At 73.3% G+C, this 56,627-nt stretch carries 50 protein-coding genes (2 of these 50 running past the window's edge); 20 read left to right on the top strand and 30 right to left on the bottom strand.

Going from position 1 to position 56,627, the window contains the following annotated elements:
* Positions 1 to 1,836, bottom strand: partial view of a LuxR C-terminal-related transcriptional regulator gene (locus tag AB0J72_RS07445; protein WP_363395614.1) — the 5' portion only. 717 nt of this gene lie to the left of the window's left edge; only the first 1,836 of its 2,553 coding nucleotides appear in the window; the start codon lies at positions 1,834 to 1,836; its stop codon lies beyond the left edge, outside the window.
* A 267-nt stretch (positions 1,837 to 2,103) separates the two neighbouring features.
* Here AB0J72_RS07445 and AB0J72_RS07440 point away from each other — a divergent pair, with 267 nt between their 5' ends.
* The 4 genes from AB0J72_RS07440 to AB0J72_RS07425 are packed head-to-tail and all read left to right on the top strand — an operon-like array spanning position 2,104 to position 7,074.
* Entirely contained in the window at positions 2,104 to 3,615 is a 1,512-nt protein-coding gene (locus tag AB0J72_RS07440; protein WP_363395611.1) for a dynamin family protein, read from the top strand.
* A gap of 25 nt (positions 3,616 to 3,640) precedes the next feature.
* Positions 3,641 to 4,444, top strand: a complete 804-nt coding sequence (gene grpE / locus AB0J72_RS07435; RefSeq protein WP_363395608.1) for a nucleotide exchange factor GrpE — start codon at positions 3,641 to 3,643, stop codon at positions 4,442 to 4,444.
* Positions 4,441 to 6,360, top strand: a complete 1,920-nt coding sequence (locus AB0J72_RS07430; protein ID WP_363395605.1) for a dynamin family protein — start codon at positions 4,441 to 4,443, stop codon at positions 6,358 to 6,360. The genes grpE and AB0J72_RS07430 overlap by 4 nt, the downstream gene beginning before the upstream one ends.
* A gap of 12 nt (positions 6,361 to 6,372) precedes the next feature.
* Positions 6,373 to 7,074, top strand: coding sequence for a hypothetical protein (locus AB0J72_RS07425; protein WP_363395602.1), 702 nt, complete (start codon positions 6,373 to 6,375; stop codon positions 7,072 to 7,074).
* A 63-nt stretch (positions 7,075 to 7,137) separates the two neighbouring features.
* Here AB0J72_RS07425 and AB0J72_RS07420 read toward each other — a convergent pair whose 3' ends face one another.
* Positions 7,138 to 9,081 (bottom strand): bifunctional diguanylate cyclase/phosphodiesterase, encoded by a 1,944-nt coding sequence (locus AB0J72_RS07420; protein WP_363395599.1) that lies wholly within the window; start codon positions 9,079 to 9,081, stop codon positions 7,138 to 7,140.
* A 116-nt stretch (positions 9,082 to 9,197) separates the two neighbouring features.
* On the opposite strand from AB0J72_RS07420, the gene AB0J72_RS07415 reads away from it, so the two are divergent.
* Complete coding sequence (locus AB0J72_RS07415; protein ID WP_363395596.1) at positions 9,198 to 9,728, top strand: GNAT family N-acetyltransferase; 531 nt, start codon at positions 9,198 to 9,200, stop codon at positions 9,726 to 9,728.
* Here the strand turns inward: AB0J72_RS07415 and AB0J72_RS07410 are convergent.
* The 7 genes from AB0J72_RS07410 to AB0J72_RS07380 form a co-directional block, all read right to left on the bottom strand.
* Positions 9,685 to 10,626 (bottom strand): lysophospholipid acyltransferase family protein, encoded by a 942-nt coding sequence (locus AB0J72_RS07410; RefSeq protein WP_363395593.1) that lies wholly within the window; start codon positions 10,624 to 10,626, stop codon positions 9,685 to 9,687. The two genes, AB0J72_RS07415 and AB0J72_RS07410, sit on opposite strands and share 44 nt — an antisense overlap.
* Before the next feature lie 195 nt (positions 10,627 to 10,821).
* Complete coding sequence (gene murJ / locus AB0J72_RS07405) at positions 10,822 to 12,384, bottom strand: murein biosynthesis integral membrane protein MurJ (protein ID WP_363396290.1); 1,563 nt, start codon at positions 12,382 to 12,384, stop codon at positions 10,822 to 10,824.
* A 72-nt stretch (positions 12,385 to 12,456) separates the two neighbouring features.
* A complete protein-coding gene (locus AB0J72_RS07400) occupies positions 12,457 to 13,674 on the bottom strand; it encodes an MFS transporter (RefSeq protein WP_363395590.1) in 1,218 nt (405 codons plus the stop codon).
* A complete protein-coding gene (locus tag AB0J72_RS07395) occupies positions 13,667 to 14,329 on the bottom strand; it encodes a helix-turn-helix domain-containing protein (protein ID WP_363395587.1) in 663 nt (220 codons plus the stop codon). The genes AB0J72_RS07400 and AB0J72_RS07395 overlap by 8 nt, the downstream gene beginning before the upstream one ends.
* Positions 14,330 to 14,643: 314 nt before the next feature.
* Entirely contained in the window at positions 14,644 to 15,492 is an 849-nt protein-coding gene (locus AB0J72_RS07390) for a hypothetical protein (protein ID WP_363395584.1), read from the bottom strand.
* Between the two features lie 95 nt (positions 15,493 to 15,587).
* Entirely contained in the window at positions 15,588 to 15,980 is a 393-nt protein-coding gene (locus AB0J72_RS07385) for a hypothetical protein (protein WP_360572504.1), read from the bottom strand.
* Positions 15,981 to 15,985: 5 nt separating this feature from the next.
* Complete coding sequence (locus AB0J72_RS07380; RefSeq protein WP_344504863.1) at positions 15,986 to 16,246, bottom strand: hypothetical protein; 261 nt, start codon at positions 16,244 to 16,246, stop codon at positions 15,986 to 15,988.
* A gap of 236 nt (positions 16,247 to 16,482) precedes the next feature.
* Between AB0J72_RS07380 and coaD the strand changes: the two genes are divergently transcribed.
* A complete protein-coding gene (gene coaD / locus AB0J72_RS07375) occupies positions 16,483 to 16,965 on the top strand; it encodes a pantetheine-phosphate adenylyltransferase (protein ID WP_363395579.1) in 483 nt (160 codons plus the stop codon).
* A 64-nt stretch (positions 16,966 to 17,029) separates the two neighbouring features.
* Entirely contained in the window at positions 17,030 to 17,845 is an 816-nt protein-coding gene (locus tag AB0J72_RS07370; protein WP_363395576.1) for a transglutaminase domain-containing protein, read from the top strand.
* Positions 17,846 to 18,148: 303 nt separating this feature from the next.
* Here AB0J72_RS07370 and AB0J72_RS07365 read toward each other — a convergent pair whose 3' ends face one another.
* Complete coding sequence (locus AB0J72_RS07365; RefSeq protein ID WP_363395573.1) at positions 18,149 to 19,342, bottom strand: erythromycin esterase family protein; 1,194 nt, start codon at positions 19,340 to 19,342, stop codon at positions 18,149 to 18,151.
* A 53-nt stretch (positions 19,343 to 19,395) separates the two neighbouring features.
* Between AB0J72_RS07365 and AB0J72_RS07360 the strand changes: the two genes are divergently transcribed.
* The gene (locus tag AB0J72_RS07360; protein WP_363395570.1) at positions 19,396 to 20,100 is read left to right on the top strand and encodes a TioE family transcriptional regulator; all 705 of its coding nucleotides are present in this window, start codon (positions 19,396 to 19,398) and stop codon (positions 20,098 to 20,100) included.
* Here AB0J72_RS07360 and AB0J72_RS07355 read toward each other — a convergent pair.
* Together AB0J72_RS07355 and AB0J72_RS07350 are read right to left on the bottom strand one after the other, a co-directional pair.
* Positions 20,087 to 21,184 (bottom strand): sensor histidine kinase, encoded by a 1,098-nt coding sequence (locus AB0J72_RS07355; protein WP_363395567.1) that lies wholly within the window; start codon positions 21,182 to 21,184, stop codon positions 20,087 to 20,089. The genes AB0J72_RS07360 and AB0J72_RS07355 overlap by 14 nt on opposite strands.
* The gene (locus AB0J72_RS07350) at positions 21,181 to 21,768 is read right to left on the bottom strand and encodes a hypothetical protein (protein ID WP_363395564.1); all 588 of its coding nucleotides are present in this window, start codon (positions 21,766 to 21,768) and stop codon (positions 21,181 to 21,183) included. The genes AB0J72_RS07355 and AB0J72_RS07350 overlap by 4 nt, the downstream gene beginning before the upstream one ends.
* Positions 21,769 to 21,809: 41 nt before the next feature.
* Between AB0J72_RS07350 and AB0J72_RS07345 the strand changes: the two genes are divergently transcribed.
* Both AB0J72_RS07345 and AB0J72_RS07340 read left to right on the top strand, forming a co-directional pair.
* Positions 21,810 to 22,460, top strand: a complete 651-nt coding sequence (locus tag AB0J72_RS07345; protein ID WP_363395561.1) for a response regulator transcription factor — start codon at positions 21,810 to 21,812, stop codon at positions 22,458 to 22,460.
* On the top strand, positions 22,460 to 23,128 hold the full coding sequence (locus AB0J72_RS07340) for a class I SAM-dependent methyltransferase (RefSeq protein ID WP_363395558.1): 669 nt from the start codon (positions 22,460 to 22,462) through the stop codon (positions 23,126 to 23,128). The genes AB0J72_RS07345 and AB0J72_RS07340 overlap by 1 nt, the downstream gene beginning before the upstream one ends.
* A 117-nt stretch (positions 23,129 to 23,245) precedes the next feature.
* Here the strand turns inward: AB0J72_RS07340 and AB0J72_RS07335 are convergent, their stop codons facing one another.
* From AB0J72_RS07335 to AB0J72_RS07325, 3 genes are all read right to left on the bottom strand, one after another.
* Positions 23,246 to 25,651, bottom strand: coding sequence for an ATP-binding domain-containing protein (locus tag AB0J72_RS07335; RefSeq protein ID WP_363395555.1), 2,406 nt, complete (start codon positions 25,649 to 25,651; stop codon positions 23,246 to 23,248).
* A gap of 489 nt (positions 25,652 to 26,140) precedes the next feature.
* Positions 26,141 to 26,899, bottom strand: coding sequence for an ABC transporter permease (locus AB0J72_RS07330; protein WP_363395552.1), 759 nt, complete (start codon positions 26,897 to 26,899; stop codon positions 26,141 to 26,143).
* Positions 26,896 to 27,786, bottom strand: a complete 891-nt coding sequence (locus AB0J72_RS07325) for an ATP-binding cassette domain-containing protein (RefSeq protein ID WP_363396287.1) — start codon at positions 27,784 to 27,786, stop codon at positions 26,896 to 26,898. Before AB0J72_RS07325 ends, AB0J72_RS07330 begins: the two co-directional genes overlap by 4 nt.
* A gap of 21 nt (positions 27,787 to 27,807) precedes the next feature.
* Here AB0J72_RS07325 and AB0J72_RS07320 point away from each other — a divergent pair, with 21 nt between their 5' ends.
* On the top strand, positions 27,808 to 28,734 hold the full coding sequence (locus tag AB0J72_RS07320) for a hypothetical protein (protein WP_363396308.1): 927 nt from the start codon (positions 27,808 to 27,810) through the stop codon (positions 28,732 to 28,734).
* A gap of 267 nt (positions 28,735 to 29,001) precedes the next feature.
* Here the strand turns inward: AB0J72_RS07320 and AB0J72_RS07315 are convergent, their stop codons facing one another.
* Both AB0J72_RS07315 and AB0J72_RS07310 read right to left on the bottom strand, forming a co-directional pair.
* Entirely contained in the window at positions 29,002 to 30,480 is a 1,479-nt protein-coding gene (locus tag AB0J72_RS07315; protein WP_363395549.1) for an MFS transporter, read from the bottom strand.
* 47 nt (positions 30,481 to 30,527) lie between these two features.
* A complete protein-coding gene (locus tag AB0J72_RS07310; RefSeq protein WP_363395546.1) occupies positions 30,528 to 30,998 on the bottom strand; it encodes a MarR family transcriptional regulator in 471 nt (156 codons plus the stop codon).
* Between the two features lie 96 nt (positions 30,999 to 31,094).
* Here AB0J72_RS07310 and AB0J72_RS07305 point away from each other — a divergent pair, with 96 nt between their 5' ends.
* A complete protein-coding gene (locus AB0J72_RS07305) occupies positions 31,095 to 33,704 on the top strand; it encodes an Hsp70 family protein (RefSeq protein WP_363395543.1) in 2,610 nt (869 codons plus the stop codon).
* A gap of 318 nt (positions 33,705 to 34,022) precedes the next feature.
* On the opposite strand, the gene AB0J72_RS07300 is transcribed toward AB0J72_RS07305, so the two are convergent.
* The 3 genes from AB0J72_RS07300 to AB0J72_RS07290 all read right to left on the bottom strand — a co-directional run bounded on the left by AB0J72_RS07300 (position 34,023) and on the right by AB0J72_RS07290 (position 40,688).
* Positions 34,023 to 37,244, bottom strand: coding sequence for a hypothetical protein (locus tag AB0J72_RS07300; protein WP_363395540.1), 3,222 nt, complete (start codon positions 37,242 to 37,244; stop codon positions 34,023 to 34,025).
* Positions 37,245 to 37,359: 115 nt separating this feature from the next.
* Positions 37,360 to 39,462: a 3-hydroxyacyl-CoA dehydrogenase NAD-binding domain-containing protein gene (locus AB0J72_RS07295; protein WP_363395537.1), complete on the bottom strand. Its 2,103-nt coding sequence runs from the start codon at positions 39,460 to 39,462 to the stop codon at positions 37,360 to 37,362.
* A gap of 14 nt (positions 39,463 to 39,476) precedes the next feature.
* Positions 39,477 to 40,688, bottom strand: a complete 1,212-nt coding sequence (locus AB0J72_RS07290) for an acetyl-CoA C-acetyltransferase (protein WP_363395534.1) — start codon at positions 40,686 to 40,688, stop codon at positions 39,477 to 39,479.
* Positions 40,689 to 40,760: 72 nt separating this feature from the next.
* Between AB0J72_RS07290 and AB0J72_RS07285 the strand changes: the two genes are divergently transcribed.
* Positions 40,761 to 41,378 (top strand): hypothetical protein, encoded by a 618-nt coding sequence (locus AB0J72_RS07285; RefSeq protein ID WP_363395531.1) that lies wholly within the window; start codon positions 40,761 to 40,763, stop codon positions 41,376 to 41,378.
* Here the strand turns inward: AB0J72_RS07285 and AB0J72_RS07280 are convergent.
* Entirely contained in the window at positions 41,366 to 42,466 is a 1,101-nt protein-coding gene (locus tag AB0J72_RS07280; protein ID WP_363395528.1) for a CaiB/BaiF CoA-transferase family protein, read from the bottom strand. The genes AB0J72_RS07285 and AB0J72_RS07280 overlap by 13 nt on opposite strands.
* A 73-nt stretch (positions 42,467 to 42,539) precedes the next feature.
* On the opposite strand from AB0J72_RS07280, the gene AB0J72_RS07275 reads away from it, so the two are divergent.
* Complete coding sequence (locus AB0J72_RS07275) at positions 42,540 to 43,700, top strand: serine hydrolase domain-containing protein (RefSeq protein WP_363395525.1); 1,161 nt, start codon at positions 42,540 to 42,542, stop codon at positions 43,698 to 43,700.
* Positions 43,701 to 43,711: 11 nt separating this feature from the next.
* Here the strand turns inward: AB0J72_RS07275 and AB0J72_RS07270 are convergent, their stop codons facing one another.
* On the bottom strand, positions 43,712 to 44,251 hold the full coding sequence (locus AB0J72_RS07270) for a helix-turn-helix domain-containing protein (protein ID WP_363395522.1): 540 nt from the start codon (positions 44,249 to 44,251) through the stop codon (positions 43,712 to 43,714).
* A 69-nt stretch (positions 44,252 to 44,320) separates the two neighbouring features.
* Here AB0J72_RS07270 and AB0J72_RS07265 point away from each other — a divergent pair, with 69 nt between their 5' ends.
* Entirely contained in the window at positions 44,321 to 44,758 is a 438-nt protein-coding gene (locus AB0J72_RS07265) for a nuclear transport factor 2 family protein (RefSeq protein WP_363395519.1), read from the top strand.
* A gap of 87 nt (positions 44,759 to 44,845) precedes the next feature.
* On the opposite strand, the gene AB0J72_RS07260 is transcribed toward AB0J72_RS07265, so the two are convergent.
* Positions 44,846 to 45,337, bottom strand: coding sequence for a nuclear transport factor 2 family protein (locus AB0J72_RS07260; protein WP_363395516.1), 492 nt, complete (start codon positions 45,335 to 45,337; stop codon positions 44,846 to 44,848).
* Between the two features lie 106 nt (positions 45,338 to 45,443).
* Here AB0J72_RS07260 and AB0J72_RS07255 point away from each other — a divergent pair, with 106 nt between their 5' ends.
* Positions 45,444 to 46,001 carry a hypothetical protein gene (locus AB0J72_RS07255; protein WP_363395513.1) on the top strand — a complete coding sequence of 186 codons (558 nt, stop codon included), beginning with the start codon at positions 45,444 to 45,446 and terminating at the stop codon, positions 45,999 to 46,001.
* A 35-nt stretch (positions 46,002 to 46,036) separates the two neighbouring features.
* On the opposite strand, the gene AB0J72_RS07250 is transcribed toward AB0J72_RS07255, so the two are convergent.
* From AB0J72_RS07250 to AB0J72_RS07240, 3 genes are read right to left on the bottom strand one after another with little or no spacing between them, the layout of a single operon-like run.
* Complete coding sequence (locus AB0J72_RS07250; RefSeq protein ID WP_363395510.1) at positions 46,037 to 46,555, bottom strand: DUF6882 domain-containing protein; 519 nt, start codon at positions 46,553 to 46,555, stop codon at positions 46,037 to 46,039.
* Between the two features lie 47 nt (positions 46,556 to 46,602).
* The gene (locus tag AB0J72_RS07245; protein ID WP_363395507.1) at positions 46,603 to 47,538 is read right to left on the bottom strand and encodes a 2-dehydropantoate 2-reductase; all 936 of its coding nucleotides are present in this window, start codon (positions 47,536 to 47,538) and stop codon (positions 46,603 to 46,605) included.
* A 53-nt stretch (positions 47,539 to 47,591) separates the two neighbouring features.
* The gene (locus AB0J72_RS07240; protein ID WP_363395504.1) at positions 47,592 to 49,115 is read right to left on the bottom strand and encodes a sodium:proton antiporter; all 1,524 of its coding nucleotides are present in this window, start codon (positions 49,113 to 49,115) and stop codon (positions 47,592 to 47,594) included.
* A 58-nt stretch (positions 49,116 to 49,173) separates the two neighbouring features.
* Here AB0J72_RS07240 and AB0J72_RS07235 point away from each other — a divergent pair, with 58 nt between their 5' ends.
* On the top strand, positions 49,174 to 49,767 hold the full coding sequence (locus AB0J72_RS07235; RefSeq protein ID WP_344504890.1) for a TetR/AcrR family transcriptional regulator: 594 nt from the start codon (positions 49,174 to 49,176) through the stop codon (positions 49,765 to 49,767).
* On the opposite strand, the gene AB0J72_RS07230 is transcribed toward AB0J72_RS07235, so the two are convergent.
* A complete protein-coding gene (locus AB0J72_RS07230) occupies positions 49,759 to 50,718 on the bottom strand; it encodes a hypothetical protein (RefSeq protein ID WP_363395501.1) in 960 nt (319 codons plus the stop codon). The two genes, AB0J72_RS07235 and AB0J72_RS07230, sit on opposite strands and share 9 nt — an antisense overlap.
* Before the next feature lie 78 nt (positions 50,719 to 50,796).
* On the opposite strand from AB0J72_RS07230, the gene AB0J72_RS07225 reads away from it, so the two are divergent.
* On the top strand, positions 50,797 to 51,687 hold the full coding sequence (locus tag AB0J72_RS07225) for an aminoglycoside phosphotransferase family protein (protein ID WP_363395498.1): 891 nt from the start codon (positions 50,797 to 50,799) through the stop codon (positions 51,685 to 51,687).
* Entirely contained in the window at positions 51,684 to 52,571 is an 888-nt protein-coding gene (locus AB0J72_RS07220) for a hypothetical protein (RefSeq protein ID WP_363395495.1), read from the top strand. The genes AB0J72_RS07225 and AB0J72_RS07220 overlap by 4 nt, the downstream gene beginning before the upstream one ends.
* 78 nt (positions 52,572 to 52,649) lie before the next feature.
* On the opposite strand, the gene AB0J72_RS07215 is transcribed toward AB0J72_RS07220, so the two are convergent.
* The 3 genes from AB0J72_RS07215 to AB0J72_RS07205 are packed head-to-tail and all read right to left on the bottom strand — an operon-like array spanning position 52,650 to position 55,794.
* Positions 52,650 to 53,000, bottom strand: coding sequence for a Rieske (2Fe-2S) protein (locus tag AB0J72_RS07215; RefSeq protein WP_363395492.1), 351 nt, complete (start codon positions 52,998 to 53,000; stop codon positions 52,650 to 52,652).
* On the bottom strand, positions 52,997 to 55,447 hold the full coding sequence (gene nirB, locus AB0J72_RS07210) for a nitrite reductase large subunit NirB (protein ID WP_363395489.1): 2,451 nt from the start codon (positions 55,445 to 55,447) through the stop codon (positions 52,997 to 52,999). The genes AB0J72_RS07215 and nirB overlap by 4 nt, the downstream gene beginning before the upstream one ends.
* On the bottom strand, positions 55,447 to 55,794 hold the full coding sequence (locus tag AB0J72_RS07205; RefSeq protein WP_363395486.1) for a molybdopterin oxidoreductase: 348 nt from the start codon (positions 55,792 to 55,794) through the stop codon (positions 55,447 to 55,449). Before AB0J72_RS07205 ends, nirB begins: the two co-directional genes overlap by 1 nt.
* 176 nt (positions 55,795 to 55,970) lie before the next feature.
* Here AB0J72_RS07205 and AB0J72_RS07200 point away from each other — a divergent pair, with 176 nt between their 5' ends.
* Positions 55,971 to 56,627: the start of a GNAT family N-acetyltransferase gene (locus AB0J72_RS07200; protein WP_363395483.1), read on the top strand. 678 nt of this gene lie beyond the right edge of the window; the window shows 657 of its 1,335 coding nt (coding positions 1-657); its start codon is at positions 55,971 to 55,973; its stop codon lies off the right edge, out of view.

The raw sequence follows: 56,627 nt of genomic DNA, 5'->3' as shown, positions 1-56,627 counted from the left end.
GAGCAGCCCACCGTCGGCCTCGGCGAGGCTCGCGGCGGCGACCGCGTAGCCGCGGGCGACCGCCGGGAGGGTCCGGTCGGTGAGGTCACCGGCGCGGCGGACGACCTCGTCGATCTCGTCGCCGCGCAGCGCGTCGCACCACAGTTGCGCGGCGATGAACCGGGTCTGCCACGAGTAGGCGAGGTCACCGGCGCACGCGGCCGCCGCCGCCGCGGCCGCGTTCGACGCCTCGGTGAGCCGCGCGTCGGCGGTGAGGGTCTCCACCAGCAGCCACGCCGACCAGCGGGCGGCGAGGACGTCACCGGCCTGCCCGGCAGCGGACGCCGCGGACGCCAGACCGTACTCCCAGCCGGGGCGGCGGGTGCCGGCACGGACGGCGGCGATCGCCGCCCGCAGCCCCGGATGGGCGGGCGCGTCGCCGTGGACCCGCAGCAGCTCCTCGGCGCGGGCCAGCGCCGTGTCCGGGTCCCGGGACAGGGTCGCGAGCAGCCGCACCCGGTCGCGGGCGCCGACGACCTCACCGGGCTCACCGTCACCGACGGTGGTGACGGCGTCGTCGGCGGCGGCCGCGTTGCCCTGCTGCAGCAGCGCCTCACCACGCAGGACCGCGCCGACCGCGCCGACGGCCGGGTCGGTGACCGCGTCGGCGGGCAGGACCCGCAGGCACGAACCGGGCCGGCCCGCGGCGAGGGCGGCGCGGGCCGCGTCCAGGCGCACGTCCGCGTCCGGCGACACGCCCGGCAGGTCACAGGCGAGCAGCAGCAGCTCGGCGCGTTCCCCGGTGGACGCGGCGGACCGGGCGGCGCGGACCGCGACCTGGTACGCGTCGGTGTGGGCGCCGGCGGCGGCGAGGTGCCGGGCCGCCTCCCGCGGCGGGACCAGACCGGCGAGCCGCCGGTGCAACGCGACCCGCTCCGCAGGCTCCAGGAGACCGGCGGCGACCTCCGCCGTGTACGGCGACACCGGCGCGGCGATCCCGGCCGGGTCGACCTCGACGAGACCGGTCGCGGTCAGCTCCGTGATGCCCTCACCGAGGACGGTCGCGGTGACCGGCCGGCCGAGCAGGCCGAGCGCCGCCATCGCGGTGCGGGCGGGACGGTTCAGGTCGGCGAGCGCACCGGCGACCGTGTACGCGAGACCCTTGTCGGAGTCCAGGGGGGTGCCGCCCTGCGCGACGTGCTTCGCGATCGCGGTCACGGCGAGGGGGACCCCGCCGGCGCGGCGGACGACGTCGGCGACGACGGCGGTGGTCGCGCCGGGCGCGATCTGCCGGACGAGCGCGGCGGCGGCGTCGGCGGGCATCGCCGGCACGTTCAGCCACGCCGCGGCGGCCGCGCGCAGGACCTGTTCGGCGTCGCCGGGGAGGCGGTGCGGCGTACGTAACGTGACGGCTATCCGACAGTGTTCGGCGATCGCGGGAAGCGCGGCGACCGTCAACGGATCCGCCCACTGCAGGTCGTCGAGCAGCAGCAGACCGTGACGGACCCGGGACCGGACGGCCTCGGCGAGCAGCGGCGCCTCATGTGACGGCAGCCGCACCCGCACCGCCCGGGACAGCGGCAACGCGGGCACGCCACGCAGCATGGCGAGGGCACCACCGGCGAACACGGTGCCGCGGAACGTCTCACCGAGCCGTTTCAGCACCGTGGAGCGGCCCGTGCCGGGCGCGCCCGCGATGACCACCAGACCGGGGTTACGCAGGGCGTCGACCGCCGCCGCGACCAGGTCGGCGGGCGGCCACACGGCGGCACCCACCGTCGCCCTACCGGCCGTCACCCCGACCGGGACAGCGGCGGGTACACCGGCGACTGGCTCGTCAGTCGGTGCCTCAGGCACTTCTCGCCTCCATTCGTGGCACGAACATGGGATCCTGCGCGCGCAGGATATTCGTAATGTGTGTGCCGTACGTGCGTGACATGACGGTTCTGATTCCACCCGGGAGCGAGTAATGAGCGAGGACCACCCCTTGGAACCCCGAGGGTACGTCGGCATTCTGGCTGAACACACCGGCCTCGCGCAGTCGGTGATCAGTCTCCACGGCGACGTATCCGCGCCCGGTTCAGGGCTTGTGTCCGGCCACACCGCGGTTCAGGGCTGACGGGCGTGGCTCCAGGACCACTCAGCTCCCGGGTCGCGGACCTGTGCGCCGAGGTCGGCAACCGGCTCGGCGGCGGCGCCCAGACGCAGGTCGTCGACGTGCGGCGGCGGCTCGGCGAGCCGCTGCGGGTCGCGATCGCGGGCCGGCTCAAGTCGGGCAAGTCGACGCTCGTCAACGCGCTCATCGGCCGGCGGGTCGCCCCGACCGAGGTCGGTGAGTGCACCCGCATCGTGACCCAGTTCCGGTACGGCACCTCCGACCGGGTCGACGTCGTGAAACGCAACGGCGCCCGGGTCAGCCTGCCGCTGGACGAGGCCGGCATGATCCCGCAGCGGCTCGGCGTCGCCCGGCACGACGTCGCGTACGTCGACGTGACCCTCACCAGCGACCACCTGCGGGACCTCACCGTCGTCGACACGCCCGGCCTGTCCAGCGCGAACACGTCCGTGTCGGACCAGGCCCGCCGGTTCCTGTTCTCCGAGGCGCCGATCGACGACGACCTCGACTCCGACTCCGCCGGCGCGCTGTCCGGCGCGGAGGCGATCATCTACGTGTTCACGCAGTCGGTGCGTGAGGACGACGTGCAGGCGCTGGAGGCGTTCCGGTCGATCTCCGCCCGGCTGTCCAGCAACCCGATCAACTCCCTCGGCCTGTTCAACAAGGTCGACAAGCTCGCCGGCGGCGGGCAGGACCCGTGGCCGATCGTCGCGCCGCTCGCCTCCGACCAGTCGAAGGTGCTGCGCCGGGTGGTGTCCGACGTCGTCCCGGTCGTCGGGCTGCTCGCCGAGACGACCGAAGCGGGCCGGCTGACCGCGGCGGACTGCGAGGCGCTGCGGCAGCTCGCCGCGCTCCCGCAGGGGGAACGGACCGTGCTGCTCGCCTCCGTCGACCTGTTCACGACCCGTGAATGCGGGATCACCCGCGAGTCACGGGAGCGGCTGCTGCGGCTGCTGGACCTGTACGGGATCTCGTTCGCGATCGCGCAGCTGGTGAACAAGCCGACCCTCGCCACCGGTGAGCTCGTCCGGATGCTGTTCCAGGCGTCCGGGTTCCCGCGGCTGCGGCAGACCCTCGACCACGCGTTCCGGTGGCGCACCGACGCGATCAAGGCCGGGTGGGCGCTGTCCAGCCTGGAGAAGATCGCCAGCCACGCCGAACGGCCCCACGACCGGGAGCTGCTCCGCGACGCGATCGAACGGGTCCTGCAGCAGCCGGAGTCGCACCGGCTGCGGCTGCTGGAGGTCGCGCAGCTCGTCACGACCGGCGCCGTGGACCTGCCCGACCAGATGGAAGGCGAACTGACCCGCCTCGCCCTGTCCAACGACCCCGCCTGGATCCTGAACCTGCAGGGATCCGACCGTGACCAGATGGTCCGGGCCGCGTTGGACGCCGCGACCCGCTGGCGCGCCTACGCCGTCGCCGGTGCCAGCCCGTCCCAGTCGCGGGTCGCGCTCGTCGCGCACCGCGGCTTCTACCTGCTGTCCCAACGTATCCGTGGCCAAGCCCGTGTCAACTGAAGGCACCTACCCCCAGGAGCCGGGAATGCTCTCGTCCAACAACAGCCTGCGTCTTGTCGCCGTGGCTGTTGCCCTGATCGTCGCCGTGCTCACCGGCGTCGCGACCGGTCTGCTCAGCGGCGGCCCCGACTGCCCGGCGGTGCCGGCGCAGACGGCCGCCACGACCGCGCCGGCGCCGGCGCCGACGACCGCGAACGGCGGCGCCGGCATCGGTGACTCCATCGGCGGCGGTGGCGCCCCCGAGGCGCCGCCGAAGCAGCAGCCGGCCACCCACGCCGCGCAGGTCGTGCAGGCGGCGACCCCGGCGTGCACGACCCGGGAGACGTTCGGGGTGACCGCGGCGGCGACCGCGTTCGTCGGGGCGTTGCTCGTCGGTGCGGCGCTGCTGCTGCTCCTGCTGCTGTCCGCCCGCGGCCCCCGGCAGGTGCAGGTCCCCGTCGCCGGCGGCCGCAACGGCGGCGGGCCCGCCGACCAGGACCGGCGGGCGCTGGTGCAGGCGTGCATCTACGTCCGGGACCGGGTCACGTCCAAAGCCCTCGGCGACCGGCTCGGCGCCGCCCTGCAGGAGGCCGGCGTCACCACCCTCGAACCGACCGGGGTCCGGTTCGACCCGGCGCACCACGAGGCCGGCGGCGCCGCCCCCAGCACCGACCCGGCGCTGATCGGGTCGATCGCCGCCGTCGAGGTCCCCGGCTACCTGGACCGTGACGGGCGGGTGCTGCGCGCCCCGATCGTCACCGTGTACCAGGCGCCCCGCAACCCGGGCGGGCCGACCGGCGCCCACCCGACCGTCCCGCAGAACAACCAGCACAGGGAGCAGCCACGATGACGTCGACCGAGAACGCGGCGCCTCCCGCGAACGGCAAACCGAAACCGCCGAGCCCGGAGGCGGCGCTCGGCAAGCTGCTGAAGGCCGGCGTCGACGGGTCCCTCGCGTACCTGCGCAAGATCGACCCGGACGCGGCCGCGGACGTCGACACCGAACGCCGCCGGGACGTGCAACGCCCCCGTATCGTCGTGGTCGGCGAGACGAAACGCGGCAAGAGCAGCCTCACGAACATGCTGATGGGGGTGCCGAACCTGTCGCCGGTCGACGCGGCCGTCGCCACCGCCTCCTACCTGGAGTTCACCCACAACCCGCAGCACGGCGCCCGCGCGTACGTGCCGGGCCGGGAGGACCCGATCCCGATCAACCTCAGCGACCTGCGTGACTGGGGCACCGTCCTCGGCCGGCTCCCCGACGGGATGCGCCCGCCGCGGCGGATCGAGGTACACCACTCCGCGCCGCTGCTGCAGTACCTGACGCTGACCGACACGCCCGGCACCGGCGGCCTCGACTCGATGCACGCCGAGGTCGCGATGGACGCCGTCGAACGCGCCACCGCGCTGCTGTTCGTCGTCGACTCGTCCTCACCGTTCTCCAAGCCGGAGATGAACTTCCTCATCGAGGCCAGCAAGAAGGTCAACTTCGTGCTGTTCGCGTTGACGAAGGTCGACGCGTACCCGGGGTGGCGCACGATCCTCGCCGACAACAAGGGGCAGCTGCAGACGCACGCGCCCCGGTTCGGGTCCGCGCCCTGGTTCCCGGTGTCCGCGAGGCTCGCGGAGCTGGCGATGACGCTGCCGAAGGAGTCCGCGGGGGAGCTGATCCGCGAGTCGCGGATCGCGGAGCTGCAGCACGCGCTGATCGACCTGGCGAAGAAGGGGCACCTGCTGCAGCAGGCGAACGTGCTGCGGTCCGTGCGGTCGGAGTACATCCGCGTCGACCAGGAGCTCGGCGACCGGATGAAGGCGACCGACCCGGACCCGAAGGACGCCGAACGGGCCAAGGAGGAACGCGCGCAGGTCGCGACCCGCAAGCGCACCGAGTCCCGGCAGTGGTCCCTCGCTCTGTCCACCGAGACGCAGCGGGCCCGCGTCGAGGCGACCACCAGGCTGCGTTCGTACATGACGCAGCTGCAGGAACAGTTCATGGAGAAGATCGACAAGGGTGGCCGCGGCGACATCAGCGAACTGCCCGCGGAGGTCGACAAGGCCCTGTACGCGCTGTCGGTGCGGCTGTCCCACGACCTGGAGTTCCGGTTCCGGAAGGTCGGCGAGCGGGTCCTCGCGCAGGTGTTCCACCCCAACGAGCTGCAGCACGTGCTGCGGCAGCTCAACGCGAAGCTGCGGCACGCCCTGGGCACCAAGCCCCGCCGCGACGGCGGCGGCGGTGACGGCGCGATGGTCGTCATGTCGTCGGCCGGTATGGCGATGATGGCGGGCCGGGGCGCGATGGCGGGTGCCGGCGCGATCGGTCTCGCCGGCGTCGCCGGCGCCGGGCTCGTCATCCCCGTCATCGGTATCGGTCTCGGTCTCGCCGCCGGCGCGTACATGATCTTCAAGCGGAAGAGCATGACCGACAAGCAGCAGACCCGCACCTGGCTGCGGGAGGTGCTCGGCGAGGCCCGGGCCGCGCTGTCCGACGAGATCATGCACCGGTTCACCGACCTGCAGTACGCGCTGACCCTCGCCCTCGACGAGGCGATCGAACGGCGGCTCAAGCAGCTCGACGCGCACATCGCCAACATCGACAAGTCCCTCGCGGAGGACAAGGCGGAGCGGGCGAAGCGCAAGGCGGCACTGAACACGGAACGGGAAGGTCTGCGGGCCCGCATCAAACAGGTTGACGAGGTCCTCGTGCGGGTACGGGCACTGGCGCCGAACGCACCCGCGGACGCGGCCGACGCACCGGCCGAAGCGTAAGGGGGTTGGATCATGGACGGGCACTGGGAATGGTCGGAGTCCGGGGACGAACCGGACACCGGTGACACCGCCGACCTCGGCGGCGGCCACACCGACGGCACCTTCGAACAGGGGTTCGGTGACGGGCACGCGTTCGGCGACACCGGGTTCGACGGGCACGACGACTACACCGCGCTCGGCGACGGGCACGACAGCCACGGCGCCGACGACCTGGAGGAGCCGCTCGGCACCGAGCACGCCGCCGACGACTACGACCAGTCCGTCCACCACGAGACCTCGGACGCTTCGGACGCGCATTTCGAGGGCGCGGACGGTGACCCGAGCCAGCACGCCGAGTTCGAACCCGTCGCCGACCACCACGCCGACGTCCACGTGGACGTGGACGGCGGGGCGGAGCCGTTCGGCAGCGACCCCGACCTGCACGGCGGCACCGACGGGTGGCCCGAGCACACGTTCCCGGAGGAGCTGCACCTGGACAGCACACCCGAACCCGTCGACGGGTTCCCGTGGACCGACGCCGACGTCCTCGGCGGCCCCGACCACACGGCGGCCGCGTTCGACCCGGCGGTGACCACGGACCCGGCGAACCCGGCCGACCTGGCCGCGTACGACGGCGCGGACGTCCCGGCGGGCGCGGACCCGTGGGCGCCGCTGCTGGCGTCCGACGACCCGGCCACCAGCTCCCTCGCCGGGTTCTGGGCCCCGCACACATAGCCCCAGGGGTGTACGGGAGGCCCGCCACGGTCGTCGTGGCGGGCCTCCCGCGTCTTCGCTTTGTCAGCGGGCCGGTGCCGGCTGCAGCCAGGGGCGCAGGTGGTCGGCCGGCTCCGGCCGCGCGTAGTGGTAGCCCTGCGCGATGTCACACCCGAGCCGGCGCAGCGCCTCCACCTGGACCGCGTGCTCCACACCCTCCGCGACCACCGTCATCCCCAGGTTGTGTCCCAGGTCCACCGCCGACCGGACCAGGACCGCGTCGTCGTCGGCACCCGACAGGTTCACCACGAACGACCGGTCGATCTTCAACTCGTCGACCGGCAGCTCCTTCAGGTACGCCATCGACGAGTACCCGGTGCCGTAGTCGTCGATCGACAACCGCACCCCGAGCCGGTGCAGCCCCCGCAGCGTCGCCGTGGCCAGGGCCGGGTTCGCCATCACCGCGCTCTCCGTCACCTCCAGCCGCAGCAGCTGCGCCGGCAACCGGTGCTCGGCCAGCAGCCCCTCGACCCGGTCCCGCAACGTCGGGTCCGCCAGGCACCGCGGCGACAGGTTCACCGCCACCGGCACCGTCCACCCGGCCGCCCGCCACGCCGACGCCTGCGCCACCGCCCGGCCCAGCACATGCGTCGTCAACAGGTTGATCAGGCCCGTGTTCTCCGCCATCGGCACGAACTCAGCCGGCGCGACCAGCCCCCGGGTCGGGTGATGCCACCGGACGAGCGCCTCCACCCCGCACAGCTCCCCGGACGCGAGCGCCACCTTCGGCTGGTAGAACAGCACCAGCTCCTCCGCCTCGGCGAGCGCCCGGCGCAGGTCCCCGAGCAGCAGCAACCGGCTCGGCGGCGCCGCCGTCGTCGCCGGCTCGTACACCACGGCACCGTTCTTCGTGTCCTTCGCCGCGTACATGGCGACGTCCGCGGCCCGCAGCAGCTCATCCGCGGTCTCCGCCGCACCGGTGTCCGGCTGCCGTACCGCGATCCCGATCGACGCCTCCACGTCCACCGTCACGTCCCGCAGTACGAAACTCTGATGCAGCCGCTCCTGCAACCTGCCCGCGAGGGCCCGCGCCCGGTCGACGTCGGCGCCCGGCAGCAGCACCGCGAACTCGTCCCCGGACAACCGCGCCACCGTGTCCCCGGCCCGCACCTCACCCGTCAACCGGGCCGCGACCTGCACCAGCAGCTCATCGCCGTACTGGTGGCCGAGCGTGTCGTTGACCTCCTTGAACCGGTCCAGGTCCAGCAGCAGCACCGACAGCACCGCGTCCCGGGCCCGCATCGCCGCCTCGAGCCGCTCCGTGTACAGGGTGCGGTTCGGCAACCCCGTCAACGCGTCATGCCTGGCCGCGTGCTCGTGCCGGTCCGCCTGCGCCATCATCGCGTTCTGGTACCGCACCACCAGCAGCCCCAGACCGATCAGCAGCACCGCACCCACACCGACCGCGGTCAGCAGCCCACCGAACACCAGCGCCTCCACCCGGCGCAGCTCCGCGATCGCCGCGTCCGCGCGCCTCGCGTGCAGGTCCGCCGCCGCCTGGATCTCCGCGCTCAACTGGTAGAAGATCCGGTCCACGTCGTCGTTGTTGATCCGCGCGGCCTCGGCCAGCTCCCCGTTGTCGACCGCGGCGAACACCCGCAACACCGCGTACCCGTACTCGTCGTGGACGTGCCGCAGCCGCAACGCCAGGTCCCGGTCCGGCGCCCCGCCCCGCGCCTCCACATCCTTCAACGCCGCGTGCAACGCCGCCCCCGCCATCGCGTGCCGCGTCCGCACCGCGTCGCCACGGTCCAGCCGGTACTTGCGCTCCAGCGACTCCTCTTCGGCGATCGCCTTGTTCGCCCGCGCGTACGCGTCGGACAACGCCGTCGACCGGGCGACCGTCTCCGCCGCGTGCCGGGTCCTGCCGACCCCCACCACACACAACACGGCCACCGACAGCAGCACCACGATCACCCCACCGATCGCGAGCCGCCCCCGCCTGCGGGTACGCGCCGACGCCTGCATCCGCTGCCCTCTGCTGCCGTGCGTCCCCGCCGAACCGGGCTGTCGTGTCCACGTCGGCGGGGGCCGGGAGCGGGGGAGCGGTTCGTGGGAGCGGTCCGGTTGCGATACTGCCCGCCGTGACCCGTTGGACGCCGACCCCTTGGACGCTCCGTCCCGCCCGCGCCGGCGACGCCACCACGATCGCCGAGCTCCGCGCCGTCGTCCTGCGCCCCGACCTGACCCGGCTCGGCCGGTACGACCCGGTGCGGGTCCGGGAACGGCTGCTCGGCTCGTTCACGCCGCGGCACACGACGGTGATCGAGGTCGCCGGTGCCGTCGCGGGCTGCGTCGCGCTGCGCCCGGCGGCGGGGGAGCTGTGGCTGGAACACTTCTACCTGCGGTCCGACCTGCACGGCCACGGGATCGGCTCCGCGGTGCTGCGGACGCAACTGGACCGCGCCGACGCCGCCGGGCTGCCGGTGCGGCTCAACGTCCTGCAGGGCAGCGCCGCCCGCCGCCTGTACGAACGGCACGGCTTCACCGTCACCGCCAGCGACCCGATCGACGTCTACATGCTGCGGCCTGCCGGTATCGGCTCGCCGGCCGCTACGGTCCCGCCGGCCGTCACCGGGCCGGACGGTGCCGGCGCTGCGTCGACAACGGCCTGACCGGGTCCACGTACCGCGGCAGCCGCGGCTCGTCCACCCGCAGCTTGACGAGCTCCGCGGTGATCGCGTCGATGATCCGGTCCGTGGCCCGCTGCGCCGACCCCGGCACCTCCGGATCCAGGTCCGACAGGTCGACCGGGGCACCGAAGTGCACCCGCACCACCGGCCGGCGCAGCAGCGACCGCCCCAGCGTCCGCACCGTCGGCCCGAACCCACCCCACGCCGCCACCTCGTGCGCCCCCCACTGCGCGACCGGCACCACCGGCACCCCGGTCCGCAACGCGACCCGCGCCATCCCCGTCTTCCCCCGCTCCGGCCACATCCCCGGGTCGAGCGTGATCCGGCCCTCCGGGTACCCGAGCACGTGCGACCCCACCGCGAGCGCGTCGGCGACCACGTCGACGGCGTTGCCGACGTCCGCCTGCCGCCGGTTGATCCGGATGTGCCCGGCCGCCCGCATCATCGACCCCACCACCGGCGCCCGGAACAACCCACCCGTCGCCATCAACCGCGGCGCCAACCTCGCCACCCGGCACGCCGCGCTCATCGCCACCGGGTCGAACGGCCCGATGTGGTTCACCGCGAACACCACCGGCCCGGCGCGCAGCTGCGCCGGCACGTCCCCGGTCACCCGCAGCCGCGCGACCGGCCGCACCACCTCCCTGGCCAGGACCAGCAGGAACCGCCACAACCGCGGCACCCGCCACGCGACGCCGTGCGCCGCTCCGGCCACCTGCGCCGCCCGGTCCTGCGCCGCTGCAGGCACGGCGGGTCCGGCGGCCGCCAAGGAGGCCCCGGCGCCGTCGACCGTGGTGCCGTCGACCACGGCGGGGGAGACGCTCACCTCACCCCCGGCCGCACCACGTCCGACCGCCGCACCCTGCTCCACGTCTGTCATCCCGCCACCGTCACTCCGAACTGAACCAAGGAACGGTAGCGCCACCCCCGCCACCACGCACATCCCACCGCCGGCCCCCATGCCAGCGGCCCTTCCCGGAGGCCAACGCCACCAGCAACCGGCAAGCGATTACCGGCAATCCGGTAATCGGCAATCCCTCCGCCCCCCGGTCAGCGCGACCCGACCAGCAGGGCCTCAGCTGGTCCGGATGCCGGCCAGGGCGACGAACAGGAGCTGCCGCAGCTCGGTCAGCCGCATCATACGGCCGGCCACGACGTACACGACAACGCCGACGACACCCGCCGCGGCGGACGTGACGAGTGCCGCACCGAACCCGGGCGCGACCAGCGGCGTACACACGAGGACCGCCACCGCGGCGCAACCACCGGCCAGCCCCGCCGCGACCGCGACCCGCACGTGCGTGCTGACGAGCCGCCGGCCGTCGATCCGCCCCAACCGGCGCCGCAGCACCGCGGCCGCCGCGACGAGACCCGCCGTATAGGCAACCGCGTACGCCAGCGGCACCCCGACGACGACGTCCGCACGCGGCAGCACCCACACCGCGGCGAAGCAGCCGCCGACCCCGACGACCGTCACCCCGGCGGTGATCAGCGCCGGGGTCCTGGTGTCCTGCAGCGCGTAGAAGCCCCGCTGCAGGATCATGTAGCCGGTGAACGGCACCAGCGCCACCCCGAACGCCGCCACCACCGCACCCAGCAGCGCGACCGCCGGCGGTGCGCTGCGCCCGTGCGCGAACAGCAGCGTGGCGAGCTGCGGGCCGAGCACGAGCATCGCCACCGCGACCGGAGCGAGCGCCACCACGGCGAGCCGCACCGCCCGGGACAGGTCCTCGGTCATCCGCGCGTGGTCCCGCCGCACCGCGTGACGGCTGAGCCTGGGCAGGATCGCGGTCATCACCGACACCGCCACCACCGCGAACGGCATCTGGAACACCGCGAACGCGTTCTGGTACGCGCTGATCCCACCCGGCCCGCCGACCGACGCGACCCGCGTCGCCGCCGCGATCAGGACCTGCGCCGCGACGACCGACACGAGCACCCAACCACCGAGCCGCCCGATCCGCCGGATGCCGATGCCCCGCGGATCCAGGCGCGGCCGCAGCACGAACCCGCTCCGCGTCAGCGCCCACACCACCAGCGCCGTCTGACCGACCACCCCGCCGGTCGTGCCGGCCGCCAGCACCAGCAGCTGCGGACCCGTCAACGCGTCGATGCTCGTGCCGCCCCCGATCACCAGGTACACGACGCTGACCGCGATCACGATGACGCTGTTCACCAGCGGCGCCCACATCGCAGCGGCGAACCGCCCCCGGATGTTGAGCACCGCGCCGGCGGTGGCGCTGACGCCGTAGAACAGGATCTGCGGCAGGAAGAACCGGCTGAACACGACCGCCAGCGCACGCTCCTGCTCGGCGAACCCCGGCGTGTACACCCGCACCAGCCACGGCGCCGACACCATCGCCGCGACCGTCACCGCCACCAGCACGTAGAACAGCAACGTCAGCAGCCGCTGCGCGTACACGACCCCGTCGTCGGGCTCCGTGACCGCCGCCCGCGCGAGCAACGGCACCACCACGCTGGCCATCGCACCGCCGACCACCAGCTCGTAGACGGCGTTCGGCAGCGTGTTCGCCACGTTGTACCCGTCCAGCAGCCGGCTGCCGAGCCCCAGCGCGGACGCCAGCACCACCAGCCGCACGAACCCGGCGACCCGCGACACGAACGTCGCCACCGCCATCCCGCGCCCCGCCCGCCCGACCGAACCCCCGTGCGCCATACCGCCCTTCATAGCGCACCGCCGCCGCTGCGCTCAGCCCCCGGCCGGCGCGGCGGCGGCGGTGAGCGCCCGGTGCCGGAACAGCAGCGCGGTGACGGCGACGCCGGTGGCGAGATAGCCGAGGCCGGCGACGACGAAGACGGTCGGCACGTCGGTGGCGTCGGCGAGCACGCCACCGGCGAACCCGCCGACCGGGATGCCGCCCCACACGGCGGTACGCCAGACCCCCTGGACGCGTCCGAAGAGCTCCTCGGGGATGAGGGTCTGCCGCAGCGACATCGTCAGCACGTTACCGATCATGACCAGGCACGCGGTGACGAGGAACAGCGCGAACGCGGACACGGCGTCGCTGGTCAGGCCCATCCCGACGACGGCCGGCGGGGTGCACAGCGCCACCGCGCTCAGCGTGCCCGTGCGGCCGAGCAGGCGGCCGACGTACGGTGCGGCGAGCCCGCCGAGCAGGCCGCCGACGCCACCGGCGAGCAGGAGCAGCCCGTACCCGCGGCTGCCGACCTGCAGCACGTCGAGGGCGAACAGCACCAGCACCGACATCGACATGGCCTGGAACGCCGCGGTGAACCCGAACAGCACGGTGAGTCCGCGCAGCAGCGGATGGCGCAGCATCCACCGCAGCCCGTCGCGCATGTCGGCGCGCAGCGACCCGGTCGGCGCGAGCGACGGCCGGTACGAACCGGGCACCGTGAGCATGATCAGTGCGCAGAGCGCGAACCCCGTGGCGTTGACCGCCAGCGGCGCCGAGACCGCCACGGCGAACAGCAACGCGCCGACCGGCGCGCCCAGGAACAGCTGCCCGACGGTCTCGGCGGTCACCAGCCAGCTGTTGCCGCGGTCGAGCTGCCCCGGCCCGACGAGCTGGGGCAGCAGCGCGTTCGCCGCGCTGTCGTACACCGTTTCGGCGGCGCCCAGCGTGAACACCGCCGCGTACAGCAGCGGGACCGACGCGTGCCCGGTGCCGGCGGCGGCCGCGACGACGCCGATGACGCCCGCCCGCACGAGGTTGGCGACCACCATCGCGCGGCGGCGGTCACCGCGGTCGACGAGCGCCCCGGCCGGCAGCGCGAACACCAGCCAGGGCAGGAACGCCAGCGAGTACAGCCCGGAGATCAGGACCGGGTCGCGGGTGTAGGTCGCGGCGAGCAGCGGTAGCGCGGTCCGGCCGATGCCGTCGGCGAGGTTCGACGTGGCACTGGCACCGAACAGCCGCCAGTAGCGGCTGCCGAGGCTACTCACCGCCGGCCGCTCTGTCAGGCCCGTCACCGTCGGCGTCCAGCTCGCTTGGCTCACTGGGTTCATTGGGTTCGCCGGGTTCGCCGACGGGGAACGCGATGAATTCGACGCGGACCCGGCGGGTGTCCGGGCCGGGCGGCAGCTGCCGGTACCGGTCGACCACCGCCTCGACCTCGAACGCCAGCGCCCGCAGCTGCTCCGGGGTCAGCTCCAGGTGCGCCTGCTGGCGGCTCGCGGCCCGTTGCCACGGCAGCGGCCACTGCGACAGCGTCCGGAAGAACTCCATGAGCCGGCGGTGCGACGCCTCCAGCAGGGTCGCGATGACGGTGCCGGCCGTCGCGGCGATGCCGCTGGGTGCCCGCTGCACGCTGGCGGGCATCGTCCATCCGCCGGTGACCGGACGCCACCACCGCTCGGGACCGGTGCCGGCGCCGGCCACCTCCTCGATGAACCCGTGCCGGGCCAGCTGACGCAGGTGATAGCTGGTGGCGCCGCTGCTCTCGCCGAGCTCCGCCGCGAGCTGGGTGGCGGTGGCCTGGCCGCGGACGCTGAGCGCCTCGAGCAGCTGCAGCCGCAGCGGGTGGACCAGCGCCTTGAGCGCGCCCGGCTCGGGCACGTACCCCGGCGACGCGACAGGAAGGTCCTCGGGATCGACCATACGGCTGACGCTACGCCTGCAAAGAATCCTTTGCAAAACTTTCTTTGCACGATGCGCGCATGACAGGGCCGGGGGAGTCCGGGCATGAGGCCGCTGCGGTTCGTGCAGCTCAGCCCCGCCGACGGACGAGCCGGTCCACGGCGCGAGCGCCAACACCCGTCAACATGAGCGGTTCCGGCCCGACCTGAGACCTGCGAACAACGGCCGGCGCCTGACAGTTGACGTGTCCGCCTGTCAGGCGCCGGCCGTTGTGCCCGGCCGGGCCGAACGGCCTAGCCGGGCACTGATCGATCCCCGGAGGTCCGGGCTTGGCGCTACTCGGCCTCGCGGAGCTCGGCCAGGCGGGCCTCGATCTCCGCCAGCTCCGCCCGCAGGCGCTCCGCCTGGGACTCGGCCTCGGCGCGGGCGGCGGACACGATCTCCTCGACCGCCTCGTGGACGCCGGGGACGTCGAGCATGCCGACCATCTTCAGCGCCTCGCTGGCCTTGATGACATACGGCTTAGCGAGGGACTTCGCGCCCTGGTTGGCGGCGACGGTCCACTCGCCGTCCGCATACGCCAGCGTGACCGTCAGCCCGGCCGGCGCCTTCGGCTTCGGGGCGGCCTTCTTCGCCGGCGTCGCCCTCGGCGCCGGCACCCCCGACGACTTCTCCACGGGCTCCCGGTCCTTCGCGCTGTCCTTCGTGCCGTCCTTGGCCGCGTCCTTGCCCGCGTCTTTCCCGGTGTCCTTCGCCGAGGTGTCCTTGACGCCGTCACCGGCGCCGTCGGCCGCGGCGGTCTCCGCGGTCACGGCTGCCGGGTCGGCCGGGGCGTCGGAGCCGGGCACGGCGGAGTCGGTGGGCTGCTCGACGGCGGGCGCGGACACGGAGCTCTCCTCACGAGGGGCGGGAACGATCGGGGTGCGACGCGCCGGCGCCGCCTTCGGAGCGATCTTCAGGTCGGCGGGGGAGAAGGGCAGCTCGTCACGGCCGAACCGGACCACCACCCATTCCTCGGACAGTTCCGGGTCGGTCAGCTGCACGACCTGCCCGAGCTGCCCGGCGATCTGGCCGGCAGCCTCCGTGAACACCACCTTCGGCTTCCGGCCGGCCGCGAGGGTGTCCCGGATCTGCTCCAGCTCCACCGTCGACAAGCCTCCGGCCGCGGTCCGCGCGGCTACCATCGCACCCTCCTCAGTCGAACATGTGTACGGGAACGTTCTATCAGTCAGGTACGACATTTTCGAACGCGACACACCGTACGACATGGATCATGCGATCAGGGCAACTCGTCGATCTCCGCATGCGGGTCCAGGGTCCGCAGCAGCTCCGGCCGGTCCGTGACGATCGCCCAACCCGGTCGGGCCTGCGCACGGCGTACCACATGAGCGGCGGCAACCAGAGCGGGACCGCCCTCACCGGAGAACAACGCGCCGCTGTCCACGGCATCCGCGGCGGTCAGGTCGTCGACGACCACCACCGGCAGACTGAGTAGCACCTTGAGCACGTCGTAGTCCTTCGGGGACGTCTGCGCCCACGCCTCCGCGAGCGCCGCCGCCGGCACCGCCAGCACGACACCCTGATCCACCGCATGCCACACGATCGCCGAACTGTACGGCGTGCCGGCCACGAACCCCAGGATCGCCGAACTGTCCAGGATGCGGCCGCCCACCGCGGTCACGACACCGGCCCGGCGGGTGCCACCCCCAGCACCTCACGCGCCCACGCGTGGTGCTCCGGTGCCATGCGCACCCCACGCCGCGCATACAGCTCGTTCAGCGCCATGAGTGCCCGGTCCCGCGCAAGCCGGCCCCGGACCGCCTCGGCGACATACGCCGACACCGACTCCGCGCCACCCGCGTCCACGAACCGCCGCACCGCAGCGGCCTCATCGGCGGGCATCGTCACCGTGACCCGCTCCTTGCGCACCTCACGCATACGTACACGGTACCGGCTGCATACGCCGATCACCTAGCGTCGCGTCACCCACGCGGGGGACATCCATGCCCACCTGCGTCGATCTGGCACATCCGTCCGGTACCCATTCACGTTCCGTGACGCACGTCTCCACCGTACGCTGCTCGTCGTCCGTGCTCAGCGACGTTGAGCGCCCAGTTCTGCGCTCGGCCGGTGAGCTTCGGCGCGTTCGCCAACCACGCAGGTAACATGTGTCGATGTCTCCCGATCCTGTCGGTGATCCTCGAAACTCGCGGGCTGTCTATCCCGGTACGTTCGACCCCTTCACTGCTGGTCATCGGGATCTTGTCGATCGGGCGCGTCGCTTGTTCGAACACGTGACGGTTCTGGTCGCGGTCAACGGTGAGAAGCAGCCCTCCAAGGCCGATGCAGATCGCGCTCTGGACATCCGTGCCACGTTCCCGGCGGACTGGGGGAACGTGACAGTCGCAGTCTGGAACGGGCTGACCGTGGCCTACTGCCAGCAACACGGAGCCGGAGTGGTCATCCGTGGCGTGCGGAACGCCGGCGACGCGGTGCGCGAGTGCGAGCTGGCAGCCATGAACAAGGCGCTGGGTATCACGACCTTCTTCATGCCGGCTCGGCCCGAACTGGCGACGATCTCCTCGACCGTGGTCCGCGCGGCTGCGGCTGAACCGCGGCCTTCCGACTCGACCGAGGGTTCGATCCCCATCCCCTAGATGTTCGATAATCAACATTATGTCAACCTGAGTTTTGTCGTACCCGGCCGGTAGGGTCCTGGGCATGACGGGGATCGACTACCGCGCTCCGGGACCACTCACCGACCTGTCCACCGTGCCGGGTGCAGCGCTCGCCGCGGTGCCCGGTGACGCCGACGGCATCTGCAGGCTCGCGCACACCCTGATCGTGCACCCCAACGAGACCGGCGAGCTCGGGCTGCCCGGCGAGCGGTTCGACGACAACCAGCTCCGGCACGCCGACCGGATCGTCCACGCGTTACTGCGCCTGGACGGTGACCCGCTGCACGTGCCACGCCCCACCGACCGGCGGGTGGTCGGCACCTGCCGGCACTTCACGGTGCTGACGGTGGCGCTGCTGCGGCTGCGCGGGATCCCGGCGCGGGCCAGGTGCGGATTCGCGACGTACTTCCAGGAGGGTCTCGGCCTGGACCACTGGGTCGTCGAGCACCACCGGGACGGGCGATGGGTCCGCACCGACTCCGAGATCGTCGGCGGGACCGTGCTGCCGCACCCCGAGGACCTCGACGAAGGGCTGTTCCTGACCGGCGGTGAGGCGTGGACGGCGTGGCGGGCGGGCCGGATCGACGCGAAACGGTTCGGTGTGGGCGGCACCGAGAACTTCGGGCCCGCGGAGATCCAGGGCAACGCGGTGCGGGACCTTGCCGCGTTGAACAAGCTCGAGCTGCTGCCGTGGGACGAGTGGGGGCGGATGGAGGCCGCGTACCGGGGTGAGACCGGCGCCGACTACGACGACCTGATGGACCGCATCGCCGACGTGACACGCGCCGACGACCCCGCCGAGGTCATGGCCCTGTACGAGCACGAGGACCTGCGAGTCCCGGAGGCGCTCGTGCGGTAGAGAGGCGCTCGTACGGCAGACACGGCCCGGGCGCGTGACCGAAGCACGAGGCGCGTAACCCGAGGTGCATGGCGGAGCACGTCACGACACGGGGCATCGTTGCCCCGCCGCGGCGACGACGGGGCAACGATGGGTCAGGGTCTCCCCTGTCGCTGCAGTGGTTTGGCGGGTGCCGGGGTGGCATGTGTTCAGGGAACCATCGGCGCGAGTGAACGGGATCGGGAGAAGTCCCGACGCCGGAGACGGGCACGGGTGGATCGGCAGGTCGGTGGCGGTGGAGTGCAGCCCCGCTCCCCTGCCGGTTCACTCCCCCGGGGCGGCCGGTGGTGAGTCCCTGATGAAGACGATGCCGTCGGGGGCGGACGGGCCGGTCAGGTGGGCGGGGTCGAGCGGGAAGTAGCCGAACCACGGTGACTCGCGGGCGGGCGGCATCGTGTCGCCGTATGTGGCGGCCAGGGTGTGCGGGTCGACCAGGCAGCGGTCCGGCGGCAAACGATAGAGATGCCCTTCGATGGTGTCGGGGGGTGGGGTGTGGACGCCGTGGTGGTGGATGGTGCCGACGGCGGTGGCGAGGAACGCGTAGCCGGGGCCGAGGTGGGTGGCGGCGAGCGCGCCGGCGCTCCACCACGTCAGGTGCTGGTCGCCGAGGCGCATCGTCGACTGGTGGCGTTGCAGGTGGAGGTTGTGGGCGTGGACGAGGGCGGGGCCGCGGTCGGTGAGGGCGAGGAGGTTCGCGGCGATCATCGCGGCGCGGACGCCGACGAGGCGGGGCATGCGGGCCGGGGTCTGGTCGGCCATCCAGTGGTGGTAGCGCAGCAGGCCGGTGGCGGTGCGCGCGTACAGGGCCGCCCGGTCCAGGTCGGTGCGGGAAGGGAACGCGGCGGCGTGGGCGTCAAGGAGCGCCGCCATGTCGTCGCAGAGCAGGCGGAGCCTGGCGGCGTCCGGGGTCTGGCCGATGGACCGGGACGGGTCGAGCAGCGCGGCCGGGTCCGTCCAGGGGTCCTCGGGGCCGAGCGCCTCGTCGAGGAGGTCTGTGGGTGGCAGGAGCTCCGGCGGTACCGACGCCGCCAACGCCGAACGGAGAGCGTTCACCGCCTGGTGCGGGGCGGCCGGGCCGGTGGTGAGCTCCAGGGGGCCGTCGAGTCCGGCGAAGTGCAGGTGCTGTGACGGCGGCAGGTCGGCGTTGTGGGCGCGCATCCAGCGCACGAGGTCACGGTTCGGGGTGGCGGCGCCCCATCCGTGGCTGAAGCCGCTGGTCATGGCGTCGTCGAGGGTGCCGGTGCCGGTGGTGACGTAGTTGTCGACGACGAGGGCTTTCAGGCAGTCGGTTTCCAGGGCGATGGTCCGGAACGGCGACGTGATGGCGAGTTCGCGGAACAGGTCGTTGCGGACCTCGAGGAGGACGTCCTCGCCGTGGGTGGGTTCGCCGAGGGCGAGGACCCGCGGTGGTGCCGGCAGGAGGAGGTGCACGGACGCGGCGGAGACGGGGTAGGTCATTGCGTCAACGGTATCGTTGCATCGACAGTTGAACCTTGTACCCGGTGGAGACGGTGAACGTGCCGGAAAAGTTTCAAAGGCCGGTCGACCTGGCGCGGGCGCATGGGCTGTCGACGCAGGCGATCCGTAACTATGAGGCCGCCGGGATCCTGCCCGACGCGGAGCGGACGGACAGCGGGTACCGCAGGTACACGGCGCTGCACGCGGCGGCGTTGGACGCGTTCGTGGCGCTGGTGCCGGGGCACGGGCATCAGGTGGCGACGGAGATCCTGCGGGCGGTGCACCGGGGTGCGGTCGACGACGCGTTGCGGATCGTCGACGAGGGGCACGCGCAGCTGCTGGAGGACCGGCGGACGGTGCAGGCGGTCGAGGCGGCGCTGCAGGATCTGCGGCCGGTGCCGCAGGGGCGCGGTGACACGTTCGTGGGGCCGTTGTCGCGGCGGCTCGGGGTGCGGCCGGCGACGTTGCGCAAGTGGGAGCGGGCCGGTGTCGTGCAGCCGGACCGGGACCCGAGGACAGGGTTTCGCGTGTACAGCGCCGCGGATGTGCGGGACGCGCTGCTGGCGCACCAGTTGCGGCGGGGCGGGTACCTGTTGCGGCAGGTCGCGCCGGTGATCGCGCAGGTACGGTCGGCGGGGAGCGTCGAGTCGCTGGAGGCGATGCTCGGTGATTGGCGGGCGCGGCTGACGGGCCGGAGCCGGGCGATGCTGGCGGGTGCGGCGGCGTTGGACGCGTACCTGCGGCTCAGGGAGCGGTGACTTGGTCGTGGCGGTGCATGGGCAGGTCCGCGCTGATCGTGGTGCCCTGCCCGGGGACGCTGGTGACGTCGAGGTGCCCGCCGGCGGCGGCGACGCGGTCGGCGATGCCGCGCAGGCCGGTGCCGCGGCGGGGGTCGGCGCCGCCGGGGCCGTCGTCGGCGACGGTCACGGTGAGTCGCCCGGCGGCGGCGTGCAGGGTGACGGTGGCGTGGGCGTCAGGTGCGTGGCGGGTGACGTTCTGCAGGGCCTCGGCGATGACGAAGAACGCGGCGGTCTCGGTCGCGGGGTCTGGGCGGTCCGGCAGGTCACCGGTGAGGGTGACACGGACCGGGACGGTGAGCAGCAGGGTCTGCACGGCGGTGGCGAGGCCGCGTTCGGCGAGGAGTGCGGGGCGCAGCCCGCGGGCCAGGTCCCGCAGCTCGGTGAGCGACTGCCGCAGCTGGTCGGTGGCGTCGTCGAGCAGCGCGGCGGCGGGGCTGGTGTCGTCGACGGCGTCGCGGGCGGACCGCAGGGCCAGGCCGAGGCCGATGAGCTGCTGCTGGGCACCGTCGTGCAGGTCGCGTTCCAGGCGGCGGCGTTCCTCGTCGCCGGCGCGGACGAGCCGTTCGCGGGAGGCGTCGACCTCGGCGAGCTGGGCGCGGACCTGCGCGGCGAGGCGGACGTTGTCGAGGGTGAGGCGGGCCGCGGCGACGGCGGCGTCGAACAGGGCGGGGTCCTCGGTGCGGGTCGTGGGGTGGTGCAGGAGCAGGACACCGCCGCCGATGTCGGTGTGGGCGAGGCCGGGCGCGGCGGGCATGGTGACCGGCCGGCCCGCAGGGTCGACGAAGCGGGCGTCGCCGCCGGTGGACAGTGGGATGGCGATCTGGACGTCGCTGTCGCCGAGGAGCTGGGCGAGGCCTGGCCGCAGGTCGTCGACGGGCGCTGAGCGGAGCCGGACGAGGAGCGCGGCGACGTCGGCGCGGGCGAGCCGGGACGCGAGCAGCCCGATGATCATGGCGAGGGGCACCGTGTAGATGGTGAGGTGGTCGGCCCAGTAGAGCCAACCGGTCGGGGCCTTCCAGGTGTCGAGCAGGACCCCGGTCATGAACACGACGACGGGGGCGGCGGCGGCCCACAGCACGGGCGCGCTGGCGCGGCGCCGGACTCGTGCAGCAGCAGCGGGTTCGCGGGGCATCCAGCTTGCCGGCAGGTGACGGCGTCGATCCCGGCGGACGGGGTGACGGCGGCGTAGCCGAGCCAGAGCAGCGGGACCGCGGCGACGGCCCGCAGGTAGCGGAGCTCCCCCACCGTTTCCGGGCGGCCGTCGGGGTACGTGAGCAGCGCGTAGGCGTACACGACCCGGCTGATGACCCCGCTGAGGTATGACCAGACGAGCAGCGCACCGCTGGCGTGCAGGCCGAGGCCGGCGCTGAGGCTGACCAGGGTCCACCCGACCAGCAGCGGCCCGGTGGCGCTGTCGGGCCGGCGGGCCCACGCGACGAGCCCGCCGACGGCGACGACGGTGCGGCCGACGGTGATGACGGCGAGGCTGGTGACGGTGACGGGCCGGTTGTCGGCACCGTACAGGCCGAGGTGGAAGGTCGCGGGTTGGGCGGCGGCGAGGGCGGCGGTGGCGGCGGCGGCGGTGATCCAGGCGGCTCGCGCCGACGGAGCGAGCCGGCTCAGCATGTCTGAACTATCGCATCGACGGGTGATGCGATCCTGGCTCGGTGAGCCTTCGCGTGGTCGTGGCGGACGACAACCTCATCATCCGGGCGGGGCTGACCCAGCTGCTGGCGGTGGGCGCGGACGTCGTCGGCGAGGCGGAGGACGCGGAGGCGTTGTTCCGGCTGGTCGCCGCGGAGCGGCCGGACGTTGCGGTGGTCGACATCCGGATGCCGCCGTCGCACACCGACGAGGGGATCCGGGCGGCGGTGCGGCTCCGGCGGGAGTACCCGGGGACGGCGGTGCTGGTGCTGTCGCAGTACGTGGAGGTGGCGTACGCGATGGAGCTCCTCGACGACGGGCGCACCCACGTCGGGTATCTGCTGAAGGACCGGGTGCTCGACCGGTCGGCGTTGCGGGACGCGGTGCGGCGGGTCCACGACGGGGAGGTCGTCGTGGACGGCAGCCTGGTCGAGGCGATGCTGCGCAAACCGGCGGTGCCGGCGGCGTTGCGGGTGCTGTCGGAGCGGGAGCGGGATGTGCTGGCGCTGATGGCGGAGGGGCTCACCGACCGGGGTATCGCGCAGCGGCTGACGTTGTCGCCGAAGACGGTCGGCACCCACATCCAGCGGATCTTCGACCGGCTCGCGATCGAGGACAGTCCGCAGGACAATCGGCGGGTGCGAGCTGTGTTGTCGTATTTGCGGGCGCGGTAATGCGCGACGGGCTGGAGCCGCTGCTGGACGGGCAGCTGGCGTACTACCGGGCGCGGGCGCCGGAGTACGACGAGGTGTACGGGCAGCGGTCGTTCAGCACACTGACCGGGGTGCTGGACGAGCTGCCGGTCGGTGGTGACGTCCTGGAGCTGGCATGCGGGACCGGGCAGTGGACCGTCCGGCTCGCCGGGCGGGCGGCGCGGCTGACGGCGGTCGACGGGGCACCGGAGATGCTGGACATCGCCCGGCGGCGGCTCCGTGCTGTGGGCCTCACCGCCACGTTCGAGCAGGCGGACCTGTTCCGGTGGCGGCCGTCGCGCCGGTACGACACGGTGTTCTTCGCGTTCTGGTTGTCGCACGTGCCGCCGCAGCGGTTCGCCGGGTTCTGGTCGGCGGTCGCCGACGCGGTCCGGCCCGGCGGGCGGGTCGTGTTCGTCGACACCGGCACCGCGGAGCGGGTGACGGAGCGGGCGGCGCCCGGCGGCAGGGACACGGTGCTGCGCCGGCTGCGGGACGGCAGCGAGCACGAGGTCGTGAAACTCTTCCATGACGCCGCCGGGCTCGCCGCCGACTTGTCGAAACTGGGGTGGACCGCACAGGTGGACCCCACCGGCGAAGGGTTCATCCGGGGGGTTGCTACGCTCACGGGCAGGTCGGCAACGGACTAGGCATCCGGAGTCGGCGCCGGTTCGGTGAGCGTGCTGGAGTCCGACCCAACACGCTCCCACCGCGTTTCTCTCCCGTGTTTATTCCCCGAGATTCGTTCCCCGGGTTTCGTTCCCCGGCTAGATGCCGACCACCGCGAGCAGCGATTCGGGCAGCACGCCCGGGTGGAGCACGCCGAGCCGCTGGGTGGCGCGGGTCAGCGCCACGTACAGGTCGTTGGCGCCGCGCGGGGACTCCTCCACGATCCGGTCGGGGTCGACGACGATGACGCCGTCGAACTCCAGACCTTTCGCCTGTTTGACGGTGAGGACGACGACCTTCGCGGCGAGCTCGGGTTCGTCGCCGACCGCGGCGTCGGGGAGGACCTTCAGCACCGCCGGCACCAGGTCCGCGAACGTCCCCGCGGGGAGGATGACGCCGAGCCGGCCGTCGCCGGCCTCGACCGCTTCCGTGGTCGCGGCCTCGGCGAGGGCGTCGGGCAGGCGGGCGGGGGCGACACCGCGGACCCACGGGTCGACGCCGGCCTCCCGGACGGACCTGGGTGGCTCCAGGTCCGGGTCGATGCCGGCGAGGACACCCGCGGCGACCGCCATGATCTCCGTCGGGGTGCGGTAGTTGACGGTGAGCTCCCGCAGCCGCCACCGGCCCGGCACGTACGGGTCCAGGGCCGACGCCCACGACGCGGCGCCGCCGAGGTCACCGGTCTGGGCGACGTCACCGACGACCGTCATCGACCGGGACGGGCAGCGGCGCATCAGCAGCCGCCACGCCATCGGCGACAGCTCCTGCGCCTCGTCGACGATCACGTGCCCGAACGCCCACTTGCGGTCCGCGGCGGCGCGTTCGGCGGGGGTGAGCGCGGAGCCCTCGTCCTGCCGGTCGGCGAGCCGGTCGGCCTCGAGCAGGTCGGTGACGGACAGCAGCTCCGGGTCGTCCTCGTCCTCGACGTCGATGGACCGGGACCCGAACGCGATCTCCAGGGCGCCTTCGGCGTAGGCGATCTGCCGTTTGCGTTGCCGTTCGGCGATGATCTCGCGGATCGTCTCGTCCTCGCCGAGCAGCTCCGCGGCCTCGTCGAGCAGCGGCACGTCCGCGGGGGTCCAGGCCGCTCTGGCGCTGCGCCGAAGCTCGAGCGGCGCGCCGGCGGCGGTTAACCGGATTTCTGATGCGAACAATCCGGCAACCAGTTGCTGCGGGGTGAGGATCGGCCACAGCCAGTCGAGGGCGCCGAGGACCTCGGCCTCGCCGCGCAGCTCCCGGCGGATCTCGGCGAGGTCGGCCTCGTCGAGGATCTGCGGGTCGCCGGGGGCGTCGTCGCCGCCGAGGGGGTCGTCGGCGTACGGGTCGATGCCGATGGTGTCGGCGACCAGCAGCGACAACGCGTGGATGATCTCCGTGTCGAACACGGGGCGGGCCAGGTTGTGCAGCTTGCCGGAGCGGCGCGCCCGGTCGCGGGCGTCGGCGATGACCTCCGGGTCGAGCATCACCGGCGCGCCGTCGAGGATGTCGAGGCGGATCGCGATCGGCTCGTCCGGGACCCGCTGCCGGTCCTGTACCGCGGCGGCGAGCACGTCGACCATGCCGGCGCGGCCCTTGATCTCCGTGATCGCCGCCGGCTCGTCGGCGTGCGCGACGACGCCTGGGAACAGGTCGCCCATCGTGCCGAGCAGCACGCCGGTCTCGGCGAGCGACGGCAGGACCTGGCTGATGTACCGCAGGAACGTCGGGTTCGGACCGACGATCAGCACGACCCGCGACGACAGCATCTGCCGGTGCGTGTACAGCAGGTACGCGGCGCGGTGCAGCGCCACGGCGGTCTTGCCGGTGCCGGGGCCGCCCTGCACGACCAGGACTCCGTTGAGGTCCCCGCGGATGACGTGGTCCTGTTCGGCCTGGATCGTCTCGACGATGTCTTTCATCCGGCCGGTACGGGACGCGTTCAGCGCCGACAGCAGCGCCGCCTCCCCTGCCACGCCGTCGTGCGCGCCGCGGCCGGTGTGGTGCGCCTCGTCGAGGTCGAGGACCTCGTCGTCGACGCCGGTGACGGTGCGCTGTTCGGTGCGGATGTGGCGGCGCCGCCTGACCCCTTCGGGTGCGGCGGCGGTGGCCAGGTAGAAGGGTCGTGACGCCGGTGCCCGCCAGTCGATGAGCAGCGGCTCGTAGTCGTTGTCCTCGTCGAAGATGCCGATCCGGCCGATGTACCGGACCTCGGTGTTCTTCACGGCGCCGCCGTCAGGACCGGCCTCGTCGCTGCCGGCCTTGCCTGCCTTGTTGGCCGTGTCGGTCTTGTCCGCTTTGTCGCTTCCGGCCTTGCCGCGGTCGGTGGCGTCGCTGCGGTCGAAGTCGAGGCGGCCGAAGCACAGGCCGTTCTCCACGGCGGTGTACTGGGCGAGGCGGTCGGTGTACAGCGCGGTCGCCGAGTCGCGGTGGGAGCGGTCAGCCGGCGTGCCGCCGGTCTGCAGCAGCGCCCGTTGCAGCTGCGTGGACGCTTCCTCCCGCAGCGTGTCGAGGTGCCCGTACAGCATCGTGAGATGCGCTTGCTCAATCGCGAGCTCGGATGCGTCGGATGCGTTTGACAACCCGTCTCCAGTCGGCTAACATTTCATCAGTCAGGCGCCCGAGGGCGCCTTTTTTGTTGCCCGAACGCTCTACTGTAGCGCCTGCGTTCCAGTGGCGCCTGCCCGCGCGCCGGCTTGTCGTGCGCACCACCACCCCGGCCAGGTCTGACCAGATCCGGCCTGGTCTTGGCTGGCTCCGACCGGTTCCGCCGCGCTACCGCTTCGGTGGGCTGCCGCCGCCGCGCCGGTTACTGATTACCGTATTGCCGGCAATCGCCGCACCGGCCCACTGAGCCCGTGGGGCGACAAGCCGCGGCTTGTCGCCCCACGTTCCTGCCGCCGCCGGGGGTTTGCCGACTTACCGGTTACAGCAATCCGGTAACCAGCAAGCCGGCAGGTCCATACCGCTCAGCCGGATGAACCGCCGGGTGCTCGGTGGCGCTTGGTGCCTGGTGGTCAGCGCGACAGGCGACGGTACTGCCTGATCGACAGCGGCACGAACACGGCGGTCAGCACCGCGGGCCACAGCAGCGCGGGCCAGGGGTCGCCGCCGCCGGGGTTGCCGAAGAGGGCGCGGGTCGCGTCCGCGGTCGCGGACAGCGGGTTCCAGTGTGACAGCGCGCCGAGCCAGTCGGGCATGTCCTGCGGTGAGGCGAGCGCGCTGGACAGGAACGCGACCGGCCACACGAGGATCTGCACCGCCACGAGCAGTTGCGGATTGCCGCTGAGCAGCCCCAGGTACACGCCGACCCACAGGACCGCGAACCGCAGCCACAGCAGCAGCCCGACCGCGGCCAGCGCCCCGGCGAACCCGTCGTGCCAGCGCCAGCCGACGGCGAGCCCGCAGCCGAGCATGACCAGCAGCCCGAGCGCCGAGGTGAGCAGGTCCGCGAGGGCCCGGCCGGTGACCTGCGCCGACGCCGCCATCGGCAGGGACCGGAACCGGTCGGTGACGCCGCGGCCGGTGTCGGTCGCGATCGCCGCGAACGTCGACTCGACCCCGAACAGCATCGTCATCGCGAACATGCCGGGCAGCAGGTACTCGCGGTAGTCGCCGCCGCCGGCGACGCTCATCCCGCCGCCGAGGACGAACCCGAACATCAGTACCAGCAATACGGGAAACAGCAGCATGACCACGATCTGCGCGGGCTGCCGGGCGAGGTGCGCCAGTTCCCGCTGGGTCATGACCCAGCCGTCGTGCAGCGCCCACTTCATGCGGTCACCAGTTTCAGGAAGGCCTCGTCGAGGGTGGGGCGGCGCAGGGTGATGTCCTCGACGCCGGGGATGCCGGCGGCGAGCGTGAGGGCGGCGACCCGGTCGCCGACGGGCACGCCGACCCGCTGCCCGTCGACGGTGACCGGGCCGAGGACGCCGAGCCGGTCGGCGGCGGGTGCGGGGTCCCCGGCGACGACGACCTCGAGCCGGTCGGCGCCCTTCAGCGACGCGGGCGTGCCGTCGGCGATCACCCGGCCGTGGTCGATGACGCAGATCCGGTCGGCGAGCTGGTCGGCCTCGTCCAGGTACTGGGTGGTGAGCAGCACCGTTGTGCCGCCGGCGACGAGCCGCCGGACCGCGGCCCACACCTCGGCGCGGCCCTGCGGGTCGAGGCCGGTGGTCGGCTCGTCCAGGAACAGCACCTTCGGGGTGAGGATCATCCCGGCGGCGAGGTCGAGCCGGCGCCGCATCCCGCCGGAGAACTGCGCCGCGGGCTTGCCGCCGGTGTCGGCGAGCCCGAACTGTTCCAGCAGCTCGTCCGCGCGCCGTTTCGCCACGGTACTGCCGAGGTGGCTGAGCCGGCCGAACATGACCAGGTTCTGCCGGGCGCCGAGCAGCTCGTCGACGGCGGCGTGCTGCCCGACGAGCCCGATCGCTGCCCGCACCCGCTCGGGGTGTCTCGCGACGTCGTGCCCGGCGACGGTGGCGGTCCCCGCGTCGAGGCGGACCAGGGTGGCGAGGATTCGGACGAGGGTGGTCTTGCCGGCACCGTTCGGGCCGAGGAGCCCGTGGACGGTCCCTGCCTCGACGGTCAGGTCGAGGCCGTCGAGGGCCGCCTTCCCGCCGTAGTGTTTGCGAACGTCTCGCGCGTCAATCACGCTATACAGTGTATAGAGTTTGGGTGGAAGTTGCGACTCGACGTTCCCGCGTGCGCCGCCGCGCTCGGCCTCACGTACCTCGGACCGTGCCCCGGCGGCGAGGTCGGCGCCGGCTACGTCCTGCTGCCCGACGGCCGCCGAGCCGTCCTGAACAGCGGCAACGCCGAGTCCGCCCCGCTGGTCACGATCGCCCGCGCCGTCGGCGTCCCGGCACCCCGCTACGAGCGCGTCGCCGACGTCGCCGGGGTCACGGTCGTCGTCCAGGAGCTCCTGCCCGGCCTGCCCCCGGCCGTCACCGACCGCGCCGTCGTCGACGCGATGCTGGCGGTGAGCGCCCGCTGCACCGGCCTCCTGCGGGATTCCGGATTGCCGCCGCGGCAGCTGTACCTGCACAGCGACGGCCCCGGGTTCTGCCACCACGGTTCGCTGGCCGGACACTCCGCCCGCTCCGCAGACCTGCTCGCCAGGATCGAGGCCAACCCCACGGAGGTGCTGCCCGGCGACGACCTCGTCCACTTCGACTTCCACCCGGGCAACGTCCTGGTCTCCCCCGCCGGAGTCGTCCCGAACGACCCCACCGGCCCTGCCGGAACGTCCCTGTCACCCGCCGGCACGGCCGCCGCCGTTGATTCCGCTGCCGCCGCGGGCAACGACACCGCCATCGGCGCGAACGACGCCGCCGTGACGGTGACCGGCGTGGTCGACTGGGACGGCGCCGGCCGCGGCAACCGCGCGTTCGACCTGGTCACGCTTCTGTTCGTGCTGTCCCGCCACGCCCCGCACCTGACGGCACCGATTCGCGACGCGGCGGCCGCGCTCGCACCCCCGGACGTCCTCGCCGCCTGCTGGGCGCACATGTCACTCCGCCAGGTCGACTGGTCGATCCGCCACCACACCGCCGCCGAGGTCGACGCCTGGCTCACCGTCGCCGAAACCGCGCCCTGGACCCACCGCTGAGAGCAACGCCGCCCCCTGAGCCCACCACGGGCTGGCGCCGCCGCCAGGTGTAGAGCTGCCGGCCAACTGCCACGATGCGCTCCGCACTCTCGGGGGACACTCTCGACCGCATCGCCTGGCGGGTCGGCGCCCGTCATGCCGCCGATCCGCCGCCCACGCAGGCCTGGAGTCGGCCACAATCCCGGCCGGCACATCAGGCGAAGGTTGAGAACCCCCACTCACCTGCAGCAAGGACCGGTGCCAGCCACGCTCGGCCGCCGGCCGCGTTCAGGGGCGGGCCGGCATCGACGGCGCGGGATCGCTGAGCGCCGGTGCGTCCGCAGCGTCCACCGAACCGGCCTCCATCGCCCGCGAACCAGCCTCCGCCGCCGTCGCCGGCCGGGGTGCGGGCGAGCGCAGCACGAAGGCGGCCACGCCGATCGACACGAGCAGCAGCACCGCGCCGACGGTGAACGCGAGCCGGTACCCGGCCGTCAGCGCGGCGGCCTCCGACGCGCCCGCCGCGAGCCGCCCGGCCGTCCGGGACGCCGCCGCCGTCGACAGCGCGGCGACGCCGAGGGCCATCCCGAGCTGCTGCGTCGTGTTGAACAGCCCGGACGCCAGGCCCGCGTCGTCGGGGCGGGCGCCGGACATGCCCAGGCCCGTGATTGCCGGCAATGCCAATCCGCCACCCGCGATCAGCAGCATCACCGGCAGCAGGTCCGGCACGAACCGGGCGTCGGCCGGCAGCCGGGTCAGCCACCCCAGCGCGAGCACCAGCAGGCTCAGACCCGCGATCAACGCGCCCCGCTCACCGATCCGCCCGATCACCCGCGCCGACACGACCAGCGACACCACGGCGATCGACAGTGCCGCGGGCAGCATCGCCAGGCCGGTCTGCAGGGCGCTGTAGTGCAGGACGCGCTGCATGTACAGGGCGACCAGGATCTGGAAGGAGAACATCGCGCCGATCATCAGGATCTGCAGGACGTTGGCGCCGGCGACCTGGCGGTTGCGCAGCACGCGCAGTGGCATCAGCGGGGTGCGGGCGGTGGCCTGCCGGGCGACGAACCCGGCGAGCAGCAGCACCGCCGCGGCCGCGGTCACCCAGCGCCCGGCGGGCTGGACGACCGCCGCGATGCCCGCCATCAGCCCGGCGGTGACCAGGAACGCGCCGAGGACGTCCGCGCCGGCGCGCAGGCCGAGTCCGCGGTCGGCGGGGACGAACCGCATGCCGACGAGCGCGGCGACGCCGATCGGCACGTTGATCAGGAAGATCCAGTGCCAGCTCAGCAGGTCGGTGAGGACGCCGCCGAGGACCTGGCCGATGGAGGCGCCCGCCGCGCCGGTGAACGCGAACACCCCGAACGCCTTCGCGCGTTCGGCCGGCGCCGGGTACAGCGTGACGACGATGCCGAGACTGACTGCGCTGGCCATCGCGCTGCCGGCGCCCTGCAGGAAACGGGCCGCGACGAGCATCCCCGGGCCGGTGGCGAGCCCGGCGAGGACGGACGCGGCGACGAAGACGACCGTGCCCGCGATGAGCATGCGGCGGCGGCCGAGCAGGTCGCCGAGGCGTCCGGACAGCAGCAGCAGGCTGCCGAACGCGATCAGGTACGCGTTGACGACCCAGGTCAGCCCGGACGGGGTGAAGCCGAGGTCGGTCTGCATGACGGGCATCGCGACGGTGACGATGCTGCCGTCCAGGATCGTCATGAGCATGCCGGTGGCGAGGACGGCGAGCGCCGCCCCACGGTTGGTGTCCATGGCACGACCGTAGCAGATCGTCCGCTACAGAACTATATGCAAGGGACCTACTGTCGTGCTCGTCGCACTCCCGGCGCCTCCGACGGCGTCGCGAGATGCCCCTGAGTGAGCCGCGTCAGCGCCCTCACCAGCACGTCACGCTCGTCCGCCGGCAGCGAGTCCAGGGCCGCCGCGTGCACGCCGTCGGCGATCTTCTGGCTCCGCGCCGCGATCTCCGCCCCGGCGGGTGTCACCGCGATGATCCGGGCCCGCCGGTCGGTGCTGGACTGCCGGCGCTCCGCGTACCCGGCCTTCTCCAGAGCGTCGACGGTCACGACCATCGTCGTCTTGTCCATGCCGCCGATCTCGGCGAGCTGGATCTGGGTCCGCTCCACGCCGAGCGCGTGCACGAGGACACAGTGCATCCGCGGCGTCAGCCCGATCTCCCCGAGCGCCGCCGCCATCTGTGTGCGCAGCACGTGACTGGTGTGGTCCAGCAGAAACGACAGGTCGGGCTCGACCCGGGACGGAGCGGTCATACGTTCGAGCGTACCAATGCGACTGCCGGCGGATGATCTGTCAGGAAACCGTCTGCGACCCTCCGGGTCCTGGTCCGGTGGTCGTACAGTGCGCGGGTGATTGCTGTGCGGTACCGCCTCGGCATCGACTTCGGCACGTCCAACACCGTCGCCGTCATCCACGAGAACGACGGCCGCAGCCGGCCCGTCCTGTTCGACGGCTTCCCGCTGCTGCCGTCGTGCGTGTGCCTGGCGCTGGACGGTCAGGGGCTGCTCGTCGGCCGGGAGGCGATGCACGCCGCCCGCGTACACCCGGAGCGCTACGAGCCGCACCCCAAACGCCGCATCGACGACGGCACCGTCCTGCTCGGCGACACCGAACACCAGGTCGCGACCCTCATCGCCGCGACCCTCGCCCGGGTCCGGGCCGAGACGGTCCGCACCATGGGCGACGAACCCGGCACCGTCGTGATCACCTACCCGGCCGCGTGGGGCCCGCGCCGGCGCTCCGTGCTGCTGGACGCCGCCCGCCTCGCCGGCCTCGGCACACCGCAGCTCGTGCCGGAGCCGGTCGCCGCGGCCGCGTTCTTCGTCGCCGCGACCGACGCCGCGGTGCCCGTCGGCAGCCGCGTCGTCGTCTACGACTTCGGCGCCGGCACGTTCGACGCGTCCGTCGTCACCCGCACCGCCACCGGCTGGGACGTCATCGCCAGCGAAGGCCTCGACGACGCCGGCGGCCTCGACGTCGACACCGCGATCGTCGAATACCTCAGCACCGTCCACTCCACCGCCCACCCCGACGAGATGCGCCGCCTCACCAGCCCGCAGACGGTCGCCGACCGCCGCGCCAACCGCAACCTGTGGGAGGACGTCCGCACCGCGAAGGAGATCCTGTCGCGGTCCGCGTCGACATACATCCACGTGCCGCTCGTCGAGCAGGACGCACCCCTCGGCCGCGAACAGCTGGAACGCCTCGCCCGGCCGGTCGTCGACCGTACCGTCGCGCTCACCCGCACCGTCCTCACCTCCGCCGAACCGGCCCGCCCCCTCGCCGGCCTGTTCCTCGTCGGCGGCTCCAGCCGCATGCCCCTCGTCGCGACACTGCTCCACCAGGCCACCGGCGTCGCTCCCACGGTCCTGGAACAGCCCGAACTCGTCGTCGCCGAAGGCAGCGCCCGGCCCCTCGCCACGACCGGAGCCCAACCCGCAGGCGACGCGGCAGATGTACGCCAATCCGCCGCCGACCCGCTCTGGCCCCAAGCCGCTCCGTCACACATCCCCGCCACGGGACCCGCGGCCGCCGCGGACGGCTCGATCCGCGGTGTCGCCTCCGTCCGCCCGCCCCAGACCCGGCCATCGGTGCCGCACCAGCCGCCGACGCCCGTGTCAGGCGCCGCCGCCGGCGCGGTGTACGGCACCCCGGCAGCCGCAGCTCCCGCAGCCCCGCCGCCACCGGCATCCACGCTGCCGCCGCCGGCCGCCGCGCGGCCCGGGTCGCCGCCCGCCGGCGTGCCCGCCGCGGAGAGCCCGATGTTCTCGATCCCGCCGGTGTCCGGCCGCCCCGCCGCGGCCACTCCACCGCCCGGCGCGGGCTGGAGCGGCGCAGGCATCCCCGTGTCCGGCCCTCCGGACGCGGCCTGGTCGACGTCCTCCCCACCCGAGCAGGCGTGGCCCGACAACGGCCCCGTCTGGCCAATCTCACCCTCCGCATTCGGACCCGCCGCCCCGACAAGCCCAGCGGCCCACACCCCGCCCGCCCCAGCGAGCCCCGCAAGCAATTACCCGGCAATCAGCAATCCGGTAATCAATAATCCGGCGGGATCTGCGAACTCCGCCGCCCGCCGAGGTGCCGCGAGCCCGGCAAACCCGGTGAGCCCGGCCGGCGACCGCGAGCCGGCGGTTGCCGCGTTCGGCGCCGGCGCACCGCCCTCGGCCACCATACAACCGGCACCAACGACGCAGCCCCCGGCCGTGGCGACGACTCCCGCACCCGGCGCGGTGCGCAAGGCACTCGTCACCGCCGGACTGCTGCTGGGCGCGCTGCTGCTGTTCGGCTTCCTCGGCCGGAAGGCGTACAACCACGAATGGCACCTGCCGTTCGAGTTCTCCAACTGGCGCTGGTGGATCGGCGAGGCCCGCATCTACCTGTTCCCGGGGTTCGTGCTGTGGCTGGCGTACCTGTTCGCGGCGCCGGCCAGCCGCCCCGTCGTCCGCACCGTCGCCTACGGCCTGCTCCTCATCCCGGCGATGATCATCATGGCGGAGGTCGGGGTCGTCGTCGGCTGGGCGGGCGGCACCACCGGCATGTTCGTGCTGCTCATCGTCAGCCTGCTCGCCACGGTCGCGCTGCTCGCCGCCCGCCGGAAGCTCGACGGCACCGAGGTGAAGCCGGTGTTCGGCCGCACCGACGCCGGCGGCCTCGCCCTCGGCGTGACCGTCGCGATCCTCGCCGCCGCCCCCGAGTACCGGTACCTCATCGAGCTCTTCGATTCCGGCGACGTCGGCCTCGTCGACGCGCTGAAGATCAACGAGGTGCCGATGCTGCACTGGTTCGTGTTCGGCCCGTCGGTGACGCTCGCGTTCGTAGGTCTGGCCGCGGCGGTCGGCCGGCTCATCGCCCTGACCATGCCCGCCGTCGCCCGCTGGCTGCCCCGCATCGCCGCCGTCGTCCTCGTCCTGGGCGCCCTCGTCGCCGTCTCCCGGATCACCACCGGCCTGTACGACTGAGCCGCCAACGACCACCCCGCGCTTCGCGACGCCGAGGGTGGCACTGCTTCGGCTGCACTGCTCGGCCCGACCACGACCGCCCAGCAGCTCAACACCACCATCGAGGCGGCGCAGGCCGGCCTGGCGATGTCGAGCGCCTTGCCGCACCGCGCCGGGGTATGGCATCGCCGGTGAGACGGACTGCCGGTCAGCCGGCGCGGTATGCGGGCGGCCAGACAGGCGGCGTAGCGGGCCGACGACCTGACCGGCAGCGGGCCGGACAGCGGGCCGGACAGCGGGCCGGACAGCGTGGCGGGCAGACGGTGCGGTGGCCGCGGGTCAGACGGCGTGGCGGGCGCGGTACAGGAAGCGGTACAGCCACCGGTACTGCCACAGCCCACGCCGGCCGAGCAGGGCCAGGACGGTGCCGATGAGGACGGCCCAGCCGCCGAGCGCGGCAACGGCGCCGACGGGTCCGCCGGTCACCGGGAGCGTCGCCGCGGCATGGTGGACGGTGACCGGGGCCGACAGGAGGCGCAGGCTGTTGTCGCCGGCCAGCCCGGCAGCGACGAACGTGTGCCCGCCACGGTGCAGGTCGGCCGGCACGACAACCAGCAGCGTGAACGCCCCGGCGGCGTCGGTGTACGCGGTGCCGAGCGGCTGCGGGGCCGAGTACACGACGACCTCGACCGCGGTGCCGGGCTTGAAGCCGCCACCGCTGAGCGTGACCGCCTCGCCGGCAGCCGGATTGTCGATACCAACAATCCGGCCCGCGGTGGCATGGGTCGGCGGTGCAGCGGCCGGGACGGTCACGGGCGCCGGCTCCTGCAGGACGGCGAGCGTCGCGGTCACGTCCGGTGCGGGCGCGAACCGCCGGTCGCCGCCCTGGTGAGCGACGAGCACGCACCCACCGACGGCGAGCGGTGTCACCGTCACGCCGTCCACCGAGCACGTGTCAGGACTTCCGCTGCTGAACGTGACAGGCAGCCCCGACGACGCGACCGCGACCAGGCCGACCGGCCCGTCGGACACCGCGACCGGCGCCGGCGCGGCGAACGTGACCGCCTGCGGCACGGCCGTGATCCGCACGGTCCGCGTGACCCGCCGGGCCGGCGCCCACTCCGCGTTGCCGGCCTGCACGGCGTGCAGAGTGCACTCGCCGGCGGCGATCGGCGTGACCACGGTGCCGGCCAGAGCACCCCCCACGGCGCCGGCGACGTTGCCCCGTGCGCTGTCCGCCATGGCACCGTCCGCGGCATCCCGCACGTCGCCCGTCACGGCGCCATCCGTGGTGAGGCCAGGTGCGCTGCCTGGTGCGCTGCCCGCCATGGCGCCGTCCGCGGCATCCCACACGTCGCCCGTCACGGCGCCATCCGTGGTGAGGCCTCGTGCGCTGCCAGGTGCGCTGTCCGCCACGGCGCCATCGGTGGTGTCGTCAAGTGCGCTGCCCGCCGTGGCGCCGTCCGTGGTGTCGTCTGGCGCGTTGCCAGGTGCGTTGTTGGGTGTGCTGCCCGCCGCGGCGTTTCGGACGGAGCCGGCGACGGTGCAGACGGCCGGGGTGCTGCTGGACACCGACACCGGCAGGTATGACGTCGCGGACGGCGCCATCGTCAGCGGGCCGTCCAGCACGGACCGGGTGTCAGGCTGCGGGAACGTGATGCGTTGCGCGCCACGGGCGACGGTGAACGTGTGGGTCACCGGCGGTGCGGCGGCGTGGGTGGCGTCGCCGCGCTGGGTTGCCGTCACCGTGCATCTGCCCGGGGTGCGGAGCGTGACGACGGTGCCGGCGATGGTGCACACCTTTGGCGTATTGCTGGTAATGGCGACCGGCAATCGGGACGTCGCGGTCGCGGACACGTGGACGGTCTCGTCGGTGAGGGGTGTGGTGGGCGGGGTGGGGAACGTGATCGTCTGCGCGTCGCCGGTGACCGTGAAGGTCGCGTCAACGGCCGGTGCCGGGTCCCAGTGGCCGTCGCCGGGTTGGGTGGCGCGCACCGCGCACGCGCCGGGGATGCGAAGGGTCACCACGGCACCGCCCACGGCACCGGCAACGGCACAGACAGCCGGGGTCGACGCGGTGTAGGTGACGGGCAGCCCGGACGATGCGGTCGCCCGCAGCGTGACGGTCGCGCCGGCCGCGGTCGTGGGTGGCGGCGGGAACGTGATCGTCTGGGTGCCCTTGACGACGGGGAAGCTGATCTCGACGGCCGCCGCGGCGGACCAGTCCCCGGTGGCGCCGCAGGTGCCGACGGTGTGCAGCGTGACGATCGTCCCGGCGGCCGTGCCGCCTGTGGCAGTGCCGCCTGTGGAGGTCCCGGTGGAAGGGTTCCCAGCGGACGAACCGCCGCTGGAAGAACCGCCGGTGGAAGTCCCGGCGGCAGGTGCGTCGGCGGCAGTGCCGGGAGCGGACGAGCCACCGACGGATGCGTCTCCAGACGAAGAGCCCTCGGAGGGGCCGTCCCCGGTGGAGGAGCCACCAGGCGAGGAACCCCCGGTGGTAGCGGCTCCAGGCGAAGAGCCGGCGGAGGAGGAAAGTCCCGGGGAAGAGGCGCCAGCAACGGTGCACACCGCCAGGTTCGTGCTGGTGACGGTGACCGGCAGGCCCGACGACGCCGACGGTGTGACCGTCACCGTGCCGGCCGGCAGCGGCACCGGGCCCGGCGCCGGGAACTCGATCGTCTGCCCGCCCCGGCCGACGGTGAACCGCCGCTCGACCCGGGGTGCGGGCGCGTACCTGCCGTTGCCGGGCTGCGTCGCGCGCAGCACGCACGTGCCGGCGCCGACCAGCGTCAACCGGCGGGCGGACACGGTGCACACCGAGCGGTCGCGGCTGGTGACGGTCACGGGCAGCCCGGACGTCGCGGCAGCGTCGACGTGCGCGGTGCCGGTCGTCATCGCCGTGTCGGCGGGGCGGGGAAACCGGATTGTCTGCGCCAGTTTTCCGATAATGAACGAGTCGTCGGCGCGGGGCGCGGGGGCGTACTCGTCGTTGCCGGGCTGGGTGGCGCGCACGGTGCAGGTGCCGCCGGCGACAAGGGTGACCTTGCCACCCTGGACCTTGCACGTGCGGGGCGTCGCGGTCCGGTAGGTGACGGCGAGCCCCGACGACGCGGTCGCCGACACGCGGACCGTGCCGGCGGTGACCGAGACGTCCGGGGTCGCGGTCCACGTGATCGTCTGGGCGCGGCCGAGGACGGCGAAGGACGAGCTCGCCGCTTCCGCGGCCGCGAAGGAGGCGTTGCCGGCCTGGATGGCGCGGATCGTGCAGCGGCCCTGCCGGTGCAGGGTGACCACGTCGCCGTCGGCGGTGCACACGTCGCCGCTGGCGCTGGTGTAGGACACGGGCAGCCCGGACGAGGCGACCGCCGCGACGGAGACCGTGCCGGTGGTCAGCGGCGTGTCCGCCGTGTCCGTCCAGGTGATGTGCTGCCGCGCGAGCTCCGCGGCGGCCGCCGAACCCGGCACCGCGAGGGTCCCGCCGATCGCGGCCAGTACCGACGCCGCCAACGCCGACAGAGTCCGTGCCGGGCCTCGTCGCAGCAGCACCCCGAACGCCGCCATCGCGGTCTCCCCCGTCCGTCCCCCGGTTGGAGGGCGACGACAGGCCCGCCGCCCCGCAACCGAAGACCATAACGTAGAGTGACCGCGCGACTACGCGGAATCGAGAGGACTACTCCTAGACGAACTGCGCGCCCTCCTCCGCCTTGCGCAGCAGCAGCGCCGGCGGTTCGAAACGGGTGCCGTAACGCGCGGCGAGCTCGCGGCTGCGGGCGACGAACCCGGGCAGCCCGCCCGAATACTGGTTGATGTATTGCAGGACGCCGCCGGTCCAGCCGGGGAACCCGATGCCCAGGATCGAGCCGACGTTGGCGTCCGCGACGCTGGTGAGCACGCCCTCGTCGAGACACTTCACCGACTCGAGCGCCTCGGCGAACAGCATCCGCTCCTGCATGTCGATAAACGGAATATCGGTCCCGGAAATCCGGAAATGCTCCTGCAGCCCCGGCCACAGCCGGTCACGCTTGCCGTCGACGTACTCGTAGAAGCCCGCCCCGCCGGAGCGCCCCGGCCGGCCGAACTCGTCGATCATCCGGTCGACCAGCGCGTCGGCGGGCGTCGGGGTCCACGCGTCGCCGTACGCGAGCCGGATCTTCCGCGGCAGCGTCAGGGTCAGCTCGTCCATCAGCGCGAGCACCGCCGCCGGGTAGCCGGCCTGCAGGCTCGCCTGCTCGATCGACGGCGCGGCCACACCCTCGGCGAGCATGAGCAGCCCTTCACCGGTGAACGTGCCGATGACCCGGCTGGTGAAGAACCCGCGGCTGTCGTTGACGACGATCGGCGTCTTCTTCAGCTGCCGTACGACGCCCAGCGCCCGGTCGACAGCAGCAGACGAGGTGGCACTCCCGCGGATCACCTCGACGAGCGGCATCTTGTCCACGGGCGAGAAGAAGTGCAGCCCGACGAAGTCCTCCCGCCGCGTCACCCCCTCCGCGAGCGCGGAGATCGGCAGCGTCGAGGTGTTGGAGCACAGCAGCGCGTCCGGCGCCACGACGTCCTGGACCTCCGCGAACACCTTGTGCTTCAGCCCCGGGTCCTCGAACACCGCCTCGATCACCAGGTCACACCCGGCCAGATCCGCCGGGTCCGCCGTCGGCGTGATCCGGCCCAGGATCTCATCAGCCGGCAGGAACGGCTTCTTCGCCAGGACGCGAGCCGAGTACTCCTTGCCGCGGGCGGCGGCCTCGACGGTGACATCCTTGAGCAGCACCTGCATGCCGGCCTTCGCGCACACGTACGCGATCGCCGCGCCCATCATCCCCGCACCGAGCACGGCGACCTTGCCGAACGGCGCCGAGGACGTGCCGCGCGAGTTCGCCTGCTGCAGGTCGAAGAAGAACGCCTTGATCATGTTCTTGGCGATCTGCCCGGTGGCGAGCTCGGTGAAATACCGGCCCTCGATGGCGAACGCGGTGTCGAGGTCGACCTGGGCGCCTTCGACGGCGGCGGCAAGGATGTTGCGCGGCGCCGGGTACGGGGCGCCCTTGAGTTCCTTGCGCAGCGTCGCCGGGAACGCGGGCAGGTTCGCCGCGAACGACGCCTGCGCCGGGGTGCCGCCGGGGATGCGGTAGCCCTTCACGTCGTACGGCTGGACCGCACCCGGGTTCGCGACGATCCACGCCTTGGCCCGGGAGAGCAGCTCGTCGCGGGGCGCGACCTCGTGCACCAGGCCGTGTTCGAGGGCGGCGGAAGGCCGGTGCCGCTGCCCGCGGAGCAGGACGGTGAGCAGCGCCTGCGCGATGCCGAGCAGCCGCACGGTCCGCACGACCCCGCCGGCGCCGGGCAGCAGCCCGAGCGTCACCTCGGGGAAGCCGATCTCGATGCGGGCGTCGTCGGCGACGATGCGGCGGTGGCAGGCGAGCGCGATCTCCAGGCCGCCGCCGAGCGCGGAGCCGTTGACCGCGGCGACGACCGGCCGGCCGAGGGTTTCGAGGCGGCGCAGGAGGCCCTTGAGGTGCATGGAGGAGGCGTACACGTCGGCGGCCTGGTCGGGGCCGAGGCTGCCGAGGCGCTGCAGGTCGCCGCCGGCGAAGAACGTCTTCTTCGCCGAGGTGACGACGACGCCGGTGATGGAGTCCTTCTCGGCGGTCAGCCGGTCCACGGTCGTGCCGAGGTCGGCGACGAACGCCTCGTTCATCGTGTTGGCGGAGTGCGCCGGGTCGTCGAGGGTGAGGACCACGACGCCGTCGTCCCCACGGTCCCAGCGGATCGTGTCGGTCATGTGCTGCGCGCCCTTCAGATTCGCTCGACGATGGTGGCGATGCCCATGCCGCCGCCGATGCACAGCGTGGCCAGGCCGTACCGCAGGCTGCGGCGTTCGAGCTCGTCGACGAGCGTGCCGAGCAGCATGCCGCCGGTCGCGCCGAGCGGGTGACCCATCGCGATGGCGCCACCGTTGACGTTGACCTTCTCCAGGTCGAAGTCCAGGTCCTTGGCGAAGCGCAGTACGACCGCGGCGAACGCCTCGTTCATCTCCACGAGGTCGATGTCGGCGGCGGTCAGGCCCGCCTTCGCGAGGGCCTTGCGGGTCGCGGGTGCCGGGCCGGTCAGCATGATCGTCGGGTCGGCGCCGCTGACCGCGGCGGCGACGATCCTCGCCCGCGGGGTGAGCCCGGCCCGCGCCCCGGCGGCCTCGCTGCCGACCATGACGAGCGACGCGCCGTCGACGATGCCGGAGGAGTTGCCGGCGGTGTGCACGTGCTCGATCCGCTCGACCCAGTGGTACCGCTGCAACGCCACCGCGTCGAAGCCGCCCATCTCACCGATCATCGCGAACGACGCCGGCAGCTGCCCGAGCCCTTCGAGGGTGGAGGCGCGCAGGTGTTCGTCCCGGTCGAGGACGACGAGGCCGTTGCGGTCCCGGACCGGCACGACGGAACGGGCGAAGTAACCGCCGGCCCACGCCTTCGCCGCGCGGGTCTGCGACTCCAGGGCGTACGCGTCGACGTCCTCGCGGCTGAAGCCCTCGATCGTGGCGATCAGGTCGGCGCCGATGCCCTGCGGCACGAACCGCGTCTCGTAGTTCGTCTCCGGGTCCATCGCCCAGGCGCCGCCGTCGGAGCCCATCGGCACCCGCGACATCGACTCGACGCCGCCGGCGAGGACGAGGTCCTCCCAGCCGGACCGGACCTTCTGCGCGGCGACGTTCACGGCTTCCAGCCCCGACGCGCAGAACCGGTTCAGCTGCACGCCGGCGACGGTGTCCGGCAGGCCGGCGGCGATCGCGGCGGTCTTGGCGATGTCGGACCCCTGGTCCGCGATCGGGGAGACGACGCCGAGGACGACGTCGTCGATGTCGGCCGGGTCGAGCCCGGGATACCGGCGGCGCAGCTCGTCGATCAGCCCGACGACCAGCGACACGGGCTTCACCCCGTGCAGCGAGCCGTTCTGTTTGCCACGCCCGCGCGGGGTGCGGACAGCGTCGTAAACGAAAGCCTCAGTGCTCACCTACCCGAGAGTAACTTGCCCTCGACCGGCACGGTACCCCGCCGTCCCGCATCGTCCTGCGAGAATGTCCACATGGGCCGTAGGACCGCTGTCGTCATGCTCGCCGTCGCCGCGGCGGCCGTCGTGGTCACGGTCGCCGCGGCGGTGGCCGCGCACGCCAGGTACGTCGCGTCCGAGCCCCTGGCGCACCCGTTCCTGGCGGGGTTCGTCGCCGCGACGGTGGCGATCGTCGCGGTGCTCGGGCTCATGCCGGAGAGCACCCGGCGGCTGCTCACCCAGACGGGCATCGGTCTGCTCGGTCTCGCCGTCGGAGCCGCCGGGCTCGTGTCCGTTTCCGCGGAGGTGTACGACCCGCACGCGCCCACGGTCGTCGCGTCGGGCCCGGACGTGCGGGTCGTCGCGTGGCAGCAGGACGTGATCGTGCGGCAGGAGCAGACGCTGCGGCTGCGGTCGCGCGACGGGCTGCTCAGCCGCGCCGGCACCGCGACCGTCGCCTGCTTCGTCCACGATCCGTACACCGGTCACGGCCTGGACGCGTGGACGTTCGCCTCCGCCACGGTCGTCGGGAACAGCCTCGTCGCGAAGACCGTCGACGGGCAGGAGTGGCGGGTCGAGGTCGACCCGGCGACGCTGCGGCCGACGACCCCGGTCGTCGACCGCTGCACCGGGGCGCCCGGCTACTCCTCCTGAACACCCCAGTCCGCAAGGACCTCCGCGGTGTGCTGGCCCGGCAGGGGCGGCGGGCCGGTGAGGGTCGCGGGGGTGGCGGAGAACCGGGGCTGCGGCACCGGCTGCACGACGCCGAGGTGGTCGGCGAACGTGCCCCGCGCCCGCAGGTGCGGGTCCTGCGGCGCCTCGTGCATCGACAGTACGGGGGTGACGCAGCCGTCGCCGTCGTGGAACAGCCCGGACCACTCGTCGCGGGTCTTCGTCAGGAACGCCGCGGCGAGCCGCTCCCGCAGCACCGGCCACTGCGCGACGTCCAGCTGGTCCGGCAGGTCGGTCAGGCCGAGGGTGGCGACGAGCGTGGCGTAGAACTGCGGCTCGAACGCGCCCACCGCCACGTGACGGCCGTCGGCGGTCTCGTACACGTCGTAGAACGGCGCCCCGGTGTCGATCATGTTGACGCCGCGACGGTCCTGCCACAGGCCGACGGCCAGCATGCTGTGCAGCATCGTGGTGATGTGCGCGGCGCCGTCGGTGATCGCCGCGTCGACGACCTGCCCCCGGCCGGTCCGCTCCGCGTCCCGCAGCGCGGCGAGGACACCGACGACGAGGTACATGGCGCCGGCGCCGAAGTCGCCGAGGAGGTTCACCGGCACCTGCGGCGGCCCACCGGCCCGGCCGATCGCGTGCAGCGCCCCCGACAGCGCCAGGTACGTGATGTCGTGCCCGGCCGTCGTGGCCCGCGGCCCGTCCTGCCCCCAGCCGGTCATCCGCCCGTACACGAGCGCCGGGTTCACGGCCTGGACCTGATCCGGACCGACACCGAGCCGCTCCGCGACCCCCGGCCGCCAGCCTTCCACCAGTACATGCGCCCGCTGCGCCAACGCGAGCACGGTCGCGACCCCGTCGGGGTCCTTCAGGTCGACGGCGACGGACCGCTTGCCCCGGTTGAGCAGGTCGGTCGCCGCCGGCGGCGCGATCGGCGAGCCCGGCCCGACCCGATCGACCCGCACCACGTCCGCACCGAGATCCGCCAGCATCATCCCAGCGAACGGCCCCGGCCCGATCCCGGCCAGCTCGACCACCCGCACACCCCGCAACGGTCCACTCATGACACGTATCTTGCCCGCAGCCCCGTCTCGAAGCGGCGCCCCCGACGCGCCGGCGGCGTGTAGCGTGCGGTGCGTGACCGCCAGACTGCGAGCGCTCCTGCAGCACGAGGTCGACGCCGGGTTCGTGCCCGGCATGGTGGCGCTCGTCGCCCGCCGCGGGGAGGTCCACGTCGAAGCCGTGGGCAGCCTCGCGTTCGAGGGTGCCGGCGCCGGTACGCCGATGGCCGCGGACACGATCTGCCGCATGGGCTCCACGTCGAAACCGGTCGTCGCGGCGTGCGCGATGACCCTCGTCGACGACGGCACCATCGGCCTCGACGACCCGGTCGACAAGCTGCTGCCGGAGCTGGCGGACATGACCGTCCTCGCGGACCCCGGCGGGCCCCTCGACGACGTCGTCGCGGCGGACCGGCCGATCACGCTGCGGCACCTGCTCACGTACACGCTGGGCACCGGCATGGTCCCCGCCGAGCCCGGCACGGTGCCGATCGCCGACGCCCTCGCCGCGGCCGGTGAGCTGCCTCCGGACGCGTGGCTGCGCCGGCTCGGCGAGCTGCCGCTGCTGCACCAGCCGGGTGATCGCTGGATGTACGACACGGCCGCCAACGTGACCGGGGTCCTCATCGCCCGCGCGACCGGCAGGACCTTCGGGGAGGCGCTCCGCGAACGGATCTGCGGCCCGCTCGGGATGCGTGACACCGGGTTCGTCGTCGAGCCGGGCAGCCTCGACCGGCTCGCCACCGCGTACGAGCGCGACAACGACACCAACGGCGCACCTGTCGTCGAGGACGGCCCCGACGGTCGGTGGAGCCGGCCGCAGGTGTTCGAGAGCGGCGGCGGCGGGCTCGTGTCCACCGCCCTCGACTACCTCACGTTCGCCTCGATGCTGCGCGGCGGCGGCACCCTCAACGGCGAGCGGGTGCTGTCCGAGGCGTCGGTGGCGCTGATGACGACCGATCACCTGACGCCGCACCAGAAGGCGGTCTCCGGGTTCCGGCCGGGGTACTTCGACGCCATGGGCTGGGGTTACGGGATGGCGGTCGTGACCCGCCGCACCCGGCCCGGCCCGTCGCCCGGCAGCTACGGCTGGCCCGGCTTCTACGGCACCGCCTGGTACACCGACCCCGCCGAGGACACGACGACCGTCTTCATGATGCAGCGCGCCCACTCCGGCGACCAGCAGCTCCCGCTGTGGGCCGGCCTGTGGGCGGCCGCCTACGACGCGACCGGCTGACCGCGCGCCGATCAGTGCGGCGGGCGCAGGCCGGCGGTGACAACAGCGAGGAGCCGTCCGGCGCGGCCCGGGTCGTCGCTGTCGCGCATGCCGGTGAAGAGCCCCTTCAGCAGCGCGAACAGGTCTTCGACGGTGATGTGGGCGCGGACCGCTCCGGCCGCCTGCGCCCGGCGCAGCAGGACCCCGACCGCCTCGTGCAGCTCCGCGACGACCGGGCCGGGGACGGTCATCGCCTCGGACGCGTCCCGCTTGGCGGCGCCCTCACCGCCGAGCCGGGACAGCATCGCGAAGAACGCCGCGCCGGCGTCGGGGTCGCCCGCCCGGTCGCGTGCCTCGGCGACGAGCCCGGCGACCCGGTCGGCGATGACCGCCTGGAACAGCGCCTCCTTGGTCGGGAAGTGCCGGTAGACGGTGCCGGGGCCGACGCCGGCGCGGGCGGCGATCTCGTCGAGGGGCACCGCGAACCCGGCCTCGGCGAACGCGTCGCGGGCCGCGAGCAGGATGCGGTCGCGGTTGCGCCGAGCGTCGGCGCGCAGGGGTTGCTCAGCCATTGCTAACCGGGGCCACCGTTCCGTATCGTCTAACCGGGGTCATCGTTCCGATTCTAGGTGGAGGCAGACATGGTGAGAACGCCACGCGAGGTGGCCGAGGAGGTCCGGCGAATGGTCGCGGGTGAGGTCGGGCCCTTCGCCGACCTGTTCGCCGCCGACGGCGTCCTGGAGTACCCGTTCGCACTGCCGGGCCAGCCCCGCGAACTGCGGGGTCGCGACGCGATCCGCGCGTACCACGGCGGCGCCGCGGCGTCCCGCGGCCTGTTCGAGATGGACGGCGTCGACGCGGTCGTGCACGAGACCACCGACCCGGAGGTCGTCGTCGCGCAGATCGAGCACCACGGGCGGTCCGCGGTGACCGGCGGGCCGTACCGGTTCCGCGCCCTCGGCGTCATGCGCGTCCGGGCCGGCGAGATCGTGTTGTACCAGGACTACATGGACCCGATCGCCACCGCTCGCCTCCTCGGCCGGTCCGCCGACCTCGCCGCCGCCCTCACCAGCAGCTAGTACCGTGGAGCCCGGTTCGACGATGCAGTCCCGTCGGCTGGACCCGCGCCGACGTCGAGCTCGTCCTCGACTGGCTCCGGGGCTTGGCTATCCGTTGAAGATCGCGGCGGGGTCGCCGGTGTACCAGACGTTCGCGATCCGCATCCGGCGCACGACCCAGCGACTGCCGTCGCGGACCAGTTCCACGTCGTAGAGGTTCTTCAGCAGCGCGAACGTGCCGTGGTCGGCGGTGAGCAGGTGCTGCGCCTCGACGATGGCGGTGAGGTCGGCCCGGTCGCCGTCGATCCGCACGCGCGGGTTGGTGACGACGTGGGTGGTGTCGACCCGCCCGGCGAACATCGCCAGGATCGTGCCGACGATGCTGTCCCGGCCGGTCATCAGCGGCACGTCCGCGCCCCAGCGCGCCGCCGCCGGCCGGAAGTCCAGCTCGGCGTCGGCCGCGAACGCCGACGCGAACAGGTCACGGTCCTTGAGGTCCTGCCCGAGCCCGAACCGGTACAGCGCGTCGACGATCTCGGTGCGGTCCCGCAGCGCTTCGACGCCGGTCGTGGTCAGGGCCTGGATGTCAGTCACGTACATGCCGTCCACGCTCCCTTCCGGACCGCGCGTGATCAACGCCGAACTCCGCCACGACCGTGAAGCCCAGCTTGACGATCATGGGTGGCCGTCGTGTACAACTCCGTCCGTGATCGAGCGGACAACGACCGAGGCGAGGGCCGCCCTGCAACGTATGGCGTTGCTGACGGCGTCGGAGGGCCGGCGCGAGATGACGCCGCAGGACCTCGCTGCGGCGCTCGCCGGATGTCCGGGCAACACCGCCGGCCTGTGGCCGCCCGCCCAGGCTGACGCCGGAGCGTCGGCCGCGACCGGCGTGGTATTCGACCAGGCGTCGAAGCTGGTCCTGGAGCAGGCGTTCCACGTCGCGGCGCAGGAGCGGGCCGGGCACGTCGGCACCGAGCACCTGCTCGCCGCCCTGGTGCGCACCGGCCCGCCGGAGGTCGTGGCCTGGCTCGACGCCCGCGGCGCCACCACCGACGCCGTCGGCGCGCTGCTGGCCGGGCTCGGCGGCGGCCTCGGCGTCGAGCGGCTCGCGGCCGAGCCGTCACGGGCGGACGAGCGCCGGTGGCGGCGGGCCACGGCGCGGGCCCGCGGCGAGACGCCGATGCTGCCGGCCCTGCTCGTGCCCGCCCTCCTGCTCACCACCGCGATCGTGATGTTCGCCTGCTGCCTCTGGGGCCCGTGACGCCGCTCATCGGGTTCACGGTGCGGTGGCGCGGGTCAGGACACGTCGACGGTGAAGGTCGAGGTGGTGCCGTCGGCGGCGGTCAGCGTGACCGGGCCGAACGTGATGACCGGCACCGACGCGGTCCCGGAGGCGCGGTAGAAGCCGGTCGCCTTCGTGACCCGGACGGCGACCGCGACGAGGGTCGCCGCGCCTTCCTCGTCGACGTCGACGCGGGCCTGCGTGAACGCGGGCAGTCCCCGCTCGGCGCCCCAGTCGCGGACCTGGGCGGCGGCCACGGACAGCTCCGGCAGGATGCTCGCGTTGCCCCACGCCCACACCCACGACGAGGTGGAGGCGTTGAAGCTGCCGAGGATCTGCGCCGGCGCGGTCGCGGTCTTGTCCGGGAACGTCCAGGTGATGACGCCGGTGCGCTGGTCAAGCCCCCACCGGTCGGCGGTGCCGAGCCCCCACGTCACGTGCGCCTGCGCCAGCTGCTCGATCATGTCCTCGCCCTGCAACGCGAGGAGCGCCACGTCGTCGGTACCGGTGCGGCGGCGGTTGAAGATCCCCATGACGGACGAGTGTGCCCGATGCGGTCAGCGGCGGTCGACGTCGTGTGTCACGGCCGGGCATCGGCTCGCAGGTCGGCGACGAGACGGGCGGTGACCGGGGTCGCGACACCGTGGCCGGCGGCGGCGCGCAGCACTGCGCCGCCGATCGCGTCGAGCTCCGTCGGCCGGCCGGCCTCCGCGTCGCGGAGCATCGAGGACTTCATGCCGGGCTGGAGGCGGTCGAACATCGCCCTGATCCCGGTGGGGTCGACGGGTGCTCCGGCGGCGGCCGCGACGGCGGCGACCTCGTCGATGACCGCGTGCAGGTCCGCGCGCCGGTCGGCGAGCACGGTGCCGGCCGGCGCGGAGGCGTGGGTGGTGAGCAGCGCGAACGGGGCGAGGAACGCGAGCTTGCCCCACAGCAGCGCGGTCTCGTCGTCGCGGACGGTCACGTCGAACCCGGCGTGCCGGAGCTCGGCGGCGAGCGCGTCGAGGCGGCCGCGGGGCGTCGCGTGCCCGGCGACGTCGATGCCGGAGAACGGGCTGGTGTGCGCGATCCGCCCGGGTGCGGTCCTGGTCGACTCGACCCGGATCGCGCCGGCGAGGACCTGCCCGGCCGGGTACCGCTGCCGCAGCACCCCCAGGTGCTCGACGCCGTTGAGCAGCGGAAGGATCAGGGCGTCGCCGAGGTCACCGGCGGGCAGCGCGTCGAGGGCTGCGGTGAGCGCGGTGGTCTTGACGGCCAGCACGCACAGGTCGACCGGCCCGGTCAGCCGGGTGCCGGCGGTGGCGGGCACGTGGAACGACCCGAACTGCGCGCTGTCGACGGTGACGCCGCCGGCGTTGAGCGCGTCCGCGGTGCCGGGCGTCGCGACGTACCGCACCGGGTTGCCGGCCCGGGTGAGGACCGCACCCAGCAGGCCGCCGACGCCGCCGGGTCCGACGACCGCGACCCTCCACCGTGCGCCGCCAACCGAGCCGTCATCCGGTTCCCTGTCGATCATCCGCCCATCATCCGCCACCGGCCGGGGCCGGCGTCAGCGGGCGCGCTGATCCGTCACTGGGTGTCGTGGGCGGCCTGGCGGAGGTCGACGTCGTGGATGAGGCGGCGGGCGGTGGCGTCGTCGAGCTCCTCCCTGTAGACGGCGGTGGCGAGGGCTTCGCGCTGGGCGTCGAAGTCGGGGCCGGCGGCCTCGATGATGCCGACGCCGCGGGCGTCCAGGGCGGCGGCGTCGGCGTGTTCGGCGGCGGTGTCGATGCGCAGGCGGCGGACCAGCAGCGGGATCGTCATGCCCTGGATGAGCAGGGTGCCGAGGGTGACGAGCAGCGCGATCGCCTGGATCTCGTCGCGGCCGGGGAACGGGGTGCCGTCGTGGAGGCGTTCGGGGACGGCGGCAGCGGCGGCGAGGGTGAGGATGCCGCGCATGCCGGTCCAGCCGACGATGAGCGCCTCCTTCGGGGTGGGTTCGCCGAGGACCTCGCGGGTGCGGCCGCGGCGGGCGCGCCACTGGCGGCGGCGTTCGAAGCGTTCCTGGGCTCGGGGGTCGGTGGCGACGCGGTGCTCGACGCCGCGGCGGCGCAGGCCCCACCAGGCGAACGAGCCGGAGACGAACCCGAGCCGGAACAGAATTACCGTTACCAGCAATACGGCCGCGGCGACGACGGTGCGCAGCAGCGTGTCCGACGAGGCGAGGCTCTGCACGACGAACTTCAGCTGCAGGCCGATGTACGCGAAGACGAACGTCTCGAGCAGGAAGTCGACGACGGGCCAGACGGTCGCCTCCTGCAGCCGGGACCGGTAGGCGCCCGGGTACTGGTGGCGCTTGTCGAGGGCGGTGTTCACCGACACGGAGAACGCGGCGACGACGACGGCGAGGATGCCGGAGGCGTGGACCTGTTCGGCGAGCAGGAACGCGGTGAACGGCAGCAGCAGCGACACCGACGTCTCCAGGACCGGGTCGTGCAGGCGTTTGCGCAGCCACAGGGTCGCGACGGCGAGGGCAGCGCCGACCGCCATGCCGGTGGCGGCGTTGTACAGGAACAGCACGAACCCGTTGTCGAACAGGGTGTGCCCGGCGCCGGTCGCGGCGACGGCGAGGCTGAACAGGGTCAGGGCGGTCGCGTCGTTGACGAGGCTCTCGCCGGTGAGGATCGCGGTGACGCGGCGGGGCAGGCCGAGGGCCTCGCCGTGGGTGACGGTGGTGATGGTGTCCGGCGGGGCGAGGACGGCGCCGAGGACCATCGCTGCGGGCAGGCCGATCGCGGGCAGCAGCAGCGACCCGGCGTACCCGGCGACGCCGGTGGTGAGCACGACGAGCGTGACGCCGAGGGTGAAGATCGGCCGGAAGTTCGCGGAGAAGCTGGAGGCGGACGCGCCCCGGGTCGCGGAGTAGAGCAGGGGCGGCACGACGACGGCGAGGATGAGCTCGCTGTCCAGCTGCAGCCGCGGTACGCCGGGGATGAACGACGCCGCGGCGGCGAGGACGACGACGACGAGGCCGGGCTGGGCACCGCGCCGGTGCGCGACGGCCGCGACGGTGATCCCACCGAAGATGATCAGGAGCAGCTGCACACCGTTCACAAAGGATCACCATAGGACACCCTTGACGGAGTGAGCACTCACTCCGCAAGATGGGGGCATGACCGAACCCCGGAAACGCTCCTCGCCGATGACCCCCGACGACCGCCGCGCGATGATCGTCGCCGCCGCGCTGCCCCTCGTCGTCGAGCACGGCTCCAGCGTCACCACCGCCCAGGTCGCCCGCGCCGCCGGCATCGGCGAGGGCACGATCTTCCGCGTGTTCGCCGACAAGGACGCCCTGCTCGCCGCCTGCATGGCCGAGGCGCTCCGGCACGACGACACCCTCGCCCACGTCCGCGCCATCGACCTCGACCAGCCGCTCGCCGACCGGCTCATCGAGGCCGTCGAGACGCTCCGGGCGTACATGAGCCGCATGGGCGCGGTCGCCGGTGCCGTCCGGCACCTCACCACCGGCCGCCTCGACCCGACCGCCGCCCCGGTCCGCGATCGGCGGCGCGACTCGATGACCGCGACCGTCGACGCCCTCGCCGTCCTCTTCGAACCCGAACAGGACCGGCTGCGCCGCGACCCCGAGTACCTCGCCCGTATGTTCCAGCACCTCGTCATGGCCGGCGGCGACCCCGCCGACATCGTCGAGGTGTTCCTGCACGGCGCGGTCCGCGACGAGCCGTCCCCCGTACCGTCAGGCTGAAAGCCGGTCGCGCCTGACCGTCCCGGCCCGCTCCACCAGCAGGAACAGCGCGACGACGCTGATCAGGGCGCCGGCGACGCAGGTGAGGAACGTGGCGGTCGCGTACCCGGCGAACGTCTGCCCGTGCGCCGTCCACCGCTGCCCGGCGAGGATCGTCGGCATGCTCAGGAACCCGCCGGCGACCATCCCGCCGGCCCCGAGCCACGTCGCGACCAGCGGCACCGCGAACCGCCGCCGCGGCCCCCACCGGTGCACCATGACCAGCAGGCCGATCGCCGCGCACAGGAACTGCGCCGCCGTCACCGTGTCCTGCAGCCGCAGCCACGCGTCGCGACCGACGCCCGACCGGAGCCCGGCCGTGCCGCCGAGCACCCACGACAACCGCAGAACCGCGAGCCCTGCCGCGATCACCGCCGCGACCCATGCGAGGGGCACCTGCGCCGCGTGCGTCAACCCGCGCGGCGCCGCCCCGACGCTCCCGGCGACGACTGGCCTGAACCGGTCCCGGGCGTACAGCAGCAACGCGACGGCCAGGGCGACGCCGAGGACGACGAAGCTGCCGTACACGATGACGAACGTCCACGGCCGCAGCGTCGGGTCACCGTCCGGCGGGGGCGGCGGCTCCCACCAGCCGGCGGCCTTCAACGCCGCGGCCGCCGGCATCAGCACCACGAACGGCGCGAGCAGGCCCGCCCCGACCCACATCGGCACCGCGACCAGCCACACCGGCACCCGCATCCTCCAGGGCCGGATCGCGGCGAGCGCCACCCCGATCCCGGCGACCGCGAGCCCGCCCGTGACGAGGTTGTCCACGGCCCACTCGCCGCGGGTCAGGTTCCCGAGGTCCTTGACCCCGAACGTGCCGCCGGCGACCCAGCTGCCTTTCAGCGCGACGTACACGCCTGCCGCACCGACCGCCGTCCATCCCGCTACCGTCCGCCCCCGTTGCATGCCGACAGTCTCACCATCGGTGACTGTGACTTCCCTGAGGCCACCTGAGCGGTGTCTCAGCCGCTACTGTCACCCCACATGACCCACGCCACGACCGAGATCACCGCGGACCTGGTCCTGGACCTGGTCCGCGACCAGCACCCGGACCTCGCCGACCGCCCGGTCCGGCTCGGCGCCCGCGGCTGGGACAACCAGCTGTGGCGGCTCGGCGACGACCTCGCCGTCAGGTTGCCGTGGGCGACCGGGTCCGCGGACGACCTGCTGCGCAAGGAGCACACCTGGCTGCCGTCGCTCGCCCCGCGCCTGCCGCTGCCCGTGCCCGTCCCGCAGCGGCTCGGCGAGCCGTCGCCGCTGTTCCCGCGCCCGTGGCTGATCACCACGTGGGTGCCGGGCACACCGGCCGACCTGGCGCCCGCCACCGGTTCGGCGCCGGTACTGGCGGAGTTCCTGACGGCGCTGCACCGGCCCGCGCCGCCTGAGGCACCCGCGGGCCGGGACCGCGGCGGCCCGCTCGCCGAACGCGCGCCCGGGTTCGCGAGGGGCCTCGCGTACGTCACCGAGCAGGGACTTATCGACAATCCGGAAGCCGTACAGGCGGTGTGGGACGACGCCGTCGCGGCACCGGACTGGTCGGGCCCGCCGGTGTGGCTGCACGCCGACCTGCACCCCGCGAACGTCCTCACCGACGGCGGCGCCCTCTGCGGCGTCGTCGACTTCGGCGACCTGTGCGCCGGCGACCCCGCATACGACCTCGCCGCCGCCTGGCTGCTGCTGCCCGACGGCGCCGCGGACCGCTGCCTCGACGCCTACCGGCCCGACGCCGCGACCCTGCGCCGTGCCCGCGGCTGCGCTGTTCTGCGCGTCCTGTCCGGCATCATCATCGGCGACAACGGCGTCCACGGCCGCCCCGGCGGCAAACCCACCTGGGCCCCGCCCGCGCACGCCGCCCTGCGCCGCCTCACCACATGAGCGACCTCATCCGCGACCTGATCGCCACCGACCCGGCCCGCCGGCACCAGTGGCTCCTGGCCCACCGTCCCGCCGATCACCAGCCGGTGTACTGGTGGCTGTCGCTGATCGACTCGGCCGTCGCCGACGTCCGCTACGACCACCTGGGGCTGCCCCGGAACCGGCCACGCGCCGACGTCTTCCTGGCCGCGGCGGTCATCGACTGGGCATTGGACGACGGCTACCCGATCCAGTACGCCGTCCGGGAACTCGTGCACCTCAGAACCCTTGCACCCGCGATTGCACTGCCGGCAATCCTGCACCCGGACGAGGTGGCCCGGCGGGCGCTCGACGGGTTCCGGTTCACCCGGGCCGACGCGGCCGCCCGCGCCGCGCGCCTGCGTGCCCTGCCGGTCACCGAGGACGACTTCATCCAGCCGGGTGAGGCCGCGTCGGAGACGAGCCGGCGGTTCGAGGAGCTACGCGGTACCGACGACTATCGCGACCATCACCAGCTCGTCGCCATCGAGCAGATGCTCGGCGACCTGCGCCCGATCGTCGCCGACATCACCGACGCCGCCCTCGCCGCGGAGGTCGCCGCGTGGCTGGACGTGCTGCCCGACCTCGACCTCACCCCGGACGCCGTCCACACCGCAGACCAGCTCCTCGACGAGCTCGAAGCGCGGCTGGACACCGGCCGGCCCACCGGCGACCTGGTGGAGCGGCTGCGGACCCCGGCGGCCGCGTACCTGCAGTCCCGCCTGGTCGAACTCCTCACCCGATACACCGCTGCCGGCGACACCACCGCCCGCGACCAGATCGCCCAGGTCCTGACCGCGTGCGGCCCGGCCGCCCTGCCGGCGCTGCTGCACGCACTCGACACCGGCAACGACGAACGCCAATGACACGTCCGGATGCGACCCGTCGGTGCCCGAGCCGGACATCCCGGCCCGGGCACCGGTGCGTTCAGGGGCGACCCGGCGTCACACGGTGAGGATCAGGGTGCCGTCGTCGTCCTCGTGGATGGCGTACACCTGCAATGCTGGCTGGCCGGTGGTGGAGCAGCCGGTCGCCAGGTCGTACACGTGCTGATGCAGCGGGCAGATGACGACCTTCGCGTCGATGAGGCCGTCGGCGAGGGGACCGCCGGCGTGGGGGCAGACGGCGGACACGGCCCGCAGGCCGCCGCGCCGCAGCCGGAACACCGCGACCTGGTGGCCGTCGACGGCGTACGCGCGGCCCTCGCCGAGCGGGATGTCGGTGACGGGGCCGAGGCGGTGGCTGACCCCTGTGGTCGTCGAGGTTGCCTCGCCGGGGCCCGCGGTCGCGGTCATCGGACCGGCACCTGGGGCAGCGCGACCAGCGGCAGTGACGTGCGGAACTGGCCGGGGACGGCCGGGTCGAGGTCGTCCTTCCACGGGTCGCGGTACGCGGCCACGGCCGCCTCCATCCGTTCGTCGAGGCCGGCGCCGAGCCCTTCGCTGTCCTCGACGATCAGCGCGCGCAGGCGGTCGATGCCCAGGCGGGGGACGAACGCGTAGGTGCGTTCGAGCCAGTTCGCATTTTCGCGGTAGTACTGCAGGAAACGGCCCGTCAGCCGGATCACCTCGGCGGGGGTGCCGACGGTGGCGAGGAGGTCGCCCTTGCGGATGTGGGCGCCGGCGGCGCCGCCGACGTAGATCTCCCAGCGGCCGCCGTCGATCGCGACGACGCCGAGGTCCTTCACGTACGCCTCGGCGCAGTTGCGGGGGCAGCCGGTGACGGCGAGCTTCATCTTGCCGGGGCTTTCCAGGCCCTGGAAGCGGGACTCGATCTCGATGCCGAGCGCGGTGGAGTCGCCGAGGCCGAACCGGCAGTAGTCGGACCCGACGCACGTCTTCACGGTGCGCATGCTCTTGCCGTACGCGTACCCGGACGGCATGTCGAGGTCGGCCCACACCTTCGGCAGGTCCTCCTTGCGGATGCCGAGCAGGTCGATGCGCTGCCCGCCGGTGAGCTTGACGAGCGGCACCGCGTACTTGTCGGCGACGTCGGCGATGCGGCGCAGCTGGTCCGGGGTGGTGACGCCGCCCTTCATCTGCGGCACGACGGAGAACGTGCCGTCACGCTGGATGTTGGCGTGGACGCGGTCGTTGATGAACCTGGCGTCGCGTTCGTCGACGTAGTCGTCGCCCCACAGCATCCGCAGCAGCGACACGAGCCCCATCTTGCTTTTCGCGTCCTCCTCGCCGCCGGCCAGGGCGTCGAACACGGCGGAGACGCTGCGCAGGTTCTGCGCGCGGATCGCCGCGACGAGGTCCGGTTTCCGCATCGGTACGCCCGGCACGTACCAGTCGGCGGACGGGTCCTGCTCGGCGGTGCCGCCCGCGGCCCAGTCGACGATCTGCTCCACCAGCGACCTGCAGGAGCCGCAGCCCTTCCCGGCCCTGGTCCGTTCCATGACCCCGGACAGCGTCTTCGTGGTCCGCACGGCCTCGGTTATCGCATTCTTGGTGACGCCATTGCAGTTGCACACCTGCGCGTCGCCGGCCAGTTCGGCGGCTGAGGTCCCGGCGTCGGGCCCGCCGAGGTCGAACAGCAGCCGGACCCGTTCCTCCGGCAGCGGCAGCCCCTGCTCGTACGCCTGCATCAGGAACCCGACCTTCGACACGTCGCCGAGGAGGGTGGCGCCGACGAGCCGGTCGTCGCGGATGATGACGCTCTTGTACACGCCGCGGCCCGGCTCGGCGAACACCACGAACTCGTCGCCGGGCGCCGGCGTGCTGAGCCCCATCGCGGCGACGTCGACGCCGGCGACCTTCAGCTTCGTCGCGGTCCGCGACCCGTGGTAGGCGGCGTGCACGTCGCGTCCGGTCACGTGGTCGGCGAGGACCCGCGCCTGCTCCCACAGCGGCGCCACCAGGCCGTACGTCTCGCCGCGGTGCTGCACGCACTCCCCCACCGCGTAGATGTCGGGTTCGTCGAGGCAGCGCAGCTGGTCGTCCACGACGACGCCACGCTCGACGGTGAGGCCGCTGACCTCGGCGAGGGTCGTGTCGGGGCGGATACCCGCGGCGACGACGACCATGTCGCACGGGATCACCCGGCCGCCGGCGAGCCGGACACCCTGCACCTTCTCCTTGCCTTCGATCGCGTCGGTACGGGCGGCGAGCTCGACGGTGATGCCGAGCCGCTCGACGCTCGCCCGCAGGATCGCCCCGCCCTGCGCGTCCAGCTGCGCGTTCATCAGGTGCCCGGCGGCGTGCACGAGCGTCACCGCGACCCCGTGCGCCTGCAGGCCGCGGGCGGCCTCCAGGCCGAGCAGCCCGCCGCCGATGACGACAGCGCGTTCGTGGTCCCGCGCGTACCGGATCATGCCGCGGGTGTCGTCGATCGTCCGGAACGTGAAGACACCCTGGTGGTAGCCGCGTTTCGGGTGGTGCATGTTGTCGATCGGCGGGATGAACGGCCGGCTGCCCGTGGCGATGATCAGCTTGTCGTAGCGCAGCTCGTCGCCGTTGTCGTCGAGGACGACCTTCGCGAACCGGTCGATGCGTTCGACCCGGACGCCGGCGCGCAGGTCGATGCCGTTCGCCGCGTACCACGGCAGGCTGTTGAGGAAGATGCCGTCCTCGTGTTCCGCGCCGGACAGCACGTTCGACAGCATGATCCGGTTGTAGTTGCCGTACGGTTCCGCCCCGTACATCGTGATCGTGAACCGGTCCCGCCCGCCGCGCTCCAGGATCTCCTCCACCGCCCGCGCGCCGGCCATCCCGTTGCCGATGACGACGAGTCGCTGCATCAGACCTCCACGAGCCCGAGGTCCACGACGATCGCCCCGCTGACCCCTTCCGGGGCGCCGACGAGCAGCTCCACGACCGTCCCGGCGTCGAGGTCCTCGACGACCCGCAGCGGCACGTGCACGTCGCTCTTCGCCCCGATCGGGAAGTACCGCATCGGCGTGCCGTCCCTGGTCAGCACCACGTACACCAGCTCGTCGGTGGTGTTGCCGCCGCGGAAGTACACCGTCTGCGTCACCACCCCGACCGGCACGGTGTAGCTGAGCGCCGCGTCGACCGCCACCGGCGCGTCGATCCCTTTCCCGACGAACGCGTACACACCCTGCAGAAACCGTGGCGTCGACCGCACCTGACCCGTCCTCTCCACCGAACCGCACCGGACTTCCCGCGATCGTGTCCGCCGGCCGTTACACCCCCATACCGCTGTTGTTTCGCGCCGTCGCCGCCTTCCTCTTCGACCCGCACCGCAGGCTGTGAGCCGTTTCTGCGTTGCGGCGGCCGGCGCGGCTGCGCAAGATCGGATCTATGGCGGTCGAGATCAGGCCCGTCACGCGGGACGAGGCACCCGCGTACCTGCGAGTGCTGCCGTACGTCAACGGGCTGCCGCACTGGGAGCCGGCGCCCGCGGCGTGGCACGGGGGACCCGAGGCGTGGCCGCCGCCGAACCGGCCGGCGACACCGGAACAGGTGGCCCGCTGGGTCGAGGAGGTCGTCACGGCCGGGCACTTCCACCCGCAGGCCGCGTTCGACGGCGGCAAGGTCGTGGGCGGCTCGGCGATGCTGTCCCTCGCGATCACCGTCCCCGGCCTGCGCGAGGTGCCGTTCGGCGGGGTGACCGCGACCGCGGTGATCGCGACACACCGGCGGCTGGGCCTGCTGCGCGGCATGATGCAGGCGATGTTCGACGAGGCCCTCGACCGGGGCGAGCCGCTCGCCGCGCTGAGCGCCAGCGAGGGCGGCATCTACGGCCGGTACGGGTTCGCGCCCGCGACCCGGCGGACCCGCTGGGACCTGGACCGCGCCGAGGCCGCGTTCGCCGACGCGGACCCGCCCGCGGGGTCACTGGAGCTCGTCGACGCCGCGACCGCCCGGCAGGCGTGGCCCCGCGTCCACGACGACGTCCGTCGCCGGCAGGTCGGCGAGCCGCGACCGGCACCCGGCAAGTGGAACGGGCTCAGCGAC

The organism is Dactylosporangium sp. NPDC049742 (assembly GCF_040674675.1).
In the GTDB taxonomy this organism is placed as follows: domain Bacteria; phylum Actinomycetota; class Actinomycetes; order Mycobacteriales; family Micromonosporaceae; genus Dactylosporangium; species Dactylosporangium maewongense.
Note: the sequence above shows the minus strand (reverse complement) of the source record. Positions and strands in the feature narration are given on the sequence as shown.

Bases quoted from the DNA above. Each gene is read 5' to 3' on its own strand.
- AB0J72_RS07280 (WP_363395528.1), bottom strand. From the start codon at position 42,466: ATGAGTGGACCGTTGCGGGGTGTGCGGGTGGTCGAGCTGGCCGGGATC.
- AB0J72_RS07225 (WP_363395498.1), top strand. From the start codon at position 50,797: ATGACCCACGCCACGACCGAGATCACCGCGGACCTGGTCCTGGACCTG.
- AB0J72_RS07395 (WP_363395587.1), bottom strand. From the start codon at position 14,329: ATGGTCGATCCCGAGGACCTTCCTGTCGCGTCGCCGGGGTACGTGCCC.
- AB0J72_RS07335 (WP_363395555.1), bottom strand. From the start codon at position 25,651: ATGCTGTACGGGCACCTCGACACGCTGCGGGAGGAAGCGTCCACGCAG.
- murJ (WP_363396290.1), bottom strand. From the start codon at position 12,384: ATGGCGGTGGCGACGTTCGTGTCGCGGGTCGCCGGGTTCGTGCGGCTG.
- AB0J72_RS07315 (WP_363395549.1), bottom strand. From the start codon at position 30,480: ATGGACACCAACCGTGGGGCGGCGCTCGCCGTCCTCGCCACCGGCATG.
- AB0J72_RS07365 (WP_363395573.1), bottom strand. From the start codon at position 19,342: ATGACCTACCCCGTCTCCGCCGCGTCCGTGCACCTCCTCCTGCCGGCA.
- AB0J72_RS07340 (WP_363395558.1), top strand. From the start codon at position 22,460: ATGCGCGACGGGCTGGAGCCGCTGCTGGACGGGCAGCTGGCGTACTAC.
- AB0J72_RS07430 (WP_363395605.1), top strand. From the start codon at position 4,441: ATGACGTCGACCGAGAACGCGGCGCCTCCCGCGAACGGCAAACCGAAA.
- AB0J72_RS07420 (WP_363395599.1), bottom strand. From the start codon at position 9,081: ATGCAGGCGTCGGCGCGTACCCGCAGGCGGGGGCGGCTCGCGATCGGT.
- AB0J72_RS07230 (WP_363395501.1), bottom strand. From the start codon at position 50,718: ATGCAACGGGGGCGGACGGTAGCGGGATGGACGGCGGTCGGTGCGGCA.
- nirB (WP_363395489.1), bottom strand. From the start codon at position 55,447: ATGCAGCGACTCGTCGTCATCGGCAACGGGATGGCCGGCGCGCGGGCG.
- coaD (WP_363395579.1), top strand. From the start codon at position 16,483: ATGTCTCCCGATCCTGTCGGTGATCCTCGAAACTCGCGGGCTGTCTAT.
- AB0J72_RS07370 (WP_363395576.1), top strand. From the start codon at position 17,030: ATGACGGGGATCGACTACCGCGCTCCGGGACCACTCACCGACCTGTCC.
- AB0J72_RS07285 (WP_363395531.1), top strand. From the start codon at position 40,761: ATGGGCCGTAGGACCGCTGTCGTCATGCTCGCCGTCGCCGCGGCGGCC.
- AB0J72_RS07310 (WP_363395546.1), bottom strand. From the start codon at position 30,998: ATGACCGCTCCGTCCCGGGTCGAGCCCGACCTGTCGTTTCTGCTGGAC.
- AB0J72_RS07425 (WP_363395602.1), top strand. From the start codon at position 6,373: ATGGACGGGCACTGGGAATGGTCGGAGTCCGGGGACGAACCGGACACC.
- AB0J72_RS07410 (WP_363395593.1), bottom strand. From the start codon at position 10,626: ATGACAGACGTGGAGCAGGGTGCGGCGGTCGGACGTGGTGCGGCCGGG.
- AB0J72_RS07330 (WP_363395552.1), bottom strand. From the start codon at position 26,899: ATGAAGTGGGCGCTGCACGACGGCTGGGTCATGACCCAGCGGGAACTG.
- AB0J72_RS07270 (WP_363395522.1), bottom strand. From the start codon at position 44,251: ATGGCTGAGCAACCCCTGCGCGCCGACGCTCGGCGCAACCGCGACCGC.
- grpE (WP_363395608.1), top strand. From the start codon at position 3,641: ATGCTCTCGTCCAACAACAGCCTGCGTCTTGTCGCCGTGGCTGTTGCC.
- AB0J72_RS07235 (WP_344504890.1), top strand. From the start codon at position 49,174: ATGACCGAACCCCGGAAACGCTCCTCGCCGATGACCCCCGACGACCGC.
- AB0J72_RS07260 (WP_363395516.1), bottom strand. From the start codon at position 45,337: ATGTACGTGACTGACATCCAGGCCCTGACCACGACCGGCGTCGAAGCG.
- AB0J72_RS07380 (WP_344504863.1), bottom strand. From the start codon at position 16,246: ATGCGTGAGGTGCGCAAGGAGCGGGTCACGGTGACGATGCCCGCCGAT.
- AB0J72_RS07220 (WP_363395495.1), top strand. From the start codon at position 51,684: ATGAGCGACCTCATCCGCGACCTGATCGCCACCGACCCGGCCCGCCGG.
- AB0J72_RS07265 (WP_363395519.1), top strand. From the start codon at position 44,321: ATGGTGAGAACGCCACGCGAGGTGGCCGAGGAGGTCCGGCGAATGGTC.
- AB0J72_RS07215 (WP_363395492.1), bottom strand. From the start codon at position 53,000: ATGACCGCGACCGCGGGCCCCGGCGAGGCAACCTCGACGACCACAGGG.
- AB0J72_RS07300 (WP_363395540.1), bottom strand. From the start codon at position 37,244: ATGGCGGCGTTCGGGGTGCTGCTGCGACGAGGCCCGGCACGGACTCTG.
- AB0J72_RS07245 (WP_363395507.1), bottom strand. From the start codon at position 47,538: ATGATCGACAGGGAACCGGATGACGGCTCGGTTGGCGGCGCACGGTGG.
- AB0J72_RS07355 (WP_363395567.1), bottom strand. From the start codon at position 21,184: ATGACCGGGGTCCTGCTCGACACCTGGAAGGCCCCGACCGGTTGGCTC.
- AB0J72_RS07250 (WP_363395510.1), bottom strand. From the start codon at position 46,555: ATGGGGATCTTCAACCGCCGCCGCACCGGTACCGACGACGTGGCGCTC.
- AB0J72_RS07350 (WP_363395564.1), bottom strand. From the start codon at position 21,768: ATGCTGAGCCGGCTCGCTCCGTCGGCGCGAGCCGCCTGGATCACCGCC.
- AB0J72_RS07390 (WP_363395584.1), bottom strand. From the start codon at position 15,492: ATGGTAGCCGCGCGGACCGCGGCCGGAGGCTTGTCGACGGTGGAGCTG.
- AB0J72_RS07295 (WP_363395537.1), bottom strand. From the start codon at position 39,462: ATGACCGACACGATCCGCTGGGACCGTGGGGACGACGGCGTCGTGGTC.